The sequence below is a fragment of the Stenotrophomonas sp. SrG genome (assembly GCF_050031795.1).
Taxonomy (GTDB): domain Bacteria; phylum Pseudomonadota; class Gammaproteobacteria; order Xanthomonadales; family Xanthomonadaceae; genus Stenotrophomonas; species Stenotrophomonas rhizophila_A.
Genome location: NZ_JBNBBE010000007.1, coordinates 85414 through 139069, shown reverse-complemented (window position 1 = coordinate 139069; position 53656 = coordinate 85414). Strand labels below are relative to the sequence as shown.

The following is a 53656-nucleotide window of genomic DNA, read 5'->3' as shown; positions in this document are numbered from 1 at the left end:
GTCCGTCCAGTCCATCATGGGGGCGACGGACAGGCGCAGGGAAGCGGCGTAGCGGTCTGCAGGGGTGGCAGGCAGGGTCATGGGTATCGGATCAGGCTGGGAAGTGCTGGGTTTACCAGCGCGATCAATAGTTTACACCGATCGACTGAACGCCACGCCCGACATCCAAAAGCTGAACGTACGTCAATGACGTATGTGCGCCATTGGCGTACCGTGCGTTATGCTCTTCATTGAAACGCCCACCTTTACCCGCGCGATCAAAGGACTGATCCCTGACGACGACTACGCCAGGTTCCAGCTTGAGTTGGCCGCGTCGCCGCTGGTGGGAGATGTAATTGAGGGAACCGGTGGGCTGCGCAAGGTTCGCTTGGGAATCCCAGGACGTGGGAAGCGTGGCGGTGCGAGGGTCATCTACTACTACATCGCCCCTTCGTCCCGGATCATCCTGCTTCTGGTGTACCCAAAGAATGTTCAGGACGCGCTGAACGCAGAACAGAAGATCGCACTCCGATCCATCATTGAGAACTGGAAGTGAGCCATGGACAACACCCTTTTTGCCGAACTGATGGGAAGCGTGGCTGAGGCCGATGAGATCCTGAAGGGTAATCAGGTACCGTCGCGTGAGCTCCATGTCAGTCCCGTGCAAGTGCGCGAGATTCGCCGAGCGACGGGGCTGTCGCAGCAGAAATTCGCGCGCATCATCCACGTGGATGTTGGCACGCTGCGAAACTGGGAACAGGGGCGGCGGGACCCCACGGGTCCGGCACGTGCCCTGCTCCACGTCATCATGAAGAATCCCAAGGAGACGCTTCGGGTGCTGGCGGAGGCGGGTTGATTCCTCGCCCGGTGGCCGGTCATTCTCTTGAATCAGGGGTTTTACCAATCGCCCGCACGCCGGGTGCCCAATGCGACAAGCTCAATCTGGATGTGCTCGCGGACTCCTCCCCACCCGTAGACGGCCTCAACGCTACGCGGTGCGCTGGTCGGGTCATGGGCTGTCACCTCCATTACCCGGTCAAGCATCAGCTTGCCGTTGTGCGAAGAACCTCTCCATAGCTCCAGCCGTAGCTTCAACGGAAGCAGCTCGGTGGACTGGTCCGCTTTCATGACGCTTACCCCGAGCGTATAGCCATCCCTCTCACTTGCGCCGATCGATACTTCGGCACGGCCAGCGGTTGGCATCCCCAGGATGGGGGCCATCACTTCCCTTCCGTTTATCGATACCTTGAACGACATGGCCTGGACGTTTTCAGGCATCTCCGATGCCGCTTGAACCGAAACCGGGATCGCGGTGACGGCCACCCACGAAGCAGCTACGAAGATTCCCCTGAAGAATGGAAGCATTGAAGTTCACCTTGGATTGCGTGACCAAAGAAGGGCAATCTACTGCCCAAGTCGCCCTTGGCTCTCCAATGGCCGTCACGGATCCCGCTAGGATTTCCCCGAATTCACCATGAGCCTTTTTCACCCTTCCAGCTTCGACAGCACCACCGAACAAGGGGTCCTGCGCCTGTCAATCGCAGCCTCGTTCGGCGTTGCGGCAATCGCCGTCGCGTTTGGCCTATTCGCCAACTCCTCGCTGATCATCTTTGACGGCATCTATGGCCTGATCGATGTGGTGATGACCTGGATGTCGCTGCTGGTGGTGCGGTTGATCAGCATGTCCACCAACGTGGATGCGTTGCAGTCCCGCTTGAACCAGCGCTTCACCATGGGCTTCTGGCACCTGGAACCCATCGTGCTCGGTGTCAGCGGAACGCTGATGATTGGCGCGGCCTTGTATGCAGCGGTCAATGCGGTGGACGCATTGATGTCCGGCGGCCGCGAGATCGCGCTGGGGCCTGCCATCGTGTTCGCGGTGATTTCCATCATCATCGAAAGCGGCCTGGCGCTGTTCGTGCGCCGCGCCAACCGCTCGATCGGCTCGGAGTTCATTGCGCTCGACGCGAAGAACTGGGTCGTGGCCGCGAGCATGTCGGCCGCCTACCTGGTCGCCTTCGTCGGCGGCTGGGTGCTGCGCGGCACGGAGTGGGCGTGGCTGGTGCCCTACATTGATCCGGCCATCCTGCTGGTGGTGTGCCTGTTCGTCGTGGTCGCGCCACTTGGCACCGTGCGGCAGGCGCTGTCGGACATCCTGCTGATCACCCCGGTTGAGCTGCAGGCGCATGTAGATGAGGTTGCACGTGAAATTGTCGCCAAGTACCGCTTCATCGAACATCGCAGCTACGTGGCCAAGGTGGGCCGTGGCGATCAGATCGAACTGTTCTTCGTGGTGCCGGCGAACGACCCGCCGCGCCCACTGGTCGAATGGGACCAGCTGCGCGACGAGATTGGTGAAGCGTTGGGCGAGGAATCGACCGACCGATGGCTGACGATCATGTTTACTACTGATCGCGAATGGACGATCTGACGAGTCTGCTTGTGACGCGTGTCACGGAACATTCATCACGATAGGTTTCATTGAATCAAAGCGCACTGCCGATATAAACGTTGCATTGGGCTTGAAAGACGCAGTGAATTACGGTTCTCGCAGCCCGCCTGACGGCGGCGCGCGCAGCGGGTGTTCCGTTGCGCGTAGACGAAAGGACCTTGATCAATGAAGAATGGAATTCCAACCCTTGCTGCGGCGGCCCTGGCGGTTTTCATCGCCGGCACGCCTGCCTCTTCAGCGCATGCGGACACCCGGTCGCCGACCATTGTTGTCGTCAACCAGTCGTGGGAAGCACATGAAGCGGAAGGCCTCAGGGTGCTTGACTGGGTTGCCGCGCATTCTCCCGACCGAAGCCCAATCGGACGCAACGGACGGGTAACTGTTGAGCAGGTCAAGAAGTTTACTCGTACACGTCGGTCGAGCTCGGAAACCTCCGCGCCTCCCGGCGGCTTGCCGGAGAAGGGTTCACAGGGCGAAGAGTACAACGTGGAAAACACCCTTCCAGACGGAACCACGCAGACGTGGAGTTATCGCTGGACTGAACCATCGACGGGCCACGGCGGACTTTGGGAAATGGTTGGCTACTCCTACCGCAAGGGCGATGATCCCCTCAACGTCAGGTAGTGTGCACGCCCTGCTTCCACTGCCGCGGCGATTGCCCGGTCTGCGACTTGAACGCGCGCGACAGCGCCGCTTCACTGCCGTAGCCCACATCAATCGCGATCCGCTTTAGCGGTTGGCCCTTGCGCAGCGCCTGCTGCACCAGGCGCGTGCGCCAGCCCTGCAGGTAGTGGCCGGGGGTGCTGCCGATGGTGTCGCGGAAGCTGTCGGCAAACGCGCTGCGCGACATGCCGGCGCGCTGCGCGAGCGATTCGAGCGTCCATTCCTGCGCGGGTTCTTCGTGCATGGCCACCAGCGCGTGGCGCAGGCGCGGGTGGGCCATGCCGGCGAGCAGGCCCACGCGTAGCTGGCCGCTTTCCATCAGCGCGCGCAGGATCTGGATCATCACGACCTCGAACAGCCGGTCGAGCAGCGCCTGGCGGCCGCAGCGCTGGGCGAAGGCTTCTTCGAACAACACCGAGAGGATCGGCTGGCCACCGTAGAGTTCCTGCAGCGGCAGGCAGATCACCGGTGGCAGCGCGGCGGAGACGGGGTTGTTGCCGCCACCCTCGAACTGCAGGTGGGCGCAGGCGAAGTCGGCGCCGGTATCCGGGTCGGTGACGAAGCGGTGGGCGAGCGGGCGTGGGTAGACCAGCACGCTGGGCTCGGCGATCTCGATGACGCTGCCGTCGGCGTGCTCGACGCGCACCTGGCCGTCGCGGATCAGGTGCAGCTGGCCGCGCTCGCCGTCGGCGGCCAGGTCGTTGATGCCGCACAACGCGCCGGCATGGAAGACTTCGGCATTGACCGCAAAGCGGCCGAGCAGGGATTGCAGGCGGTCAACCATTCCGGACTCCAGATCAAGTTTTCTGGATCTTATGTTGCCACACGTCCGCCCTGGAGGCGCACAGTACACCTCACCAACCGGTCCACCCCATTTACAGCCAGGAGCATTCCCATGTCGATTGAAAAGGTTCTCTACACCGCACACGCCACCGCCACCGGCGGCCGTGAAGGCCACGCCACCTCGTCGGACAACGTGCTGGACGTGCAGCTGTCCACCCCGCGCGAGCTGGGCGGCGCCGGCGGCCCGGGCACCAACCCGGAGCAGCTGTTTGCTGCCGGCTATTCGGCCTGCTTCCTGGGTGCGCTGAAGTACGTCGCCGGGCAGGCCAAGGTCGCGCTGCCGGCCGAGACCAGCATCACCGGCAACGTTGGCATCGGCCAGATTCCCACCGGCTTCGGCATTGAAGTGGAACTGCAGATCAGCGTGCCGGGCCTGCCGCGTGAGCAGGTGGAGGAGCTGGTGCAGAAGGCGCACATCGTGTGCCCGTATTCGAATGCGACGCGCGGCAACATCGATGTGACGTTGACGGTGGTCTGAGGGAGCGTGCCGACCAACGGTCGGCACCTACCGTGGTTAACACGTCGGTGGGTCATGGCCGTTGGTCGCGACGAAAAAAATGGGCGGATGCCGGTCGCGTTGACCGTGCATCCGCCCATCCCACCGCGGTGGATCCCGTTTCCGGGATGCATTCGTTGTTCCCGTTATTTTTCCGGGGTTACCAGCTGTACGACGCTGGAGAAATCCAGCTTGCCGCGGCCTGCCTGGTGATTCATGGAGTACAGGTTGCGGGCCAGTTCGCCCAGCGGGATGGAGGCGCCCACGCTCATCGCCGCTTCCACGGCCAGCCCCATGTCCTTGAGCATCAGGTCGCTGCCGAAGCCGCCGCTGTAGCCGCGCGACGCCGGCGCATTTTCCAGCACGCCCGGCCACGGGTTGCACACTTCGGTGGCCCAGCTGCGGCCGGTGCTGACCGCCATCATCTGCGACAACACCTTCGGGTCCAGGCCGTGGGCCACGCCCAGGGCGATGGATTCGCCGGTCACGGCCATGATCACGCCCAGCGCCATGTTGTTGCACAGCTTGGCCACCTGGCCGGCGCCGCTGGCACCCACGTGGAAGATGTTCTTGCCCATCGCCTGCAGAAGCGGGCGCGCGCGTTCGAGCGCATCGCTTTCGCCGCCGACGATGAAGGTGAGGGTGCCGGCCTGGGCACCGGCGGTGCCGCCGGAGACCGGGGCATCGAGCATCTGCAGGCCGCGTGCGGCCGCCGCTTCGGACACCTTGCGCGCGGTGGCGGGCGCGATCGTGCTGCAGTCGATCACCAGCGCGCCGCCGGGGATGTCGGCCAGCAGGCCGTCCTCGCCCAGGTACACGCCTTCCACGTGGCGGCTGGCCGGCAGCATCGAGATGACCACTTCGGCATCGGTGAGCGTGTCCAGCGCGGAGCTGGCGGCGGTGGCACCGGCGTCGACGGCGGCCTGCACGGCGGCCGGCACCAGGTCGAACACGCGGACGGCGTGGCCGGCCTTGGCCAGGTTGGCGGCCATCGGGCCGCCCATGTTGCCCAACCCGATGAATGCAATACGGCTCATGCGTGGCTCCTTTCAGGAACAGTGGCGCCCAGGTCGGCCAGCGGATGCGTGGCGCCGTCCCACGGCGAAGCAAAGAAGGTGTCGGCCCAGCCCACCGTGGCCTCAGCCAGCGTCTGCGGCTGCCAGTGCGGGGTGCGGTCCTTGTCGATCAGCAGCGCGCGGATGCCTTCGGCGAAATCGCCGTGGGCGGCGCAGTGCAGCGCGGCGATGTACTCCAGGCGATAGACGTCGGCCAGCGAAGCACCGGCGGTGTGCTTCTGCAGTTCCCAGGCCAGGCGCGCCGAACCGGGGGCACCGGCGGCGAGCGTGGCCTGCGCGGTCTGCAGCCACGGGTCGTCGGTCTGCAACGCGGCAATGGCGTTCACCACCGCAGGCACATCGCTACCCTCGCACAGCGTGTCGATCAACGCGGCGTTGCGCAGCAGCGGACCGGTGGCGGCATCGCTGGCGTGCTGCTGCAACAGGGTGCTGAGCTGTTCGTGGTTGCGCTTGGCGTCGGCACTCCAGTGCACGTCGGCCAGCGCGTTGAATACATCGGCGCGCTGGGCCTCGGCGATATGGATGTCGGCCATGCCAGCATAGATGGCGTCGCCGGCATTGAGCGGCGCGCCGGTCAGGGCCAGGAACAGGCCCGCCTTGCCCGGTACGCGCGGCAGCAGCCAGCTGCCACCCACGTCCGGGAACAGGCCCACGGTGATTTCCGGGAACGCCAGCTTGGAGCGCTCGCTCACCACGCGGTGGCTGGCACCGGACATCAGCCCAATGCCGCCGCCCATGACGATGCCATGGCCCCAGCACAGGATCGGCTTGGCGTAGGTATGGATGGCGTAGTCGACGCGGTACTCCACGTCGAAGAATTCAGAGGCGTAGTGGTTGTCGCGCACATCGTCCGCAACGGCATCGCGGTAGGCGCGCATGCTCTGGTACAGGCTGTGCAGGTCGCCACCGGCGCAGAACGCCTTCTCGCCCGCGCCCTGCAGCACCACCAGCGCGATGCCGTCATCGGCGGCCCAGGCGCCCAGGCGCTCGTGCAGCAGGTGCGCCATCGGCAGCGAGAAGCCATTGAGGGTGCGTGGTGCGTTGAGCGTGGCAATGCCGATGCGGGTGCCGTTGGCGGCGGTGCGCTCTTCGAACAGCACCGGCGCCTCCACGCTGGCCTCGGGCGTGGTCATGCGTTCTTCCACTGCGGTGCGCGCTTTTCCAGGAAGGCGTTGACGCCCTCGCCCTGGTCGGCGCGGTCGAACAGGTCGACGAAGGCCTCGCGCTCGGCGACCAGGGCCGAGGCGTGGCTGATGCCACTGCGGGTGGCCTGGACCAGCGTCTTGCAGGCCGCCACGCTGGACGGGCTCTGCTTGCCGGCCTTGTTCGCCCACTCGATGGCAAGCGCCTTGGCTTCGCCCTTGCCAACTTTTTCTTCTGCCAGGCCAATCCGCACGGCAGTATCGGCGTCGATGCGTTCGCCCAGCAGGATCATCCGCTTGGCCCAGCCCTCGCCGACCAGGCGGGGCAGGTTCTGGGTGCCGCCGGCGCACGGCAGCAGGCCGACAGTGGCCTCGGGCAGCGCAACCTGGGCGTGTTCTTCGATGATGCGCAGGTCGCAGGCCAGTGCGCATTCCAGCCCGCCGCCCATGGCGTAGCCGTTGATGGCGGCAATCGAAACGCCACGGAAACCGGACAGTGCTTCAAACGCTTCACCGAAACGGCGCGCAGCCTCACGGGCCAGCGCCTTGTCGCCGGAGGCGAACTGCTTGAGATCGGCGCCGGCCGAGAAAAACTTCTCGCCGCCACCGGTGATCACCAGTGCGTAGATGCTGGTGTCAGCGTTGAGCGCACCGACCAGATCGCGCAGCGCCGACAGGCTGTGCACGGTCCACGTATGCGCCGGAGGGTTGTCCAGGGTCACCACGGCGGTGTGCCCGTCGGCCTCGACCTTCAGGCCCACGTGTTCCTGCTTGCGCCAATCCATCATCGCAGTTCCTCATCGGTGTTGAGCAGGTGGCGGGCCACGATCACACGCATGATCTCGTTGGTGCCCTCCAGGATCTGATGAACGCGGCTGTCGCGCAGCAGGCGTTCGATCGGGTATTCACGAATATAGCCGTAGCCACCGTGGATCTGCAGCGCGTCATTGCAGACCTGGAAGCCGGCGTCGGTGGCGAAGCGCTTGGCCATCGCGCACCACACGTTGGCATCGCTGGCACCGGCGTCGAGCTTGCGCGCGGCGGTGTGCACCATCTGCCGCGCGGCCACCAGCTGGGTGACCATGTCGGCCAGCTTGAACTGCAGCGCCTGGAAATCGGCCAGCGGCTTGCCGAACTGGCGGCGCTCGCCCATGTAGCGGCGCGCGGCGTCCAGTGCGCCCTGCGCGGCGCCCAGCGAGCAGGCGGCGATGTTGATGCGGCCGCCGTCCAGGCCCTTCATGGCCAGCTTGAAGCCACTGCCCTCTTCGCCCAGCAGGTTGCCCACCGGCACGCGCACGTTTTCGAACGTGATGCCACGAGTGGGCTGGCTGTTCCAGCCCATCTTCTCTTCCTTGCGGCCGTAGCTGATACCGGCCAGGTCGGCCGGCACGGCCAGCGCGCTGATACCACTGGCACCGGGACCGCCGGTACGCGCCATCACCACCAGCAGCTCGGTGGCACCGGCGCCGGAGATGAAGGCCTTGGCGCCATTGAGCACGTAATGGTCGCCATCACGCACGGCACTGGTCTTCAGCGAGGCCGCGTCCGACCCGGCACCCGGTTCGGTCAGGCAGTACGAGGCCAGCTTGCTGCCCGAAGACAGCGCCTGGCCCCACTCGGCGCGCAGCGCTTCCTGGCCCCAGCTGCTGACCATCCACGAGGCCATGTTGTGGATGCTGATATAGGCCGCCGTGGAAGGATCCACGTTGGCGAGCTCCTCGATGACGACGGCGGCGTCCAGACGGCTCAGGCCGCTTCCACCGACTTCAGGATCCATGTACAAGCCACAGAACCCGAGTTCCCCTGCCTTGGCGATCGCCTCGCGCGGAAAGATGCCCTCCGCATCCCATCGCGCGGCGTGCGGCGCCAGTTCGGCCTGGGCGAAATCACGCGCGGCTTCTCTATAGGCCTGCTGCGCTTCTTCGAGTTCCGTCGTCATCGAGTTGCTCATGAACACTCCGTGCCTTGCAGGCGCTTACTTCAGGCTGATGGTGGTGTTGACGCCGTGACCCAGGGTCTCGTCGTCGAACCAGCGCGCGGTGATGGTCTTGGTCTGGGTGTAGAACATCACCACCTGCTTGCCATACGGGCCCAGGTCGCCAAGCTTGGACGCACGCGAACCGGTGAACGAGAACAGCGGCACCGGCACCGGGATCGGCACGTTGATGCCCACCTGGCCGACGTCGATTTCTTCCTGGAAGCGACGGGCCGCCGCGCCGGACTGGGTGAACAGCGCGGTGCCGTTGCCGTTGGGGTTGCTGTTGATCAGCTCGATGGCGTCATCCAGCGTTTCCGCTTCCAGGATGACCAGCACCGGCCCGAAGATTTCTTCGTCGTACACGCGCATGCCCGGCTTGACGCCGTCGAAGATGGTCGGGCCCACGAAGTTGCCCTTCTCGAAACCGTCCACCTGCGGGTTGCGGCCATCGAGCACCAGCTTGGCGCCCTGCTCCACGCCCGAGGCGATCAGCGCTTCGACGCGCTCGCGGGCGGCGCAGGAAATCACCGGGCCCACGTCGGTACCGGCCACGCTGCCGGCGCTCACTTTGAGGGTCTTGGCCTTGGCCACCAGATCCGGCACCCACTCGCGCGCTTCACCAACCAGCACCAGGGTGGAGGCGGCCATGCAGCGCTGCCCGGCCGCGCCGAAGGCGGCACCGACCATGGCGTTGAGGCTCTGTTCCTTGTTGGCGTCCGGCAGCACCACGGCGTGGTTCTTGGCGCCCATCATGCACTGCACGCGCTTGCCGGCCAGCGAGGCGCGGTTGTACACGTGGGTGCCGACGCGGGTGGAGCCCACGAAGGAAACGGCCTTGATATCCGGGTGGTCGCAGATCGCGTTGACCACTTCTTCGCCGCCGTGCACGACGTTGAGCACGCCCTTGGGGATGCCGGCTTCCAGCGCCAGTTCCACCAGGCGCATGGTCACCATCGGGTCCTGTTCGGACGGCTTGAGGATGAAGGTGTTGCCGGTGGCAATGGCCATCGGGAACATCCACAGCGGAATCATCGCCGGGAAGTTGAACGGGGTGATGCCGGCGCACACGCCCAGCGGCTGCAGCAGCGTGTAGGTGTCCACGCCATTGGCCACGTTGTTGGCCAGCTCGCCCAGCTGCAGGTTGCCGATGGCAGCGGCATGTTCGACCACTTCCAGGCCGCGGAACACATCGCCTTCGGCGTCCGGCACGGTCTTGCCCTGCTCGGCGCTGAGGATGTGGGCCAGTTCGCTCATGTGCTCGCGGATCAGCTGCTGGTACTTCAGGAAGATGCGCGCGCGGGTGCCGATGGGGGTCTTGCGCCAGGTCTTGAAGGCTTCCTTGGCCGAGGCCACGGCGGCGTCCACTTCGCTCACGGTGGCGAACGGCACCTGGGCCAGGACGTCCTGGGTGGCCGGGTTGACCACGTTCTGCCAGTGCGAGCTGGCCGATTCGACGAACTGGCCATCGATCAACATGCGGATACGGGGCGCTGCAACAGTCATGGCAATACCGGCGGATGCGAAAGGTGATTGGCATTATTCACAGGCCACCGCTCGATTTCCGGGCTGTCTGCGCTTAATCTGGCCAACGCCCGCTACGATTTCTGTTAATTCTGTGAATAGCCAGCTCCCCCATCGCCAGATCGGCCTGCGCCTGCTCAAGCTGCGCGAGCAGCGAGGCTACAGCCAGGCCGACCTCGCACGGGCACTGGGGCTGTCGGCCAGCTACCTGAACCAGATCGAGCGCAACAAGCGCCCCCTGACCCCGGCCGTGCAGGGCAAGCTGCGCGAGGTGTTGGGCGACGTTACCGACCTGTTCGACGTCGATGAGCCCGGTGCGCTGCAGGAAGCACTGGGCGAGACCCTGCGCGACCTGGGCCTGGATGAGGTCAGCAGCACCGAGCTGCGCGCCATGGCCGGCAACCTGCCGCAGATCAGCCGGGCCCTGCTCGACCTGCACCGCCGCCACCTGCTGCTGCGCGAACACGCCGCCGCGCTGGAGTTCCAGCTGGGCGACCCGCAGGCCGGGCATTCGCTGCCGGCCGGCGACCAGGTGCGGGACTTCTTCAACCGCATGCACAACCACATTCCCGAACTGGACGACCTGGCTGAGCAGCTGTTCGGCGAATGGGGGCTGGTGGCCGGGCACGTGGCGCCGCGCCTGCGCCAGCTGCTGGCCGACCGCCACGGCGTGCTGGTGGAAGTGGGGCCGCTGCAGGCCGGGCGCGAGAAGCGCGTGTACGACGGCGGCAGCCGCACGCTGTGGCTGCCCGATTACCTGGAACCGGGCCAGCAGGCGTTCCAGATGGCCGCCGAGCTGGCGTTGCTCGGGTATGCGGCGCAGATCGATGCGGTGATCGCGCGCGCGGGCTTCCGCGAACCGGAACAGATCGCGCAGGCGCGGATCGGCATGTCCAATTACTTCGCCGGCGCGTTGGTAATGCCCTATGCGCAGTTCCTGCGTGCGGCCGAACACAGCGCCTACGACATCGATGCGCTGGCGCACCGTTTCGGGGTGGGGTTTGAGGCGGTCTGCCACCGGCTGAGCACGCTGGCCCGGCGCAGTGCGCCGGGGCTGCCGTTCTTCTTCATCCGGGTGGACCGCGCGGGCAACGTCTCCAAGCGGCACTCAGCCACCGATTTCCACTTCTCGCAGGTGGGCGGCTCGTGTCCGCTGTGGATCGTGTACGAAGCCTTCAACCAGCCCGGGCGGGTGCTGACCCAGACCGCACGCATGCCCGACGGGCGCCGCCACTTCTGGCTGGCACGGCAGGTCAGCAGCGGCCCCATTGGCCATGGCCAGCCGCGCAAGACCTTTGCGGTCGCGCTGGGCTGCGACCTGCAGCACGCCGAGCGGCTGATCTACTCGCGCGGGCTGGATATCCAGAGCCCGGGCAACTCGGTGTCCATCGGCCCGGGTTGCCGCGTGTGCCCGCGCGAGGACTGTATGCAGCGCGCGTTCGCGCAGCTGCCGGGGCGCGCGTAGGGGCTGGCGTGCGTGGGCGGGGAGAGCGTACCGACCAACGGTCGGTACCTACCGAGGTGGCGGACGTTACGGTTGTTCACGCACACCGGTAGGGCACGACCGTTGGTCGTGCGGCGGTGAGAGCGTACCGACCAACGGTCGGTACCTACCGGGGTGGCGGACGTTACGGTTGTTCAAGCACACCGGTAGGGCACGACCGTTGGTCGTGCAGCGACGCGTTCAGTAACTGGGCGTCACCTTCATCTGCGGCAACGGGCGCGGGGCGCCGTCGGTGAGGTCTGGGCCGAGGTCTTCCCAGGTCTGGCCCTGTTCGACCATCAAGCGCCACAGCTGCTGCGATTCGCGGCGCTTCTCTTCCGAACTGAACCGGTAGGAGGGCGGCGGTGGCGCGCCCTGCGCCACCGATTCGTAGGCGTCCTGCCAGGCGCTCACGCGCTGCGCGGGGTCGTCGGTACGCGCCACCTCCACCGTGTAGCGCTGATACGCCGACGCCAGGTTCCGCCAGCGGATCCAATAATGATTGGCGAACGAGAAATCACAGAAGCGCTCCCCGGCCACACTGCCCTTGGCGGCAATGCGGCTGAGCACCGCCTGCGGCATGTCCAGGTTCATGCCGCCTTCGTCGCCCTGCAGCGTTACGTGCACGATGCGGTCGCGGTAGCCGGGCGCGCGTGCCTGCAGCACATCGCGCCAGTTCTGCATGGTGGAAACGATGGAGAACAGGAAGCCGGACATCTCCGCCGCCGCCAGCGGCCGCGCGATGGACTGGTAGCTGCGTTGCCAGCCATGCCGGTTTTCGGTGGGCAGGAACACGGCGGCATTGATCGCGTCGGGCGAGTCTGGCGCGGCGCGCAGCGGTTCGGCGGTGTGCGGGTACACCAGGTTGATGCCGAAGGTGGGCCAGCGCGGCAGCGCGGCGTCGAAAAGGTGGATGGGGAAGTTGCTGCTGATGCCGCCATCGGAGAACCAGCACACCCGGAAGGCGGTGATCGCCGGGCCGCTGCCGTGGCCACCGCTGGTGAGCCCTTCGGTGCTGTCGGCCACGTTGCGATCGCCGTGCGCGGGCGCGGCATCGGCCATCGGTTCACAGCGCCGCTCCCGCCGCGCCGGCTCGTGCAGCGGCACCGCGCTGATCAGCAGCGGAAAACTCAGGCTCATGCGCGTGGCCACCAGTACCGGCAGCTGCTCGCCTTCGGGCAGGCGGTAGTAGTCCACGCCGTCCACGTGATGCGGCGCGCCCGCGCGGGCGAGCAGCCACGTCACCACGCTGGCCGGGAACAGCTGTTCGAACTGGTCGCGCCGGAACCAGAACTGCGAGGCGCTGAACGGCAGCGTGCGCGGCTCGGTGTGCGATACACAGGTGGTGATCATCTGCAGGCTGACCGCGTGCGCGCCCTCCGGCTCGCCGCTGTAACGCGGGGCGTCATGCAGGTCGGCGAAGGTCAGCGGCTGGTCCAGCGGCTTGCCGGCCAGGGCCTGCAGCTGGGTGTGCAGCCAGTCGGTCAGCGCAGGTTTGTCGGCACCGCTCTGGGTGGCGCCCGAGCACAGCCCCAGCAGGTTGCGCCGCGCTACCCGCGCCACTCGCAGCGCGGACGCCAGTACCCCCGCCCCATATGCGCACAGCAGCGACGGCAGCAGCGTGGCCCACATGCCCTCCACTCCTGCGGCCAGCCAGCCGATGCCCAGCAGCCCGACCAGCGCGGCCAGCAGTTCCAGCGGGGCGATGGCGAACACCGCCGCCAGCAGGCACAGGATCTTGCGCGGCAGGCTCGCCTTGCCGGTGAGCATCACCAGCAGCCGGTAAGCGGTACGCGCACCGTACGCCGGCTGGAACAGGCTGTAGATGAAGCCGCGCCGCGACAACTGGGTGGACACATCGGCCAGCCCGGCAAAGCCGGCCTGCGGGCCCATCGGTTCACCGGCCCGGCAGCGCCGGTCGCCCAGCGCCGCGGCAGCGGCCACGGCGGCGGCGATCGCCCCGGCCGAGGTGCCGCCGATGTTCTTGAAGCGGTACTCGCGGGCCAGCGACAGCACCGCATTGGGGTACACGATGCCACTGGTGATGCCGCCCTTCATGACCAGATCGCAGTACTTGTCCGCCATGTCGCCGCCCTCTGTCCGCCTTGGGTTCCAGTATCCCCCAAGGCCTTCTCAGGGCCTGAGAACCGCGCCCCAGTTATGGCTTCGGGCGGTTGGTCGCGGCTGACTGGGGTACGCGGCGCACCTGCGACAGGTCATAGCCCAGCGCGGCAATCCGGGTCATTGCCGCCTGGTAGTCCTGCTCGGAGATCTGCGGGGTGCGCGCCATCAGCCACATGTAGTCGCGCTTGCTGCGACCGACGATGGTCTGCTGGTAGTCATCGTCAAGGTACACGATCACGTACTCGGCCTTGATCGGCCACACGAACTGCATGCCCCACTCGGCACCGTTGGTGCCTTCCTTGACCGTGCCGATCGGATGCATGGTCTTCACCGGCGCATCGAAGCTGCCCTTGCGGTAGGTGAAGGTGGTCTGGATGCGGCCGTCCGGGCGAAGCGCGTAGGACTCCACCGCGTCGAACGCTTCGCGCTCGGGCCGGCTGGGAATGTGGGCAATCACATACCAGTCGCCCATGAAGCGCGGCACGTCCACGTGGGCCACCGGCGGAATGGGACGGGTATTGCCACCGCAGCCGCCCAGCAACATGCCGGCGGCGAGGAGGGGAAGCAGTGGGCGTAGCTTCATGGCGTTTTCCTCATGAGGGGTCAGGCGCGGTCGAACAGGTAGTGGGCCACCATCCACTGCTGGCCCTTCTGGTAGCCGAACAGCTCGGCGCAGGCCATCCAGAACATGCGCCAGCGCTGGAACCACAGTGCGGCGGCAGCCTCGCCATAGCCCTGGCGCAGCACCGCCATCACGGCGTCGCGGTTCTGGTCCTGGCGCTCCAGCCAATGGTTGGCGGTGCGTTCGTAGTGGGTGCCATCCAGCAGCCAGCGCTGCTGCAACTGCATGTACTGGGGGAAGTGCAGCAGGGTGTCGGCGGCCGGCATCAGCCCCCCGGTGAAGAAGTGCCGCCCCATCCAGTTGTCATCGCCTTCGGTCTCGAACGGGTACATCAGCGTGCGGTGCACGAAGATGTGCACGAACAGCTTGCCGTCCGGGCGCAGCCACTGGTGGATGCGCTGCAGCAGCCGGGCGTAGTTGCGCACGTGTTCGAACATCTCCACCGACACGCAGCGGTCGAAGCTGCCCGGTTCCAGGATCAACTCGTTCACATCGCGGGTCAGCACCGTCACGTTGGTGAGACCACGTATGCGGCACTGGCCCAGGATGTACTCGCGCTGGCTGTTCGAATTGGATACGGCAGTGATGCGCGAGGCGGGATAGCGCTCGGCCATCCACAACGTCAGCGAGCCCCAGCCGCAGCCCAGCTCAAGGATGTCCTGGCCGTCGGCCAGCTCGGCGCGCTCGCCGTACAGGGCCAGCATCGCCTCTTCGGCCTGATCAAGCGTTTCCGTGCCGGTGGGGTAGTAGCAGCTGCTGTACTTGAGCCGTGCACCCAGGCAATCCTGGAAGAACGCAGCGGGCACTTCGTAGTGCTGGCGGTTGGCCGCGTCCACGTGCAGCGCCAACGGGCTGCGCGACAGCGACACGATGCGCGCGGAAAAGCGCTGCGCCTGCTCTTCCACGGTGCCTGCGCTTTCCTCGCGCAGGCGCGCCTCGCACTGGCGGCGGATGCCCAGTCGCAGCAGCGCATCGGGCAGCAGGCCGCGTTCGGCCAGGCCGGTCAGCCCGGGCGCGTAGTCGGGCAGCGGCAGCGATTCTCGGGCGACATTCACGGTGAAGACTCCTTGCGGGGCGAAGCAGTGCGGGAGGGGAACCACGGAAACAGCATCGGCGTGCTGCGCTGGTAGTCGCGGTAGTCCTCACCCCGGGTGCGCAGCGCCTGCGCCTCGGTGAAGGGAATGCCGCTCACCCAGCGCAGGAACACGTACATCACCACGGGTCCGGACCAGGCCAACCACCACAGCGGCGAGTGCACGGCCAGCAGCACGTAGGTGAACCAGTGCAGCCATTCGAAGAAATAGTTTGGGTGGCGCGAGTAGCGCCACAGGCCGCTGCGGCAGGTCTTGCCCTTGTTGGCCGGGTCGGCGCGGAAGCGCGCCAGCTGGCGGTCGGCCAGCGATTCGCCGCCCACGCTGAGCAGCCACATCGCGATGGCGGCGATGATCCAGCCCATCGGCAGCGCCGCGCTCTGCGACACCGCCACGAACGGCAGTGCGAACAGCACGATCAGCAACGCCTGGAACTGGAAGAAGCCGAAGATCTTGCCCTGGTGGCCGTTCCAGTGCCGGCGCAGGTGCTGGTAGCGGCCATCCTCGTCTTCGCTGCGCACGCGCTTCCACAGGTGCAGGGCCAGCCGCGACCCCCACAGCCCGCCCAGCAACGCCAGCGCGATGCGCGGCGCCGTTGCGCCATCGCCCAGCCACGCCAGCAGCAGTGCCGAGGCGCCCACGCCCTTGGCCCACAGCACATCGACCACGCCGATGTTCTGGTGGCGGCGCTGCCACCACCAGCCCCAGCACATGATCAGTGCGGCATACAGCCAGACCCATCCAAGATTCATCATGCATGCGCTCCATTGGTGTTCGTAGCCACTGGTGCCGCCCCGCGCTGCCAATGACGCGCGCAGAGGGCCAGCAGCGGCAGTGCGATGGCCCAGCCCAGGGCAAGAACGGCCACGCCCTGCCAGGACGGCGACGGGAACGCCACCGCCGACCAGCCGCGCGCGGCGGAGAGATACGCCAGCGGCGCGATCAGGCCGAGCAGCGCGGCCAGCCAGAGCCGCCGCTGCAGCACTTTCAGGGAAACCGTAAGCGTCATCCCGAATGCGGCCCACAGGGCGAGGATCCACACCGGCGCCAGCCACGCATTGGGCCAGGCTGCGGCGTACACCACCTGCCCGCTTGCACCCGCGAGGCCATCCACGACCAGCCCGCACAACACGGCCACCCCAAGCAGCCTGAGGTCGACGCTGGGCTGCGCGGACATGGCGAGCTGGCTGGCCACATAGGCAGCTGCGGCCAGCAGCGCCGGCCAGCGCAGCCCCTGCCCGGCGCCGACCACCGCGCACAGCCAGACCAGCTGGTTACCGATGACGTTGGCCCAGAAGTGGCGCATCTCAGTGGGTGCCGTCGAGCGGTGCCGGCCGGTACCCGGGGCGCGCCAGCAGCAGCTGCGACACGCCGATGGAGCGTTCCAGGAAGCCGCCTTCGCAGTAGGCCAGGTAGAACTCCCACAGGCGGATGAAGCGCTCATCGAAGCCCTGCGCGCGCACCGCCGGCAGCTGCGACAGGAAGCGAAGGCGCCAGGCACGCAGGGTGAGCGCGTAGGACTGGCCGAAGTCATGCTGGCCGATCAGCTGCAGGTCGCTGCTGCGGGTCTTGGCCGCCATGATCGCGTGCAGCGAAGGAATGAAGCTGCCGGGAAACACGAAGCGCTTGATGTAGTCCACGCTGCGCCGCGCCTGCTCGTAGCGTTCGTCTTCGATGGTGATGGCCTGCAGCAGCGCCAGGCCTTCCGGCTTGAGCAGCCGGGTGAGCGTGGCGAAGTAGGTATCGAGGTACTGCGCGCCGATGGCCTCGATCATCTCGATGGAGACCAGCTTGTCGTACTGGCCCTCCAGGTCGCGGTAGTCCTCCAGCAGCACCGTCACCTTGTCCTGCAGCCCCGCGCTGGCCACCCGCTCGGTGGCCAGCGCGTACTGCTCCCTGGAGATGGTGGTGGTGGTGACGTGGCAGCCGTGGTGAAGCGCGGCATACACGGCGAAACCACCCCAGCCGGTGCCGATCTCGACCACGCGGTCGCCCGGCTTGAGCTGAAGCTGTTCGCAGATCCGCGCCAGCTTGCGCTGCGAGGCCACTTCCAGCGTGTCACCGGGCTCGGCATACAGCGCCGAGGAGTACATCAGGTCGCGGGACAGGAACAGCGAGAAGAACGCATTGCCCAGGTCGTAGTGCGCGGCGATGTTGCGACGGCTGCCTTCGCGGGTGTTGCGGCGCAGCCAGTTCCAGCCCTGCAGCAGCCAGCCGCCCAGCCGCGCCGGGCCGCGCTCCATGCCATCGAGCAGCGCGCGGTTGCGCACCAGCAGCTGCACCAGTCCCACCAGGTTGTCGCAGCGCCACTCGCCGCGGATGTAGGCCTCACCGGCACCCACGCTCCCCTGTGCGCCGACCGCACGGTAGAAGGCCGGGTTGTCGACCCACACCGTCACCTGCAGCGGTGCAGCGGCGTCACCGATGGAGACATCGCCCAGTGCATCGCGCAGCTGCAGCCGGCCACCCTGCAGCGGGGCCAGCTGGGCCAGCAGGCGGCGGCGCAGGAACGCTTCCAGCGTGCTGGGCTCAGGCAGGGCAAGCGGTCGGGTCATGTCGTTCATGGGTGCTTTCCAGCAATGGAAGGGTGGTCGTGGACGGGCGTGCGCTTGAGCCACAGCCGCAGCGCCTGCCAGTGGATGGCGGCCACCACCTGCACCGTCATCAGCGGGTGGCGCAGCAGCACGCGGGCCAGGCCGGGGCCGGTGAGGGGATGGCGCTGCAGGGCCAGGTCGGCATCGAACTGGCGCTCGCCGTTGCGCCACACCTGCATGTGCACGTGCAGGTCATCGCCCGGCGCGGTGAAGCGCCAGCGGTATTCGCAGTCCATCGGCAGGAACGGGGAGACGTGGAACTGCTTGTCGAAGGTCCAGGCCAGCGCGCGGCCGTGCGCGTCGGCCTGCGCCACGGGCAGCACGTAGGCGTGGCGCTCCTGCCAGGGCGTGTTGGTGATCTCGGCTACGATGCAGTCCAGCGTGGTTCCATCGGCGGCGTAGCAGTAGTAGAAGCTGACCGGGTTGAAGATGTGCCCGGCATGGCGCAGGTGCGAAAGCATGCGCACGGGACCCGGCGGCGCATGGCCCAGCGCCTGGGTGATGCGTCCGCGCACGGCATCGGCCAGCGGCTGGTCCGGGTCGCCCAGGTAATCGCTGCGGCGGAACTCCGCCAGGTTGCGGCGGTTCACCGACCAGAACCAGCGGCCATCGAACAGGTGGTCCAGCTCGTCCAGGTCGATCAGCAGCTGCGCGATGGGGTAGTCGAACGCGTGCGGCTGCGGCGCATGCCGGCGGTGCTGCATCCTGCCGCGATAGATCGCACTGGCGGTCATGCCGGTACGCCCTGCGACAGCGGCCAGTACGCCTCGGCATCCAGCGATTGCAGCGCCTCCACCACCCGGCGCGCACTGCGGATGCCATCTTCATGGAAGCCCCAGCCCCAGTAAGCGCCGGCAAACCAGGTGCGGCGCCGCCCCTGCACTTCGGCCCAGCGCCCTTGTGCACGCACCATGGCGTGGTCGTGCACGGGGTGGGCGTACTGCATCCGGCGCAGGATCTTTTCCGGCGCGATCGCGTCGGTACGGTTGAGCGTCACCACCAGCGGCGTGGGCGTATCGATGCCCTGCAGCAGGTTCATGCAGTAGCTGACCGTGCACGGTGCCAACGGGTCGCGCGGCACGTGCGCGTTCCACGCCGCCCAGGCCTTGCGGTTGCGCGGCAGCAGGGTGGCATCGGTATGCAGCACTACCTCGTTGGGCTGGTAGCGGATCGCGCCGAGCACGCTGCGTTCGGTGGCATCGGCATCGGACAGCAGCGCCAGCGCCTGGTCGCTGTGGCAGGCCAGCACCATCTGGTCGAAGCCCTCCAGCCCATCGGCGGTGAGCACGCGCACCCCGTGCTCCTGCCGCTCCACGCCCAGCACACGGCATTCCAGCCGCTCGCGTACCCGCCAGCGCCGCCGCATCGCGTCCACATAACGCGCCGAACCGCCCTGCACCACCCGCCACGCCGGGCGGCCGGTCATCTGCAGCATCTGGTGGTTGGCCATGAACTGCACCAGGTAACGCGCCGGGAAGTCGGCCAAGGCCTGGACCGGCGATGACCACAGCGCAGAGGCCATCGGCAGCAGGTGCTCCTGGACGAAGGCCTCGCCGTAGCGGCCCTGCTTCAGGTACTCGCCCAGTGACGGTCCCTCTTCCCCGCTGTGCAGCAGCGCCGGCGCCTGGCGATAGAAGCGGCGCAGGTCGCGCAGCATGCCCCAGAAGCGCGGCGAGAGCAGGTTGCGGCGCTGGCAGAACAGGGTATCCAGCGTGGTGGCGTTGTACTCCAGGCCAGTGCGTTCGCTGTGCACCGAAAAACTCATGGTGGTGGGCTGCGACGCCACGTGCAGCTCATCGAACAGCGCGGTCAGCAGCGGGTAGTGCTGCGGGTTGAACACGATGAAGCCGGTGTCCACCGCCTGCGCGCGGCCATCCACCATCACGTTGTGAGTGTGGGTGTGGCCGCCGAGGTAGTCGTTGGCCTCGAACAGCGTCACTTCATGGCGCTGGCTCAGCCACCAGGCGCTGGCCAGTCCCGCGATGCCCGATCCGATCACGGCAATGCGCATGTCAGTGCTCCGCCTTGGCCAGCACCCAGGCCGGCACCGGTTTGAGGTCACGCACCAGGCCCAGCGCGGCCATCGCGCGCAGGCCGTACCAGGTGATGTCCACTTCCCACCAATAGAAGCCTTGGCGCACCGTGCCCGGGAAGAAATGGTGGTTGTTGTGCCAGCCTTCGCCGAAGGTGAGCAGGGCCAGCCACAGGTTGTTGCGGCTGTCATCGCCGGTGTTGAAGCGGCGGCTGCCAAAACGGTGCGCCAGCGAATTGATCGTCACCGTGGCGTGGAACAGCACCACCGTGGAAATGAAGAAGCCCCACACCAGCATCTGCCCGCCGCTGGTGCCCAGGCCCGGCGCGACGTGTTCCAGCAATACGCCAAGCCCGTACAGCGCAGCGGCCAGTGCCACCGGCACCAGGGTGTCGAAACGGTCCAGCCAGCGCAGCTCCGGATACTTCGCCAGGTCCGGAATGCGCGCCCAGTCGGTGCGGAAGCCTTCGGTGGTGAGGAACCAGCCCATGTGGCTCCACCAGAAGCCATGCACGGTGGGCGAATGCGGGTCGGCAGCGGTTTCGGTGTGGCGGTGGTGGTTGCGGTGGTGCGCGGCCCACCACAGCGGACCGCGCTGCACGCTGGCCGCGCCGATCAGCGCGAACACGAACTGCACCACGCGCGAGGTGCGGAAGGTGCGGTGCGCGAAGTAGCGGTGGTAGAAGGCGGTAATGGCGAACATGCGCACCGCGTACAGCGCCAGCGCCACGCCTACCGCCACCCACGACACCCCCACCCAGATCACCGCCAGGCAGGCCAGGTGCATGCCCACGAAGGGAATCGCCCGCAGCCAGTCCACGCGGTTGCCACTCCCACCGGTGGCCGGCGCGGCGGCGCCGGTGTCGAACCAGCGCAGCACGGTGGCCCAGCGGCCGCGCGGGGCGCGGGCGGGTTGGTCGGGGGTGGAACGGGACAGCATGTCGCGCGTCTCCTGAGCGGTTCATCAGGAGATACGCAGGCCGGCGGCGTTTGGATGCACCCCTTCCGAAAAATAATTCGGGAAGGGGTGGCCGTTACAGGTTGGCGATGTCGCCCTTGGCGATGACCGGACCGGTCGGAATGCCCTGCGGCGCGCCGCTCGACGGTTCCAGCGTGATCGCCAGCACCGACCCGTTCACAAGTACATCACGCAGCGCGTCGGGCACGGCCACGGTGTGGGCACGGTTGATGGATACCAGGCCCAGCGAACGCGGCGCACCGCCGGCCGGAATCAGCCACAGCTCCGGTGCGCGGCCAGCCGCATCGGCCGGTGCGGGGACGGGCACCATCAACACCTTGCCCTGTGCCTTGTCGACCGAGGCCAGCCAGCCGGGCGTGCCATCGTCGTGCAGCAGCGGGGTGACCGGCTTGGTCGCCTGCTCCGGCTCGGCCGGGGTCGGCGCCGGGGTGACGGCCACCGGGGTGGACGGTGCGGTGGGCAGCGGCTGGCGGTTGAACACCGCCACCAGTGCCAGCGCCGCCGCCAGGGCAGTCATGCCCTGCCAGAAGCCGGTGCGTTGCCAGAGCCTGGGCGCGGCGGTCACCGCCGGCCAGCCCAGCTCGCTGCGGATGCGCGGCCACAGGTGCGCCGGCACCGCCTCGCTGCCGAGCTCCTCCAGCAGCGGGGCCAGCCGCACCTGCCACTGCTCGACCAGCCGGGCGAAGCCCGGGTCGGTGGCGATGCGGTGTTCGATCTTGAGGCGCTCGGCGGCGTCGTGCACGCCCAGCACGTATTCGCCGGCCAGGATGTCGGCGCTCGGCGGCTGGCCGTCGTCTTGGATATCGTGAAGGTCGCGGATGTTCATCGTTCGAGGCACACCCGCAGTTGGCCCAGCCCGCGCCGGATCCAGCTCTTCACCGAACCCAGCGGCGAACCGATGCGGCGGGCCAGCTCCTCATAGCTGGCACCGTGCAGGAACGCACTGCGGATCAGCGAGCGGCGGCGCGGTTCCAGGGTATCCAGGCAATCATCCAGACGCTCGCGGTCGGAGGCGTGCTCGGCCGCCTGCGCCGGCTGCGGCGCGAAATCGGGAATCTCTTCGGCCACCGACAGGTCATCCAGCGGGCGCGGCGGCGCCGAGCGCAGGCGATCAATCGCGCGGTTGCGCGCCATCATCGAGAGCCAGGTCATGGCCGAGGCCCGCGTGGCATCGAACTGGGTGGCCTTGCGCCAGACCGTGGTGAAGACGTCCTGCAGGACCTCTTCGGCATCGCGGCGGTCGCGCAGGGTGTGCAGGCAGATCGCGAACAGCCGGCCCGAGGCCAGCTGGTAAACGGACTCGAACGCCTGGCGGTCGCCCTCGGCCACCTGGACCAGAAGCCGGTCCAGGCGTGTTGATGCGGCGGTATCGGAAGCATCCAGCTCAGGCATCGCGGGCTCGGTGTCGGCAGGTAGCAAGCCTGCATGGTCGTTGCTCCTGAGGTCGGCTGCAAGGGGGTATTCATGAGTCGCATGTCTTCACCAACGCTTGCCCCCGCGCCGTGGCAAGCTCGGCCGCGCTGGCGGCTACGGGCGGCGAGGGAAACTCCACGCGCACCTGCGGGTAGCGCCCCTTGTGGTCGCGCACGTTGCCGGTGCCGGTGAACTGCAGCAGGCGCTGGTCGGCGCTGGCATAGATGAGGGTTACCGCCGGCACCGCGAAGCCGAACCAGGCATCGAGCTTCATCTGCAGCTGCTGCGCCGGCTGCCCTTTCCAGGTGAGCGCTGCGGTGCGTTGCAGCTTCAACGGCACCAGCCGCTGGCGGCTGGGCAGCAGGAACTGGAACGCCACCGGCTGCCCTTCGAGCAGGTCTGACCAATGCCGCCGCACGGCGGCGTCGAAGCCGGCATCGACGACCGCGCCTGCGGGCACCTCCAAGGCGCGGCTGACCGGCTTGGCGTCTGAAGTGGCACGCACATACACCGTGCGCGCCGCACCATTCCCACGCACGCCTTCCTGGTAGCCGTCGCGGCCGTCCTCCAGCGCGAAATCCGGCGTCTGCGGGCTGCCCTGCGGCGTCATCCACTTGCGCGCGAAGGGGCGGCCGTCCGCGCAGCGGTACAGCACCAGCCGCGACAACGCCTCGGGTGGCCCCTGCAGCCAATGCGTCTCGCGATAGAGCAACGCCCCACCATCCGCAGCGAAGGCGCGCCCTTCCTGCCGCTGCACGGCCTGGGCAGATGCCAGCAACGGGAACATCAGCAGAAGCAGTCCAGCCGAGCTGAGAGAGAGGCGGCGCATGCCGGTTTCCATGGGAGGTTGCTGGAGAGATACGCGGCAAGTGGGCGCTCGGATGCAGGCGCTGGCCTTGTTTTAGATGCAGCCTCTCGAAAAGCGGATTTCATTACGCAATTTTGATGTCGTGACACGGGTTGCGTTTACGCGGCCAGATGTTGCGCAGCATGTGAGACCACACGCCCGCATGCATACAGAGCACCTTGCGGAGCTTTTTTTAATACCGCTTGACGTTACTACCGGATAGCGGTAGCATTCTTCCTCAAGAGATCTTCATGGCCATCGTCTCGTTCCGCTGCGTTGCTACCCGCGGCCTGTTTGTGGGTAAGCGGATCAGGCACTTCCAGGCCGTTCAGCGTGTCGCGATGCGAAAGCTGGTCATGCTCGATGCCGCCACCCGGCTTGAAGACCTCAAGGTGCCGCCTGCCAATCGTCTCGAGCGACTGCACGGCGACCGAGCTGGGCAATGCAGCATCCGCATCAACGACCAGTACCGGATCTGCTTCATCTGGACGGACGTTGGTCCGGCGGATGTTGAGATCTGCGATTACCACTGAGGACTGCCGCCATGCGTTCCATCCCCTACCCGCATCCTGGTGAGATCCTTCAGGAAGAATTCCTGGCCCCGTTCGGCCTGACTCAGTATCGGCTCGCCAAGTCGATCGACGTCAAACAGACTCGGATCAGCGAGATCATCGCCGGGCGCCGGGGCATCACGGCCGACACGGCCCTGCGGCTCGCTCGGTTCTTCGGTACCAGCGAGGGCTTCTGGATGAACCTGCAGATGTCGTACGACGCGGACAAGGCGCGCGAGGAGTTGGCCGAAGTGCTGGCTCGCATCGAACCGTATCAGCCCGCCGCCTGATCCAGGACCTGCCCTCCCCTTGACCGCCGCCGCAACTCGGCCTACCTTGTGCTCGCCGAAGGTATCCATCTCTTCATGCAGATGAAGGGATGGGTTTAAACGGGAATCCGGTGACGGTGCCTTGCGCACCCATTCCGGAGCTGCCCCGCAGCGGTGAGTGGAAACGAAACCTGCCAACAGCACTGGGCCTGGCGCCTGGGAAGCGGCAGGAAGTAGGTGGGCCCCGTGCCCGTGTCCATCAGCCCGAATACCGGCCCTGGCCGGAGGACACGACCGTCCTCTGATTCGACCTGGAACGTCCGCGGGGAGGTTGCCGGGGCCTGCCGCCATGCGTTCTGCGTGGCGCTGCCCCCCGTGCGTCCGCTTCACGGCATCCGGTTCGCCCGCGGGGGCGAAGGTCGCTGGCGGGGCGGACACGGCAGCAATGGCGTGGGAGCCGCGCAGTTCCTTCGTTCCTCAATGCCGCTACTGCAATGAGGACACGTTCCATGACCACTGTTACCAACCTGGGTTTCCCACGCATCGGCGCCAAACGCGAGCTCAAGCGCGCGCTGGAAGCGTACTGGTCCGGCAAGAGCAGCGCCGAAGCGCTGCAGGACACCGCCACCGCCCTGCGCACCACGCATTGGCAGCTGCAGCGCGATGCCCGGGTGGATGTGCCGCCCAGCAACGACTTCAGCCTGTACGACCAGGTGCTGGATGCCGCCTTCCTGTTCGATGCCATTCCCGCCCGCTACCGCGCACTGGCCGATGCTGATCCGCTGGCCGGCTACTTCGCCATGGCCCGCGGGCTGCAGCGCGATGGCTTCGACCTGCACGCGCTGGAAATGACCAAATGGTTCGACACCAACTACCACTACCTGGTGCCCGAACTGCAGGCCGGCCAGGGCTTCGCGCTGCGCGGCGACAAGCCGCTGGCCGAATACCGCCAGGCCAAGGCGCTGGGTATCGAAACCCGCCCGGTGCTGATCGGCCCGGTGACCTTCCTGCTGCTGTCCAAGACCACCGACGGCAGCCCGGCGCTGGACCTGCTCGATGCGCTGCTGCCGGTGTACGTGCAGCTGCTGGGCCAGCTGCATGACGCTGGCGCGCAGTGGGTGCAGCTGGATGAGCCGGCGCTGGTGCAGGACCTCAGCCCGGAGGCGCGCGCTGCCTTTAAACACGCCTATGCGGTGCTGGCCAAGGCCGCCCGCCCCAAGGTGCTGGTGGCCACCTACTTCGGCGCATTGGACGACAACCTGGAACTGGCGGCCTCGCTGCCGGTGGATGGCCTGCACGTGGACCTGGTGCGCGCACCGGAACAGCTGGATGCGGTGATCAAGGCCCTGCCCGCCGGCCGCGTGCTCTCGGCCGGGCTGGTCAACGGCCGCAACATCTGGCGTACCCACCTCGACAACGCGCTGGTGCTGGCCCGCTACGCCCACGGCCAGCTGGGCAGCGATTTCCTGTGGCTGGCGCCGTCGTGTTCGCTGCTGCACAGCCCGGTGGACCTGGCGCATGAGAAGAAGCTGGACGATGAACTGCGTGGCTGGCTGGCGTTCTCGAAGCAGAAGCTGGAAGAGCTGCGCGTGCTGGCCGATGCGATCGACGCGCCGGCCCGCGCCGAAGCCGCGCTTGAGCTCTCGCGCGAGCGCATCGCCTCCCGCAAGCGCTCGCCGCGCGTGCACAACCCCGCCGTGGCCGCGCGCCTGGCCGCACTGACCCCGGCCGATGCACAGCGCCACAGCCGCTACCCACAGCGCCACCTGGCCCAGGCCGCCGCACTGAAGCTGCCACGCTTCCCCACCACCACCATTGGTTCGTTCCCGCAGACGCTGGAAGTGCGCGAAGCCCGCGCCCGCAACAAGTCCGGCACCCTGCCCGACGCCGACTATGATGCGTTCCTGGCCAGCCAGACCGAGCACTGCGTGCGCATCCAGGAGCAGATCGGGCTGGACGTGCTGGTGCACGGGGAGTTCGAGCGCAACGACATGGTGGAGTACTTCGGCGAGCAGCTGGAGGGCTTTGCCTTCACCAAGAACGGCTGGGTGCAGAGCTACGGCTCGCGCTGCGTGAAGCCGCCGGTGATCTACGGTGATGTGACCCGCCCGCAGCCGATGACGGTGCGCTGGTCGCAGTACGCACAATCGCTCACCGACCGCCCGATGAAGGGCATGCTGACAGGTCCGGTGACGGTACTGCAGTGGTCGTTCGTGCGCGATGACCAGGCCCGCGCCGATACCTGCCGGCAGATCGCGCTGGCGCTGCGCGATGAGGTGCTGGACCTGGAGGCGGCCGGCATCGGCGTGATCCAGATCGACGAGCCGGCCATCCGCGAAGGCCTGCCGCTGCGCAGGGCACAGTGGCGCGAGTATCTGGACTGGGCCGTGGAAGCGTTCCGGATCAGCGCCAGCGGCGTGCGCGATGCCACCCAGATCCACACCCACATGTGCTACTCCGAGTTCAACGACATCATCCACTCGGTGGCGGCAATGGACGCCGACGTGATCTCCATCGAGACCTCGCGTTCGCGCATGGAACTGCTGGATGCCTTCGTGCGCTTCCAGTACCCCAACGAAATCGGGCCGGGCGTGTACGACATCCACTCCCCGCGCGTGCCGGACAAGGAGGAAATGCTCTCCCTGCTGCGCAAGGCCGCCGAGGTGCTTCGCCCCGAGCAGATCTGGGTGAACCCGGACTGCGGCCTCAAGACCCGCGGCTGGCCGGAGACCCGCGCCGCACTGGAAGCGCTGGTAGCGGCGGCCCACCAGCTGCGCGCCGAAACCGCCGACGCCAACGCCGCCTGACCTTTCCACTGTTGCACAAGGACCCCGCTGCCGCCGTTGCCGGCAGCGGGGTCAATGGATTTCCGCATGACCGATTTCATCCGCCCCACCCTCACCCTGCCAGGTGGCCACGACAAGCTGTTGCTGCATTCGTGCTGTGCGCCCTGCTCCGGCGAGGTCATGGAGGCCATCACCGCTTCCGGGATCGACTACACGATCTTCTTCTACAACCCCAACATCCACCCGGCACGCGAGTACGAGCTGCGCAAGCAGGAGAACATCCGCTTCGCCGAGCAGCATGGCGTGCCCTTCATTGACGCGGACTACGACACCGACAACTGGTTCGCCCGCGCCCGTGGCATGGAGAACGAACCCGAACGCGGCATCCGCTGCACCATGTGCTTCGACATGCGCTTCGTGCGCACCGCGCTGTACGCGCATGAGCATGGCTTTCCGGTGATCAGCAGCTCGCTGGGCATCTCGCGCTGGAAGGACATGAACCAGATCAACGACTGCGGCCACCGTGCTGCTGCCCACTACCCCGGCATCCAGTACTGGGATTACAACTGGCGCAAGGGCGGTGGCGCCGCGCGCATGGTGGAGATCAGCAAGCGGGAGCAGTTCTACCAGCAGGAGTACTGCGGCTGCGTGTACTCGCTGCGGGATGCCAACCGCCACCGGCGCGAGAACAACCGTGAGCGGATCAAAATCGGCCTGTTGTATTACGGCCAGGACAACGACCCGCCCAAGGGCGATTGACGTACGCCAAGGGGGCCGCCACGCTGGTCGCCCCCTCCGTTGCGCTGGACCTGCCATGACCGCCCTGCCCGCCGATGTGGCCCTGCTGGTAATCGACCTGCAGCCGGACTTCATGCCCGGTGGCGCGCTGGCCTGCGAGGAAGGGGATGCGCTGGTAGCGCCGATTGCCGCCCTGCTGGCGGAACGCCGCTACCGCACGGTGGTGGCAACCCAGGACTGGCACCCGGCCGACCACGCGTCGTTCGCCAGCCAGCATCCGGGCAAGCTCCCGTTCGAGACCATCCTGCTGCACGCGCAGCCGCAGACCTTGTGGCCGAACCACTGTGTGCAGGGCAGCGAGGGCGCCGTGCTGCACCCGGGCGTGGACTGGACCGTGGCCGACCTGATCCTGCGCAAGGGCACCCGCCGTGAGGTGGATTCCTATAGTGCGTTTCGGGAGAACCACGGCCCAGACGGCACCCGCCCGGCTACCGGGCTGGCCGGCTGGCTGCACGAGCGTGGCATCCGCGAAGTGCATGTGTGCGGGTTGGCGCGCGATTACTGCGTGCTGTGGAGTGCACAGGACGCGGTGAAGGCAGGGTTCCGGGTGAAGTTCCACTGGGAGCTGACCCGGCCCGTGACGGAAGCCAACGACGGGATGGTGCGCGAGGCGCTGGCCAAGGCCAAGATCGCAGTGATCTAGCGTACGGGACTGGCACCCCACCGAATGGACGTAGCCGCTGACCCCGCATCCGGTAGGTCACGACCGTTGGTCGTGACGGACCATCAAGTGCGGCGGAGGTCTGCGTATCCGAGCTTAGGGTTCCCGACAAGCGATCAACCGATTGAACTCGGACACCCATCAAATGAAAAGGCCGCGCACCCCAGTGGGCTGCGCGGCCTCTATTGCATGCCGCAGCGGGAAGGCAGTCCCCTCCCGCTGCCCGGCATCACAGCGCGATGCGGATACCTGCGTTGACGCTGCTGTTCTCCACGCCCGACCCCTGCTCGGTGCTGACGCCACCGTACAGGTAGCTCGACGCTCCCAGGCGCACGGTGCCCTGCAGTTGTGCCCGACAGAAGGCCTTGCCCGCCTCGGCGGCAGACAGGTCCACGCGCTCGCCGGCCAGTGCGGTAGTCACCGTAGCCTGGCGGCGGCTACCCGGGGCCGGCCATTGCCCGCTCCAACCCCCCAACCGCCAGTCGCGCGGACTCCAGCAGACGGGCATGCTCATGCCCTCGGCGCGCATTCGTGGACAGCCCCATCATCACCGTGGTCATGTAGTCCATCACCCGGTCAGCGGCTTCCGGGTGGCGAGCTGCGACGAAGTCACGGATCGCCGCTTCAGCTCCCACCAGGAACACCATGGCCGCCCGCTTGGCGTCCCCGTCGATGGACTGCACCCCTTCAATGACCATGCACCCGGACGCGCCCGCCTTGCCGGCGTAGCGGCAGGCGGCTTCCTCAAGCACGGCAGCCAGGCACTCGACGACGGGCCGGGCCGGATCCAGCAGTTGCTGCAGCGGGATCGCCCCGTCACATGCATACCGGTCCAGCACCTTGCCAAAGAGCTGCGCCTTGCTGCCGAAGGCGGCATAGAAGCTGGGCGGATTGATCCCCAAGGTGCCGGTGATGTCCGCCACGCTGACGTCGTCATAGCTGCGCTCATGGAACAGCTGCTGCGCGGTGGCCACGGCAGCGTCGGGGTCGAACGCCCGGGGCCGACCCCGGGGTCGAGATTGTTTTGTATCGACCACTATTAAATTCCTTGACACCCGTCGAATGTCATTTCTATAGTGGATGCTACATTACTCACTCAGGCGTGTCCAACAATGGCTTTTGAGAACAAGAAGGTGCTGGTACTCGGCGGCAGCCGAGGCATTGGCGCGGCGATCGTGCGCCGCTTCGTGGCGGACGGGGCGTCGGTGACGTTCACCTACAGCGGGTCCCCGAATGCGGCGCATGCGCTGGCCGCCGAAACCGGCGCGACGGCCGAGAAGACCGACAGTGCGGACCGTGACGCGGTGATCGCGCGGGTTCGGGACACCGGTCCGCTGGACGTGCTGGTGGTGAACTCGGGCATCGCGATCTTCGGCGATTCATTGGAGCAGGACCCCGACGCCGTGGATCGCCTGCTGCGCATCAACGTGCATGCGCCGTACCACGCCTCGGTCGAGGCGGCGCGCACGATGGGCGACGGCGGCCGCATCATCGTGATCGGCTCGGTGAACGGCGACAGGATGCCGGTGCCGGGCATGGCGTCCTACGCGGTGAGCAAGTCCGCGTTGCAGGGGCTGGCACGCGGCCTGGCACGGGACTTCGGGCCGCGCGGCATCACGATCAACATCGTTCAGCCGGGCCCCATCGATACGGATGCCAATCCCGAGGATGGCCCCATGAAGGATCTGATGCACAGCTTCATGGCGATCAAGCGTCATGGTCGCCCGGAGGAAGTGGCGGGCATGGTGGCCTGGCTGGCCGGGCCGGAGGCAAGCTTCGTGACTGGCGCGATGCATACGATTGATGGTGCATTTGGGGCTTGATGCGCGCACGCTGTTGGCGATGTGCACTGAGCGCAATGACCAGACGCTGCGGCATTGATGGACAGCGCTTGGGTACCGCGGCGCGGCGTATGGGCCGGCGACGAACATGGCTTGCCCCTCCCGCCCGTGTAGGAAGAAAACGAAATGAGCACCTCCAACCGCCAACACGGCCAGCTTCGGCGTGCCGTGGGAATCGGCTTATGGTTACGTGCAGGCCGTGCGCGTGAACAATTCGATCTTCGTGTCGGGACAGCCCTTTTCGTAATCGATGTGCCGGCCGCGTTCGCCGCCAGCAGCAAGGTCAGGCCCGCCGTCTATGGCCAGCCTGTTCCCCAGGTGGCCAGCAACCTCATCGGGGTTTCAGCGCTCGCCTTCCCCGAACAGTTGATCGAGATCGCGTCCCGCGCTGAAGTGCAGTCGTAGCCCGACCCCTGAAGCGAAGGAGCACCCCGGCGCTGACTTGGAAAGCCCGCAGGCGCATTAACGCCCGCGGGCCTTCCCCACGTCGGCTCCGCAGCTTACATACCCAGGTCGGACAGCCCCGGGTGATCATCCGGGCGGCGCCCTAGTGGCCAGTGGAACTTGCGTTCGCTGTCCTTGATGGGCATGTCGTTGATGCACGAGAAGCGGCGCTCCATCAGACCATCCGCGCCGAATTCCCAGTTCTCGTTTCCATAGGAGCGGAACCAGTTTCCAGAGTCGTCGCGCCATTCATAGGCGTAGCGCACCGCGATGCGGTTGCCGGTGAATGCCCACAACTCCTTGATCAGCCGGTACTCAAGCTCTTTCTTCCACTTTCGGGCAAGAAACTGCCGGGCTTCCTCGCGGCCGTTGGTGAACTCGGCGCGGTTTCGCCACTGGGTGTCGAGCGAATAGGCAAGCGCCACTTTGTCGGCATCGCGGGAATTCCAGCCATCTTCTGCCAAGCGAACCTTCTGGACCGCCGATTCGAGAGTGAACGGGGGAAGGGGGGGACGGGGTGCTTCTGCGGACACGGTGGGGCCTCCAATGGAAATGGATGAACGGGGTACTGCGGCGGGATTTCGGTTACTGCGGCGTTAGCGCGTGGCTTGCTTCAACAACAACTGCGCAACATCCCTTGCGGTGTCTGCGGCGTCGTAGTCACCCATCACGCGCGATACGGTGATGGCGCCTTCCATCAGAACCAGCAACTGCTGCGCCAGAACGGCCGGCTGCGCGATGTTCAGTTGCCCGGTGAGCTCCAGCGTGTAATCGAGCAGTTTCTGTTTGTGGTGCTTGGCGATCCTGCGGATCGGGTCGTGGGAATCGCCGACCTCGCCTGCCGTGTTGATGAAGGCACAGCCGCGATAGCCCTCTGACTCGAACCAGCCTTTGAGCACCGTGAACATGCCCAGGATGCGCGCTTCCGGGCTGCCGGCCTTGTCGCATTCCTGCCTGAACCAATTGAGCCAGCGCACGTCCCGCGCGTTCAACGCGGCTGCGGCAACCTGGTCCTTGTTCTCAAAGTGTCGGTAAATGCTCTTGCGCGCAACGCCTGAGGTCTTCACCAGCAGATCCATGCCGGTGGCATGTATTCCGTTCTGGTAAATCAGCGCCTCCGCCGTGTCCAGGATCTTCAGTCGGGTGTCGGTCGTTTTCTTATCCATGGCGCCAAGGTAGAACGATCGTTCTACCTTGTCAACCATTGCGTGCATCCAGAAGGCGAACGCCGTGGGCTCTAAGAGCTGGCTGTTCAACCGCTGCCCAGGCTCGGCCCTCAGCCCGCTGACGCATGCTCCGCCGCAAACGCGCCGTACGTACGCAGCGGCCGCCCCAGCAACTGCATCAACCGCTCCACGTCACCCGCGCCCGGCAGCATGCCGTCGCTGATGAATCGCTCGGCCATCTGTCGCATGTCGTAGGCCATCCACGCCGGCATGAACTGGCGCAGGTTCTGCTCGAAGGCGGCCGTGTCATCGCCGCCGTAGGCGATCGGGCGGTTCAGCACATCGCTCCAGATGGCGGCCACCTGTTCTCCGGTGAGTGCTTCCGGGCCCACCAGGTTGATTCGGGTCAGCGCTCGGTTGTCCGGCGCCTGTTCGCGGTTGAGCAGTTCGATGGCGGCAATCTCGGCGATGTCGCGGGTGTCGATCATCGCCAGCCCCTTGCTGCCAATCGGCATGGGGTACACACCATAGCCCTGCACCACGTCCTTGATGGTGAGGTCGTTGTCGATGAAATAGGCCGGGCGCAGGATCGTGGCGCTGAAGCCCATCTGCTCGATCATGCGCTCCACGCCGAACTTGCCGGCGAAGTGCGGCACGTTGACGTAGCGGTCGCTGTGGACCACCGACAGGTACACCACGCGCTTCACCCCCGCCTCGCGGGCGACGTTGAGGGTGATGAGTGCCTGGGTGAATTCGTCGGCGACCACGGCGTTGAGCAGGAACAGCGTGGAGACGCCCTCGAGCGCTTGGCGGAGGGCATCCACGTCCAGCATGTCGCCCTGCACCAGTTCCACGGTGGCGGGCAGGTTGGCGGTGGCGGGGGTGCGGACCAGTGCGCGAACGTTTGCGCCGCGCTGGATGAGGTGCTGGACGACCTGACGGCCGATGGTGCCAGTGGCGCCGGTAACAAGAATGGTCATGGGGTACTCCGGGTGGGTGGTGAGGCCTCATGGTTATTGATCCGCTTGCGGGCCGATAGCCCATATACTTGGACCACCTGTCTCGCTGGTGGAACACATGGACCTGCTGGCCTTGGCCGACTTCAACTTGGTGGCGCGGCACGGCGGGTTTGGCCGTGCCGCGCGCGCAGCGGACCGCCCGAAGGCAACACTCTCGCGCCGCGTGGGTGAGCTGGAGGCCAGCCTGGGGGTGCGGCTGTTCGAGCGTGGCTCGCACACGCTGAAGCTCACCGAGGAAGGTCGGGCGCTGTTCGAGCGCACCGAGACGCTGCTTACCGAACTGGATGAAGCGGCCACGTCCATTGCCTCAGGCGGCGACACGCCCCGTGGGCGGCTGCGCGTAAGCGCACCGATGCTGTTCTCGCAGATGGCGCTGGGCAGGATCGCCGCCGAATTCGTGAAGCGCTACCCACAGGTGCGGCTCGATGTCACCACCGAAGACCGCGCCGTGGACATGGTGGAAGAAGGCTATGACCTGGTGATAAGGGTCAATCCGGATCCGGATGAGCGGCTGGTGGGGCGGGTGCTGATCCGGGGCCGCCTGGTGGCGGTAGCGCACCCGGACCTGCCCCTGCCCGCGATGGGCGAGACGGCGCCTGCGGTGTTCCGGCCTTCCAGCGATGCCACCGGCTGGGACGTGGTGACGCCGCGTGGCGAGATGCGTATCGCGGTGGATCCGGTGCTGCGCCTGGGCGCACTGACCATGGTGCGCGATGCCGTACGTGCAGGCACCGGCGCGGCGATGCTGCCCTTCTCGCTGGTTGCCGGCGATCTCAGGGAGGGCGCATTGGTGTCGTGGGGAGATGCAAAGGCGCCGCCCATCGAGATATGGGCGCTGTACCCATCGCGACGGCTGCTCAGCTCAAGGGTGTCGGCGCTGCTCGACCTGCTCAAGGAATCCTTCCCCGAGGGTCGGGCGGAGGAGCTGGCTGCGTTCGCAGGCGGGGGCCGCTTACGGCCAGAAGCGGAAACTCGCGCCACCCCCGATAAAACTTCCTAATCCCAACCGCTGAGGTTGTCTTCTGTCGGGAGCAGATCGGCTATGCCGAGGCGACGACGGAGTCTGACAGCTCATGCGCATGACACGAGCGATGCGTTCAGCATTGCCTCTCTAACAGCCCCCCTGCCAGTAGCTCGCTTTGTCGCGACCGCACCTCAGAGCTCGGCGTCCAATTCGATCGACCTAATATCGACCGCTTCCCGAACAACCTCCCCCGAACTCCGACGCCTAACCTTGAATCTAAGCATCACCGTCTCAGACCTGTTGTCTCTCTGCACATCCTGGTCTGATACATAAAGTTCGGGATCGGCCAGTTCGATCACAAACCGGGGAGCAACTCTCATCGGAAAAGAAAAAATGACGCGAATCACCCCCTCCCCATTTGGTCTATATACGATTAGATCGGCTGTACCGGTCAGCGCCTGATGATAGGCAACCATTGCCTGCTCCTCCGTCATCTGCTGCTCACCGAAGAGGCCGCTACTAGGCGTTAACGTGGTGAAGTGATTCTCTAGCCCTTCTGGAACTGAAAATGCGACTGGATCTGTTTGCACAACAACTGAGTAGCCTTCAGCGTTGTACGATAGCTTTACGGCACGCGACGACGGCTCGAACTCAATTGGGGCTATAAGCACTGAAAACGAGACGGGTCCTTCTGGAAGATCAGACAGGTCAATTGTCGGATCTTCCGTTGCGCCTGTGCTTTCGTGCTCATCCAACTTATCGATGGCGGGGACGCGGTAACCATATATCTGAAATGGCATCTCGGTCTTGGTCAGTGGCGCAATGTAGCTGGAGCCCCCATTTTGGTGGTAATTCACGCGACCCGACTGATGAATCGTGATCTTTCTGTTCTTTGATTTTGGTGTATCGAATTCGGATGTACTTGGTTCCGCATCTTTTGTCCCCGTGGTCCATGACGTTCGCGAGCTACTGTAGCCATCCCTTCTGATTGTCATGATCAGCGATCCGTCTCGATCAGTAGTTTCCAACGTCATGAACTTGCGAACTACGGGTCCGCGCCTTATTAGAATTCTCATTGCGAATTTGGTCTCCAGCTGGAGATGGGGGCTATGTTTCTCTAGCCGCTTTGGCGTGGGGCAGTGAGGTGGGAAGTTCCGCAGCCCCCATAGACATCCCTAATCCTCTTCACCATTCAATGTCCGCTTCCGGCCAGAAGCGGACGTTGAAATTGGTTGAGCGTGGGAAACGGCCACCCCTTGAACGAGTCTCTGAGACTTAGACCCAGCGACGGACCGCCCTGCAGTAGACGGCGTACTGCGTCGGGAAGCGAGATGACAAATGCCGCTCCTCGGGTAGGATCTGAAACCGCGTGATGTACGCCACGAAGAACACCACCACGAGCAACCCCCAAGGCTGTGCGAGCCAAGCGGACAAGCCCAGAAGTGCAAGTGCATATCCCAAGTACATCGGATTACGAGTAAAGCGGTAAGGACCATGGATGATGAGCGCGGACGTTAGCTCCGGCTGAACCGGACTGACCGAAGTGCCCACGCGCCGGAACAGCTCCTTGGGCCAAGCGTTGATGCCGAGACCCGCTACAAGGAGTGCGACACCAACCGGCGACAGCAGCGAAGACGGATCAGTGGCTCGGGGAAGTACCCAGATGATGACTGCAAGCACGCCCACGAGAACAGGCGGCGGAACTTTCTTTTCAATTGCCGAAACTGCTCGACTCATGAGACCCAACTACCTGATAGGAGGCCCCTGAGGCCGTGCTATTCGCTTCAACCACTAAAGCCGTTACGGAGGGTGAACACATCCCCTTGATTGAGCTGGATCTTAGGTGCCTCAATTCTGATAAACAAGTGGCTGCAAGGCCGAACTCGACCTATAACAAACACGTACATCCACTACGCATCCGGAGCGCAGTGAACTCCATGGATTTATCCTGACGCCTTACGTCCTCTATTGGACAGGCCGACGACGCGGCTCAGGGCAAGATGAGCTGTGAGAACCCGGCATTGGAGTCGTCTTCATCGTGATCATAGATTTCCAGCCCGAGTGCGATTCCACGCTGACCAAGGGCGAGTAACGCTTCTCCTGAGAGCCATGTCCCGTCATTGCTGCTACCCATGAAAAGGCCGCAGTAGATGTTGGGTTCAAACCGCGCTAATGAGGCCCAGATAGTGAGATCCTGGGTAAGTTGCTGGAGGATCTCAAAGATCTGGCTCTCCAGGTCTTCTGGCTTGCGATCAGCCGCGCTGAGTCTCCAAGATCCGGTCTTGGTGATGCACTTGATCCCGGTGCGGCTGCCGATAAGCTCCTGCCCCTTTTGATACGACACCGTTGGACTCGCCCCCAGCAGGGCGCTGATCTCGTCGGGCACGAGCTCGTCCCCGAAGAATCGTAGTATTGCCAAGGAATGATCTGGTGCTCCCATAGGAAATACCTATCGATTTGACGGACCCATGGTCCGATTGTTCACCTTGTCTAGAGGGCGTCAGGTGTTGAACTTCCGGCTTCGTTCACCCGTTTGCCCCGCTCATACTCAGTCATCAGCTGCTCCACCCCGCGAAGTGGGTTCAGGTTGAGTGAACTGTTAGTCGAGGTCATCGCTGGACTGATTTGACTCGCTCGTCGATTTCCAAATGACTAGTTTGATCAGCCATCCCAAGAGAACTCCCGCCAGTGCAATCGCACCAATGATGGGCGAGGCCATAAGCGCAATGCCAAAAATCCAGGGCCATGTGTCTGATCCGGCAAGGCCGGAAATCACCAGACCTGCAAACGCGGCTGCGAGAAGAGCACAGGCAAGAATTGCGATGCCGCGGAACTTGAAGAACAGGGCCGCGATAAATCCGGATCCCGCGAAGTATGGCCAGAGGTCTGTAATCATCAGTCTTCCAACTCCTTGGTAGACGGGCGCCTGGGGGGCCGATTGACTGTGCCTGCACCGAGCCCCTGCTGATGTCCGCTTTGGGCCGATAGCGAACGTTAGCACCGGGCGAGCCGGTTAAGTAGCCCTGATTTAAGCTTTCGGCTAGAAGTAGACCATTGACCACCCAATCCACTCAGATCCCGGCAAGCACGCTCGGATCACCCGTCCTCCAGACGTTGTCCACTATCACGTGCTTGATCTCCCACCCCGCGTCGCGGCGGGCCAGAACAAAGTCATAGCAGTTTTTCATCAGGTACCGGCGTGCGCCGTCGACGCTCGATACGTGCTGCGCTTCGACCAGCACCTCCACCCGCGCCGTATCGCCGCCCACCACCACCCTCGGGTTGCTGAACGAGTGGGGATTATCGAGCCCGTTGAGCGAAGTGGACAGCGTCTCGACGATGATTTCCGTGTTTTCCTCGCCACCCTATTCGAGTGAGGCGTCAATGCGGGAGATGCGGCCTGCAGAATCAACGGCTACTAGAAGAATTCCGATCTCGTGACCGAAGTCGCAGGTAAAGTCGACCCGGGCCCGTGCACGCGCATCGCCAAGACCTTCCAGCGAAAGCAGACGGGTAACCGTGTGGTAACCCACGAAGTACTTTTTCAGATAGTCACGCACACCGGCGTGCTGGTTGAAGGTGCATCCGGTGGACGGGTCATCGATCACTGCTGTCTTGCTGAACAACGCCAGGGCGCGTTCGATATCGAACGCGTTCGTCGCGTTGATGAAGGCCACTACCGTGGCTTTCACGCGGTGCGATGCAGCGACGTCATTCATGGCCGTGCTGCCAGCTTTTGTAGACGAACTCCAGGCTGTAGCCATCCGGATCGCGCACCTGCGCGGCGTAGTAGCGCGGGTCGTAGTGCAGCTGCGGCCCCGGCGGATGGATCTCGCTGGCACCGGCGGCCATCGCGGCGGCATGCGCGGCATCGACCATCGCGCGGGAATCTGCCACAAAGCCAACATGTGCCGCCTGCGCCTGCGCCGCCGCCACGCCCTGCCGCAGCCAGAAGAAAACCCGGCCGCCTGCGCCAAAGCCCTTCAGGTCCGGGTGGCCGGGTGGGCCCTGCCGGCCGTCGTAGTCGAGCCGGTTGACGATGCCCAGCGGGACCAGCGCGGCCGTATAGAACGCGACTGAGCGGGTGGTGTCGGTGACCGTGAGGAAAATGTGGTCGAGCATGTCGAACTCCGGTTGCGAACTAGATGTTGTAGCCGCCTGCAACTTCAATGGTCTGCGCATTGACCCAGGCCTGCTCTTCACCGAGCAGCCCGGCAATGACGCGGCCCACGTCGTCCGGCTCACCTACCCGGCCCAGTGCCGTCTGCGAGGCCAGCAGGGCTTCGAACTCATCATTGAGCCCGCCGCCCAGCTCGGTGCGGATCGCGCCCGGTGCTACGGCATTGACGCGGATGCGGCGCTCGCCGAACTCTTTGGCCATGTAGCGGGTGAGCACTTCCAACCCGCCCTTGAAGGCGGCATAGGGCGCCACCCCGGCGGTGGCCACACGCGTGGTGGCGCTGGTGACGTTTACTATGCTCGCGCCGGTACCCAGCAGCGGCAGCAGTGCCTGCGTGAGGAAGAACGGTCCCTTCAGGTGCACGTTGAACAGACCGTCGAACTGTTCCTCGGTCACCGTCTCGATCGGATTGAACAGCCCGAACCCGGCGTTGTTCACCAGGCCATCCAGCGCGGAGGCGCCCCAGGTTCCCTGCAGGGTGTCCTTCACGTTCGCGGCAAACGCCGCAAAGCTTCCGGTGTTCCCCACGTCCAGCTGCAGGGCCACTGCCGTGCCGCCTTCTGCCTGGATACGCTCCACCACCTGCTGGGCAGCATGCGGCTGGGCGTTGTAGGTGAGGATGACGCCCATGCGGCGCTGCGCGCAGTGCAACGCGGCGCTGGCACCAATGCCGCGGCTTCCGCCGGTGATGAGTACGTGCTTCATGCAGGTAGTCCTGTGCAGTGAGGGGATATGTACAGGCTAGGGTCGCCGGCTGCGGCGCGCCGACCTGATCCTCGCCAATTCCTGCCTATTCCTGCTTTCCGCCTTGCCAGCCCCCTGCGGCGGGTGTCCAATGTGTACATGGACAACGCGCTGGAAGAACTGCGTCGCCTCGCGGCGCATGCCGAGAATCGCCGTACCGAGACGGGTATTCCCCGCGTTGCCATGGTGCAGGGCGAGATCCCGGAGCATGCCCTGGCGGCCGTGTACGAGCCGATGATCAACCTGATCCTGCAGGGAAGTAAATCCATGACGGTGGGTGAGAAGACCCTTGAGTACGACCCGGCTACGTACTTCATCATGTCCGTGGACCTGCCGGCGGTGGGTGCGGTGCACCCGGCCAGCACCGGCGAGCCGTACCTGGCGGTGAGCCTCACGCTGGACCTTGGCATCATCGCCGCGCTGTTGTGCGACACCACCGATGCTGCCACCGGGCGCGGCGAGCCCTCCACCCAGACCGAGGCCTTCAACGTCGCCGCCATCACCCCCGAACTGATGGATGCGTGGGTACGCATGCTGCGCCTGATGGAACGCCCCAGCGAGATACCTGCGCTGGCCCCGGCCTACGAGCGCGAGATCCTGTACCGGGTGCTGCAAGGACCACACGGATGCATGCTGCGGCAGTTGGCCACGCCGGATTCGGCACTGGCCCGTATTAGCAGCGCCATCCAGCGCATCCGCAGCGACTATGCCAAACCGCTGCGCATCGCCGCTCTGGCCGAACAGGTGGCAATGAGCGAGTCTGCGTTCCACCGCCACTTCAAGTCCGCCACTGCGCTGAGCCCGCTTCAGTACCAGAAGCAGCTGCGCCTGCTGCAGGCCCGCCAGATTCTGGCGACGCGCGGAACCAGTGTTACCGCAGCCGCGCTTGATGTCGGCTATGAGAGCCCCACCCAGTTCACCCGCGAGTACGCGCGTGCGTTCGGTCTGCCCCCCTCGCAGGATGCGGCGCGCATGATGGCAAGTCGGCGTGGGTAGATCGACAGCAGAGCCCGCGTCGTCAGGTAGAAGCAGTTTGCTAGCATTGCCCGCCAATCCTCCATGGAAGGAAGTCGTCCCATGTCTTTATTGCCGGCGTTTCGCCGAGTCGTAGCGCTGACGCTCGGGGCCTTGCTGGGCTGCACATCGCCTTCCCTGTCCGCGGCAGAACCAGATTCCATCACCAGCGCCTTCACTCACCCCATCAATCAGGCCAAAGACGCCCCATTGGTCAGCCTGGGCAGCGATGGCTTCCTACGCTATGCCCTGTACTACGAGCGAGGCAGCGACCAGGCACGCAACATCGTCCCGGACTTCTCGCGCGCCGGTTACCAGGGAGGCGGCGTCAGCTTGCCCGTCCGCGCCAGCATTCCGGTGCGCAAGATCCTTGAGCCAAACCCCGAGGGTGACGACTACCCACGCATACAGGCGGCCATCGACGCGGTTGCCACACTTGCCCAGGACAGCCGGGGCATACGCGGCGCCGTTTTGCTACGGCGTGGCCACTACCGGCTGAGCAAGACGCTGACCATTCAATACAGTGGCGTGGTGTTGCGCGGTGAAGGCCGGGGTGCCGATGGGACGGTGCTCCGCTCCGGCACGACCGAGCGCCAAGGCAAGATCATCGACATCGGCAACAGCGAATCCGCGGCACCGCGCCCAGCAAAAGACGTGCGCCGCACCGCAATCGACATGGACTACCTGCCTGTCGGCGCAATGCGGATCAGGGTGAAATCCGCAGCCGGCTATCGCGTGGGCGATGCCGTGGCGATCGCAAGGGAACCCAATGACCGCTGGCTCGCCCCCGAAGGCATCGATACCGCCCGCTACCGATGGACGCCGGGCGACTACACCATGTATAGCGAACGGGTCGTCACCGCCATCGACCATGACACGATCACCCTTGACGCCCCGATCATGGACGCCATTGATGCGCGCTTCGGTGGCGGCAGCGTCTATCGCGCGGATCCCATCCGTATCTCCCAGGTCGGCATCGAAGACCTTCGTCTCGAGGGCAATCCCGAGACCGGCACGGTCAACGGGACTGCAGATACCGGTCCCTATGCCGCACTTCGCCTCGGTGGAGTCCGCGATTCATGGGTCCGCGATGTTACCGTGCGCTTTGTGTCGCATGGGTTCGTGACCCGTAACGGCGCCCACTTCAATACGCTGCAGGACATTGCCTATCTCGACCCGAGGTATGGCGAAACACAGGGCGCCCGTCGCTATGTGTTCCTGTACGAGGGAAATTCCGCATTCAACCTCATCCAGCGCTGCTACAACCAGGGCGGCAGACACACCTTCGTCATCGGCGCACGGGTGCCCGGCCCCAATGTGTTTCTGGACTGTGTGGCAATAGGCGACAGCAATGACAGTGGCCCGCATCACCGCTGGTCCACCGGCATCCTGTACGACAACACCAAGGGTTACATGCTGCGGGCACAAAACCGCCGGTACAGCGGATCTGGGCACGGTTGGGCAGGCGCGCAGCAGATGTTCTGGAACACCCAGCACGACATCTACGTCGTCCAAGCGCCGCCCTTCGCGATGAACTGGAGCGTGGGACAGGTCGGGACTGTAACACCGGGGAAGTTCCCGCCTGAAGAACCAGCTGGCATGGTGCAGTCAGTTGGCCAGGTTGTGGCGCCGCGTAGTCTCTACCTGCAGCAGTTGCGTGATCGCCTCGGCGAACAGGCGGTGATTAACGTCACCACTGCGGAGCAGCGTGAGGGACGTATCTGGAGCAACCTTTCAGCTCGCGCTGGGGAGTGAGGAGAATCATTCTTCGCCGCTGTGGCTGTACCCATCACTTCATCCTACCGAGCAGATCAGCATCGACCTTGAGGACTACCTGTCCCTTTTGACCCGCGCCATGGAGGCCATGGCCTGCGCCGTCACCTCTTCACTCGATGATGTCGTCAGCACAAACAGAAGCTCTTCCTTGTCTGCGGGACGTGCCCAAGAGCGGGCGACGGTTTTGGCAAGATCATTGTTTGGCCCCAGCCCAGCAGTGTCCGGCGCCTGGGCGACCAACGGCGCTGGCGCTGTTCCTACCAGTTTCTGGAATCCTGCCTGGATCTGATCCGGGTTTCCGCGCTGGGCGAACACCGAGCAAACGGAACTCTTGCTGAGTGAAATGACATATCGCGTGCTTGGAGCAACAAAGATCCAGGCGGTTCCTTCTTTACCGCCGAGGAAGAACCCAGCCTGGTCTGGCGGCAGAACCTCCAATCCGTGGCTTTTCATCTGGTCACGCAGCGTGTCCTGCGCGTAGTAGTACTGCATGCAGGTAGTGGCGAACAACGCGTTGAAATCGTCTGGAAGCGGGTTCACTGCCGCAAAGGCCGGCGCGGCGGTTGTTGCCATCAGAAGTAGAAGGCTGCGCATACAACTCCCAGGGGTCTTACTGCCGTTGAAGGGAAGCCGGAACCGCATTGTGACTTACAGCCGCACCCCGAACCAGATCACGGCTTCTGCCTCGCAACAACGAGGCTGCGAGGCCAGGATCTGGATAACGGTCCCTCTGGTTACTCCATGGAAGATAGACGCGCCAGCGCACAGCGGTGTGACGCTTCCATTGTTGCGATGGAGTAAACAGCGAAGTTACCCGCAGGCGTCTACCGAGAGGGGGTGGCTGGGCATACCGTGGAACCGCGCTGCAGCCCCCCGCCCCGCGCCCCTTCCCAGGACCCAAGACCATGACCCAACGTCTCGACTACCAGCAGCAGTCCCCCGAGCTGACCAAGAAGCTCATGGAACTCAGCATGGCTGAAGCAAAGAGCTCCATCGAAGCGTCCATCCGCCACCTTGTGCATATCCGCGCCTCGCAGCTCAACGGCTGCGCGTTCTGCGTCGATATGCACGTCAAGCAGGCCACCATCCACGGTGAAAGCGCACTGCGGCTTCACCACGTGGCCATCTGGCGTGAATCCAACCTGTTCACGCCGCGCGAGCGTGCGAGCCTGGCGTGGACCGAGGCGCTGACCTGCATTCCGAGCCAGGGCGTGCCGACCGAACTGTATGAGCGCGTTCGCGGTCATCTCGCTGAGAACGAGATCTCCGATCTCACCTTCGTGATCGCGGGCATCAACGCATGGAACCGCATCAACGTGGCTTTCCTTGCCGTTCCTGGTTCCTTCGACAAGGCATGGGGATTGGACAAGGCTGGCCTGTCCGTCGCACCGGCGGAGGCGCAATGAACGCGCGCGCGAACTGGGCGGCAATCGCTCTCTCGATGGGCCTCTGCCTGCTTTCCGGTGCCGCCTTCGCGCACGGGGGCACGCATGCAACCGATGCGCCGCACGCAGTCGTTGCCGAGGTGGCATCGCAGGCGCTGCAGGACTACCCGGGCAAAGAGATCACGCTCATCACCGTGGACTACCCGCCGGGTGCGGTTGACCCCGTGCATCGCCATGATGCGCACGCCATCGTGTACGTGCTCGACGGCACCATCATCATGGGTGTGAGGGGAAAGCCTGAGCAGACCATCAAGGCCGGCGAGACGTTCTATGAAGGCCCGAACGATGTCCACACCGTGGGCCGCAATGCCAGCCAGAGCAAGCCCGCCAGGTTTGTGGTCTTCCTTCTGAAAGACAAAGAGAAGCCGCTGCTTATTCCGGCGGAGTAGTCCAGCGCACGTACCGCATGCACATAGGGCCTGCGGTACGCAGCCCCTCGGGACGCTGCCAGGTTCACGCTACTTGATCTTCAGCTCCGGCAGAAGGGGATCGACGTCGACCAGCTCCAACGATTTGACCATGTGCAGCGTCCCGTTCTTGTACTTGAGGAAATGCGGACTCTTCACGTGCTGTTCGTATGCCTGCCGACTCGCATATATTTCAAGAATCGTCAGTCTGGTCGGGTCGTCTTTGTCGAAGACGGCGTACAACGACAGCACGCCTGGCTCGAGCTCCATTGAGGCGCGAACCTCTTCAGCCAGGGCGACTCGATAGGCGGGCAAATGATCCGCGTTTACGGTGATCTTTGACAGCCTGGTCATCTGTAACTCCTCAGCTCCAGCACTGGAGGAGCATGCAGCCATGCCGATCAAGGTTCCGATCAGTATCCTTTTCAATCAGCCCTCCAACGTGCGCGTGCAACCCGGCGCATAGCTTTCCTGAAGATCATTCCTGCCGAGCCTCGAGCTGGCGTTGAACACCAACGCGGACACGTTCGGCAGCGTCCAAGCTGGAGTGGGCTTCGAGAACATCGGCAAGGCTGGACAGCTGCTCAGGGCGCACGCCTATGTTCATGCTGATTCCTATGTGAGACTGCAACTGGGGTTCCACCCCGGACATGGCAGCCAGCATGCTGACCGTGGCCAGCTCGCGACTCTGCCAATCAAGGTTGTCGCGCTCGAAGATGTCGCCAAAGAGATGCGTACGCAGAAACTCATTTGCTTGCGGTGCGAAATCGAACAATGGCCCTGAGACTGGACCACCCACCAGCTTGGTCTGGTTGGCGGTGCCTGCAGCGAGCAACGCGTCGCCCTTGGGAATCGGCTTGCCGGGCTCGCGGCCGGCTTCATCCTGGATGCCACTCTGCCTGCGTGCCTCCGCCACCTTCATCAGTTCGCTCAACGCGTTCAGGCTCCGCGGAAAGCCCGCATAGGCGTAAACCTGCACGAGTATCTCTCGCACTTCGGCCAGACTCAGTCCCGCGTCCAAGCCTTGATTCAGCGCGCCCCGAAGGCTATCCATGTTGCCGTCCGCTGCTGAGGCGCTGATCGGAATAATGGCTTGCTGGCGAGTGTCCAGTTCGGTGGTGGAACCCGTGTTTGATTTGACGTTCATAGCTGCTCCTTCGTATGCGAAAGCGATCTGTCCCGGACCGGAGGCAAGCATCGCCGCACCCATCAGACAGACGAGACGACTGGACCGCCATTTCCAATCAATCGCCGTGGTACTGGGCATCGGTCACTTTCTCCAACCAGTTCACGTTCTGACCATCGCGCACGCCGGTTACGGCGAGATGGGTCATCGTCGTACCGGGCGCCGCGGCTTCAGCCTCATGGGGAAGGCCAAGCAGCGCCCAGACAGAGAGGGCCAAGAGCCCGCGAACCGCGGATCGAACCAACATGTCAGCCGCCTCCGTCGGAGCGGGCCGGTGCGTCAGCAGCGGGAGGTCCGGCCAGGTACTGCTCTTCGCTCACATGCTCCAGCCAGTCAACGTTCCTGCCATCCAACGCCTCCTGGACCGCGATATGCGTCATGGCGGTGGTGGGCGATGCACCGTGCCAGTGTTTGTGACCCGGCGGGCACCAGATCACGTCACCCGCCCGGATCTCCACGATCGGACCGCCTTCGCACTGTGTCCAACCGAAGCCGGCAGTAACGATAAGCGTCTGCCCCAACGGATGGGTGTGCCACGCAGTGCGCGCACCCGGCTCGAAGGTGACCGCGGCGCAGGATACCCTCGATGGCGCAGAGGCGGCATTGAGCGGATCGATGCGGACCATGCCCGTAAACCAGTCCGTCGGTCCTTTGATGGACGCTTGGGTGCCAAGGCGTTTGATTTCCATGTAGCTCACCTCTTTGTGGTGTGTTGGGTATGCAACCAAAGGCTAGTCGGACTCAATCCGAACCGCGAGCGGCCCTTCCGTGCGAAGGACCTGCAGTCGTCCTTCTATTCGACCCAGTCGAATCAGACCGACAGCATCTGATCGTTGATGATCAGTCGAATCTTCATGGAATGAACCTCCGGGTGTGACCCTACCTTCCAGGCTGAAATGGCGTGATGAGTGGACTCGGCAGAGCATGCCGCTACTGCCCCGAACGCAAGCAGGAGGCAAAGCAGTGTTCCTGTGATCGACGTAACGCGCCTCATCAGCCCCGGGGTTCCACAGCGACCACCGACCCCGACGTGGACGCCCGGTCGTACGCCGTGGCATAAGCGAGCAGCGCGGCGCACAGCAACAGGCCAGCACTGGCCAGGAACGTGCTGGCAAAGCCGAGACTGTCAAACAGCAGTCCGCCGACGGTCGAGCCGAGTGCGATGGAGCACTGCACCACCGCCACCATCAGCCCGCCGCCGGCCTCTGCGTTGTCAGTGAAAGTGCGGGCCAGCCAGCTCCACCAGCCCACCGGCGCGGCCGTTGCCAGCAGGCCCCATGCCGAGAGCAACGCGGCGGTCGGCCAAAGCTGGGGCCCCAGTGCAACCAAGGCCACGGCAATGAGCGCCATCAAGGCCGGAATGGTCACAAGCGTTCGGTAAAGCCCACGCCTGATGAACGCGCCAATGACGAGCGTGCCCACGAAGCCGCTTACGCCGATGGCCAGCAGCACCAGTGGTACAGCAGACGTTCCCGCACTGGTCACCCGCTCCAGGAACGGCCGCACGTAAGTGAACAAGGCAAATTGCCCCATGAAGAAGGCACCGCAGGCAAGCATGCCAAGTGCCACCACACGCCGCTGGAACAGCGCGACCAGCCCGCTTTGTGACTGCCCGCTCTCCGCGGGCATGGAGGGCAGACAAACCCATTGCCATGCGAGGGCTATGGCAGCCACCGGCAGAAGGCACAAGAAAGCGCCGCGCCATCCGATCATGCCGCCCAGGTAGCTGCCCAATGGCGCCGCAACTACCGTTGCAAGCGCGTTGCCGCTGTTGAATATCGCCAAGGCGCGCGGAACCTTCGCAGCCGGAACCAGCCGCATTGCCGTTGCGGCAGAGAGCGACCAGAACCCACCGATCACCACGCCAATCAGTGCACGCCCCATCATGTAGGCCGGATAGTTCGGAGCCAGGGCCACCACCACACCGGACACTGCCATCAATGCGGTGAGGATCAGCAGCAACGTTCGTCGGTTCATGTTGCCCGCCAACCGGGAGATCGACAGGCTGGTCAGCACCGCAAAGGCTCCCGAAATGGCAATGCCGTACCCGGCAAGCCCCTCGGTCACGCCCAGATCTGCCGCCAAGGGAGTAAGCAGGCTCACCGGCATGAATTCCGAGGCTATCAACGCGAAGACGCATAGCGTCATCGCGAGCACGCCCCCCCAGTTTGAGCGATCTGCGATTGCGTGTGTGCGGCTCATTTCCCGGCCAGGCCGCGCTGGAAGAACGTCGTCAGTTTCTCGAAGGGAATCAGGTTGGCACGGTCATACAGGTCCACGTGACCCGCACCCTCCACCCAGTAGAGTTCCTTCGGTTGGCCGGCCCTTTGGTATGCGTCTTCGCTGAACTCGCGGGAATGCGCCGCGTCGCCAGAAATGAACAGCATCGGCCGGGGTGAAATGGTCTCGATGTCATTGAAGGGATAGAAGTTCATGAATTTGACCAGGCTGCTGAAGAGCGGCTGCGTGGTCAGCTCTGCCGTATCGCCCTTTGGCGTGTAGGCGCCGCGCGGGGTACGATAGAAATCGAAGAACTCGCGTTGGATGGCAGGGGTGTCAGCATCGAGTTTGTTCACTGTGCCTGGCACGTACACAGCCGCCCCGCCCTTGAACTCGGCCAAGCGCTGGTCGGTTGCCGACTGGATCACCGTCTTGCGCTGTTCCAGCGATTGCCCGTTGTTCAGCCCCTCCCGTGCCGCCGCACCCATGTCGTACATGCTCACCGTGGCGATGGCCTTGATGCGCGGGTCGATCTTGGCGGCGCTGATCACAAAGCTGCCGCTGCCACAGATACCCAGGCCGCCAATCCGATCCGGGTCCACATAGGGCTGCGTACTCAGGAAATCAACGGCCGCACTGATGTCGTCTGAATAGATTTCCGGCGCCACCAGGTGCCGCGGGGTGCCGCCGCTCTCTCCCCAGAAGGAAAGATCGATTGCCAGCGTAATGAAGCCCTGCTCGGCCAGCTTCTGCGCGTAGAGCTGCGAGCTCTGCTCCTTCACCGCGCCCATCGGGTGGCCAACCACCACGGCGGGGGCGCGGCTGCCGCGAGGCAAGCCCTGAGGGCGGTACAGCGTGCCCACCACTTCCATCTGGTACTGGTTGTGGAAGCTGACGCGCTCACCAGTGACAGTGGGGCTGCGGTAGAAGTTGTCTGCCCCGGCGGGACGGGCTGCTTCGGGCGTATCTGCAGCCATGGCGGGAAGCGGAAGTACGTAGCTGGCAAGCAGCGCCAGCAGCAACGTGGTCGGTTTCATGCGAGTGCGGCCTCGGTTGGGGGACTGAGGTCGCCACGATAGGCTCCGCCCGCTACCGTGATAAGCCGGCTGAAAGTTGATGCATTGTTGAGTTGAGCTCACAATTGGTCCATGAGCGCCGTGAAGACCAATGATCTGCAAGCCTTTCTAGTGGTGGCCCAAGAGCAGAGCTTCACCAAGGCCGCCATTCGCCTTGGGGTAACGCCCTCTGCGCTGAGCCATTCGATGCGGCTGCTGGAAGAGCGCCTGGGCATTCGCCTGCTGGCCCGCACCACGCGCAACGTTTCCCCCACTGAAGCCGGCGAGCGCCTTATGCGCTCCATCGCACCGCACTTCGAGGCTATCGGCGCCAGCGTGGAAGCGCTGGGGGACCTGCGCGACCGGCCGGCGGGAACGCTACGGATCTCCTGCACGGATGATTCGATGGAGACCATCATCCGACCACGGCTTGCCGGGTTCCTGGCCGAGTACCCGGATATCACGCTTGAGTTCTACGTGGATTACGGCTTTACCAACGTGGTGGAGCAGCGCTTCGACGCCGGCATCCGGCTCGGGGAAGCGCTGAGCAAGGACATGATCGCTGTCAGGGTCGGACCGGATTGGCGGCTGGTGGTGGTTGGATCTCCCGGCTACTTCCAGAAACATCCCAAGCCCAGAAAGCCCGCCGACATCACCCGACACCGTTGCGTGCACATCCGGCATCGCCCAAACGGTGCCATTTATGCCTGGGAGTTCGAAGAGAAGGGCAAGGAGTTCACGGTACGCGGCGATGGCCCGCTGGTCTTCAACAGCATGACCCACGTCATCAATGCCGCACTGGACGGACTGGGCTTGGCCTACGCCCCGGAACCGATGGTAGCCGAGCACATCGCGCAGGGCAGGTTGGTGGCTGTGCTGGACAAGTGGTGCGTCCCCTTCCCCGGCTACCATCTTTACTACCCTAACCGCCGGCAGCCCTCACCTGCTTTTTCTGCGCTGGTCGCTTGGTTGAAGAGGGATGAGTATGCGTAGAAAGGCAGCGGCTGTGTATGTGGGTCGCGCCTGCACTGCGTAGCAATGTTCAGCGCACCCCGGGTTGCTTACGACTCCTCTTCTGGTGCGGTGAGGCCAGTGAACAGGAGCGCTTGGCACGAGAGTATGCCACTGATTCTGGGACGTTCGTTCCAGCAATCACCAGCTGACGCCAGAATTTCGGCTCACTTGCGTCACACCATTGATCAAGTAAATCGAACATGCCGGTATGCTGGGTAAGCATCAACTTCTCTTTATTTGAGCAGCTGTGCATCGTCTGGATTCGGGGCTTGATATCCCCTTGTTAGACCCATGAAAGCATGAAGTTCTGCGTCGGGAGGGTGGCGAATACAACACCCCCTTGGGAAATAAGTCACGCCGATGGTCTAACGGATATCAACCTCCCGACTCCCTTGTCGCCGACAAGGGAGTACTTCCGATGGAGTAGAAGCATGCGCAGTTCAAAGATGGATTCATGCAACGATCCCAGCCAGCAGGTTGGCATCGGCTGGTATCAGCCCAAGAGCCTACGCATTTCCGCCCTGCGGCACCCTGCCGGCAATATCCTGCCGCCGGACCTGTCCATTCCCTACCTGTCGCTGTGCGGAGTGTGGTTGGAGCGGTTGGGGTTCAAGACCGGTCATCGTGTGTTTGTAGAAGTGACACCCGGGCGCGTTACGTTGACGCTGGATGAGACGCCGGTGCCGTTGCCGTACCGGTATCAGAAGCACAAGCCGAAGAAGAGCCGTCCGGACGCGTTGAGCGAGTAGCTGGAGGCTCGCACGTCTGGAGTCCGGCTGTAGTTGAGGCATTGGAGACACGCCGGCGTGTCTCCGCCCTACCCTCGGCCGAGTTCGTGTTACGCCATGAACACCAGTCGCAGCGCAAACCCGATCAGCAGCACGCCCATCACCCGTTCGAACCAGTGGCTGGCGCGCATGAAGCGTTGGCGTACGGCTGCTGTGGAGAGGGCTACGCTGACCAGGACGAACCACGCTGCGTTGACCAGGCACATCCACAGGCCGTAGAGCAGCTGTACGGGGAGCGGTGTCTTTGCGCTGACAAGTGTTGTGAACACAGCCAGGAAGAACAGGGTCGCCTTGGGGTTGGTGGCGTTGGTCATGAAGCCGATGACGAAGGCTTGTCTGGGGGTTTGCTGCACGGCGTCGCTCAGCGCATCGGTGGTCGCCTCGCCGCCTGCGCTTGGCTTGCTGCGGAGGAACTTGATGCCGAGGTAGAAGATGTAGGCCGCGCCCAGCCACTTGGCTGCGGTCATCAGCCAGGGGGTTGTGTGCAGGAGTGCGCCTACGCCTATGAGGGTGTAGAGGACGTGGACCGAGATGCCTGCGCCTATTCCCAGCGAGGTGTAGATGCCTGCTTTTCGGCCGAAGCGGACGCTCTGGCGGACGGCTACTGCGAAGTCTGGGCCTGGAGCGATTACTGCAAGCAGGTGGACTATGGCCAAGCTTAGGAATTCTGCCCAGTAGGGTGCGAACACTTTTGACTCCGTGGTGGTGCGGTGGCGCTCCATTCTCCGTGCGGTGCCGCCTGGGGGCCGGCACTACCGCACGGTTTTCTGCCGGTATCGTGAAGGCCGGCCAACGGCCGGCGCTACCGGGTCTCTTGCGACTGTGGGGTCGCTATCAGAAGACTGCGGCGCGGTGTCCGTCGAGCATGCCTGCGTACGGTGCGGCCCAGTACCTGTGACCTGTAGTCTGGCTCAGAATCGCTCGGCTAGTTTGCAGAAAGGTACTCTGAGATCTCTATCAGGTTGAGTTCGGGGTCCCGGACGTACACAGATCGGATCTCGCCCAATGCACCGGTGCGCTCGACGGGACCCTGTTCGATCTTCACGGAGTTGCTGCGGAGCGTCTGGATGACCTCGTCCAATGGAACTGCGGCAATGAAGCAGAGGTCCAGGGAGCCCGGCACGGGTAGGTGCGCCTTGGGTTCAACCTCATGCCCCTTGATGTGCAGATTGATCTTCTGGTTGCCAAACCGGAAGGCCTTTCTGCCCGCCCCGAACGTTTCCAGGGTCATCCCCAACACGTTGACGTAGAAATGGGTGGTGGCCTCTTCTGCGGAAGTGGTCAGCACGAGGTGATCCAGGTGGTCGATCATGGGGGCGGTCGCAGTTGGGCGGTGGCTTTATCGTAGCCGTATGCACATTGCACGTTGTGGCGCCTTGCAGCCAAAGGCGCCCCACGAAGAGAAACCGCCCAATCCGCTACCTAAACACTACCGTGCGGTGGCCGTTGAGGATGATGCGGTGCTCTACGTGCCTGCGTACGGCACGGGCCAATACCTGCGATTCGGTGTCGCTGCCGAGGCGGACCAGGTCACGCGGCGTCATGGCATGGTCCACCCGTGCCACGTCCTGTTCGATGATCGGGCCTTCGTCGAGATCGGAGGTGACGTAGTGGGCCGTTGCGCCGATGATCTTTACCCCGCGCGCGTGGGCCTGGTGGTACGGCTGCGCGCCTTTGAAGCTGGGCAGGAAGCTGTGGTGGATGTTGATCGCGCGGCCGGCCAGTGCCTGGCACAGGCGCGGTGAGAGGATCTGCATGTAGCGCGCCAGCACCACCAGGTCGATCTGCTCGCGTTCGACCAGATCGATGATCTGTTGTTCCTGCACTTCCCGGTTGTCTGCATTCACCGGCAGGTGGTGGAACGGAATGCCGTAGGAACCGGCCAGCGGGCCGAAGTCTTCGTGGTTGGAGGCCACTGCGGCGATGTCCACCTGCAGCTGGCGGCTGTGCGCGCGGAACAGCAGGTCGTTGAGGCAGTGCCCCTGCTTGCTCACCAGCACCAGCAGGCGCGCACGGCGGCGGGCGTCGTGCAGCTGCCAGTCCATCTTGAAGTCGGTGGCCAGCCCGGCCATGCGGGTCTGGATGGTGTCGATGGGCTGGCGCGGGTCACGATCGAAATGCACGCGCAGGAAGAACCGGCCGCTTTCGTCATCGCCGAACTGCTGTGCATCCAGGATGTTGCAGCCCTGCTCGAACAGCAGGCCGGAAACGCGGTAAACGATGCCGGTACGGTCCGGGCATGAGAGGGTGAGGATGGAGTCGGGGCGCATGGGGTGAGTGTAGTGGAGCGGCGCCGCGCTCTGGAGGGACGATGTCAGTTGCAACCAATTGCTGTGGGCGTTGATGCAGATGGAGCAGCGGACTAACAGTCCGCTCTACCGGGCGGTGTGCCGGGCGGTGTGCCGGGCGGTGTACCGACCGGTGTACCGGCCGATGCGCCGACCGATGCGCCGACCTGTTTACCGACCGATGTGCCGACCGATGCATCGTTCGATTTGCCGCGACGCCCCACCAACGGTGGGGCGCTACCGGGGGATGGATGCCACATCGGGTCAGCGCGGCGGGTGCACGGTCAGCGCGACGAGGCGCATCACCACCGGGCGCACCATCAGTACGCAGACGAACGCGGTGGGCATGGCGAGTTGGTAGGCGCCGAGTACGCGTATGGGGAAGTCGGCGTTGATGCCGGCGTTGGCGGCGGTGATCACCAGGCACATCAGCATGGCCATGATGGAGGCCATGAAGAAGGCAAAGACATACGGGGTGGCGCGCGCGCCGAGCTTCCAGCGGGCGGTGGCCAGGGGTTGGGCTTGCTGCGACATCAGGGGTCCAGTGGGCGGCAACCAGCGGTTGCGGGACCGGCACGATAGTCAGCGGGGCCAGGTGCGGGTAGACCGCCGGGCATTGGCTCTTTATAAAGTAATTCTTTGCAATGACCGGCCAGAATTGGCGCCAGCATGAACATTCTGCAGTCAATCCGCAGTTTCATCCGTACCGCCGATGCGGGCAGCCTGGCAGCGGCGGCGCGCACGCTGGGGATCAGCCCGGCGGCGGTGGGCCAGAACATCGCGCGGCTGGAGACGCATCTGGGCGTGCGCCTGTTCAACCGCACCACGCGCACGCTGGCGCTCACCGAGCGCGGCGCGCTGTACCTGGCCGAGGTGCGGCATATCGAGCGCGACCTGCAACGGGCGCAGGCGGCGGTGACCCATCCCGAAGCCACACCGCATGGTCGCCTGCGCATTGCCAGCACCTCCGCGTTTGGCCGGCATGTGCTGGCGCCGATGCTGCCGGCGCTGCAGGCGCGCTATCCACGGTTGTCGATCGAGCTGCTGCTGGCCGACCGCAGCGTGGACCATGCGCATGAAGATGTGGATGTGAGTTTCCGGATCGAGCCGCAACTGGTGGAAGGCCTGGTGGCGCGTGCGATTGCGCAGGTGCCGTTCCAGGTGTGTGCGGCGCCTTCTTACCTGGCGCAGGCGGGGGTGCCGGCGACACCAGAGGAGCTGCGCGAGCACCGTTGCCTGGTGTTCCGCTATCCGGTGGATGGGCGGTTGTTGCCGTGGGGATTCGTGCGCGATGGGATCCGCTTCGAGGCGGAGATGCGGCCGGCGCTGGTGTCGGATGACATTGATGCGTTGGCGGCGATGGCGGCCGCAGGCGGTGGCATCGCGCGGTTGGCGGCGTTCGTGGCGGCGCCTTGGTTGGCGCGCGGGGAGTTGCAGGTGTTGTTTGCGTCGGGCGATGGGGCGCGGACATCGCCGGAGCCGATGCGGTTGTTTCTGTGTGTGAGTGATCGAAGGGATTTGACGCCCAAGGTGCGGGCGTTGATGCAGCACGTGGTGGAGGGGTTACCGGCCGCGTGGCGGGTGGATGTTGCGTGAGATCAGGCGGGGGGGGCCCCCCCCCCCGGGGGGGGCCCCGCAAAAAAAAACAACGGGCGGGGGGGAGAGCGCCCGCGGGGCGCGCGGGGCGCCCCCGGCGGTGGGGGGG

The 53656-nt window shown here is 64.9% G+C and carries 64 protein-coding genes and 1 riboswitch (1 of these 65 cut by a window edge); of the genes, 21 read left to right on the top strand and 43 right to left on the bottom strand.

Annotation, left to right across the window (positions count from 1 at the left end; translation table 11 throughout):
- A protein-coding gene (dusA, locus tag ACQG3P_RS08810) for a tRNA dihydrouridine(20/20a) synthase DusA (RefSeq protein WP_426804817.1) crosses the window boundary here: on the bottom strand, positions 1-81 show its start. It extends 933 nt beyond the left edge of the window; 81 of the gene's 1014 nt are visible here — the first part of the coding sequence; it begins with the start codon at positions 79-81; its stop codon lies beyond the left edge, outside the window.
- A 139-nt stretch (positions 82-220) separates the two neighbouring features.
- Between dusA and ACQG3P_RS08805 the strand changes: the two genes are divergently transcribed.
- Together ACQG3P_RS08805 and ACQG3P_RS08800 are read left to right on the top strand one after the other, a co-directional pair.
- The gene (locus ACQG3P_RS08805) at positions 221-535 is read left to right on the top strand and encodes a type II toxin-antitoxin system RelE/ParE family toxin (protein WP_426804816.1); all 315 of its coding nucleotides are present in this window, start codon (positions 221-223) and stop codon (positions 533-535) included.
- 3 nt (positions 536-538) lie between these two features.
- The gene (locus ACQG3P_RS08800) at positions 539-835 is read left to right on the top strand and encodes a helix-turn-helix domain-containing protein (protein WP_068848524.1); all 297 of its coding nucleotides are present in this window, start codon (positions 539-541) and stop codon (positions 833-835) included.
- A gap of 41 nt (positions 836-876) precedes the next feature.
- Here the strand turns inward: ACQG3P_RS08800 and ACQG3P_RS08795 are convergent, their stop codons facing one another.
- A complete protein-coding gene (locus ACQG3P_RS08795) occupies positions 877-1344 on the bottom strand; it encodes a hypothetical protein (protein WP_426804815.1) in 468 nt (155 codons plus the stop codon).
- Positions 1345-1453: 109 nt separating this feature from the next.
- On the opposite strand from ACQG3P_RS08795, the gene ACQG3P_RS08790 reads away from it, so the two are divergent.
- Positions 1454-2410, top strand: a complete 957-nt coding sequence (locus ACQG3P_RS08790) for a cation diffusion facilitator family transporter (protein ID WP_426804814.1) — start codon at positions 1454-1456, stop codon at positions 2408-2410.
- A 186-nt stretch (positions 2411-2596) separates the two neighbouring features.
- Entirely contained in the window at positions 2597-3055 is a 459-nt protein-coding gene (locus ACQG3P_RS08785) for a hypothetical protein (RefSeq protein ID WP_426804813.1), read from the top strand.
- On the opposite strand, the gene ACQG3P_RS08780 is transcribed toward ACQG3P_RS08785, so the two are convergent.
- Positions 3048-3878 carry a cupin domain-containing protein gene (locus ACQG3P_RS08780; RefSeq protein ID WP_426804812.1) on the bottom strand — a complete coding sequence of 277 codons (831 nt, stop codon included), beginning with the start codon at positions 3876-3878 and terminating at the stop codon, positions 3048-3050. The genes ACQG3P_RS08785 and ACQG3P_RS08780 overlap by 8 nt on opposite strands.
- A 111-nt stretch (positions 3879-3989) precedes the next feature.
- Between ACQG3P_RS08780 and ACQG3P_RS08775 the strand changes: the two genes are divergently transcribed.
- Positions 3990-4415: an organic hydroperoxide resistance protein gene (locus ACQG3P_RS08775; RefSeq protein ID WP_184126145.1), complete on the top strand. Its 426-nt coding sequence runs from the start codon at positions 3990-3992 to the stop codon at positions 4413-4415.
- Positions 4416-4579: 164 nt separating this feature from the next.
- Here the strand turns inward: ACQG3P_RS08775 and mmsB are convergent, their stop codons facing one another.
- The 5 genes from mmsB to ACQG3P_RS08750 are packed head-to-tail and all read right to left on the bottom strand — an operon-like array spanning position 4580 to position 10132.
- The gene (gene mmsB, locus ACQG3P_RS08770) at positions 4580-5470 is read right to left on the bottom strand and encodes a 3-hydroxyisobutyrate dehydrogenase (protein WP_068848514.1); all 891 of its coding nucleotides are present in this window, start codon (positions 5468-5470) and stop codon (positions 4580-4582) included.
- Positions 5467-6642, bottom strand: a complete 1176-nt coding sequence (locus tag ACQG3P_RS08765; protein WP_426804811.1) for an enoyl-CoA hydratase/isomerase family protein — start codon at positions 6640-6642, stop codon at positions 5467-5469. The genes mmsB and ACQG3P_RS08765 overlap by 4 nt, the downstream gene beginning before the upstream one ends.
- Complete coding sequence (locus tag ACQG3P_RS08760) at positions 6639-7439, bottom strand: enoyl-CoA hydratase (RefSeq protein ID WP_426804810.1); 801 nt, start codon at positions 7437-7439, stop codon at positions 6639-6641. Before ACQG3P_RS08760 ends, ACQG3P_RS08765 begins: the two co-directional genes overlap by 4 nt.
- Positions 7436-8602, bottom strand: coding sequence for an acyl-CoA dehydrogenase family protein (locus tag ACQG3P_RS08755; protein WP_068848509.1), 1167 nt, complete (start codon positions 8600-8602; stop codon positions 7436-7438). Before ACQG3P_RS08755 ends, ACQG3P_RS08760 begins: the two co-directional genes overlap by 4 nt.
- A gap of 24 nt (positions 8603-8626) precedes the next feature.
- Positions 8627-10132, bottom strand: a complete 1506-nt coding sequence (locus ACQG3P_RS08750; RefSeq protein WP_093535064.1) for a CoA-acylating methylmalonate-semialdehyde dehydrogenase — start codon at positions 10130-10132, stop codon at positions 8627-8629.
- 112 nt (positions 10133-10244) lie between these two features.
- On the opposite strand from ACQG3P_RS08750, the gene ACQG3P_RS08745 reads away from it, so the two are divergent.
- Positions 10245-11615 (top strand): helix-turn-helix domain-containing protein, encoded by a 1371-nt coding sequence (locus tag ACQG3P_RS08745; RefSeq protein ID WP_093535066.1) that lies wholly within the window; start codon positions 10245-10247, stop codon positions 11613-11615.
- 219 nt (positions 11616-11834) lie between these two features.
- Here ACQG3P_RS08745 and ACQG3P_RS08740 read toward each other — a convergent pair whose 3' ends face one another.
- From ACQG3P_RS08740 to ACQG3P_RS08685, 12 genes are all read right to left on the bottom strand, one after another.
- Positions 11835-13718, bottom strand: a complete 1884-nt coding sequence (locus ACQG3P_RS08740) for an RpoH suppressor (RefSeq protein WP_426804809.1) — start codon at positions 13716-13718, stop codon at positions 11835-11837.
- A 73-nt stretch (positions 13719-13791) separates the two neighbouring features.
- The gene (locus ACQG3P_RS08735; RefSeq protein WP_217537589.1) at positions 13792-14340 is read right to left on the bottom strand and encodes a lipocalin family protein; all 549 of its coding nucleotides are present in this window, start codon (positions 14338-14340) and stop codon (positions 13792-13794) included.
- Positions 14341-14360: 20 nt separating this feature from the next.
- Positions 14361-15434 (bottom strand): class I SAM-dependent methyltransferase, encoded by a 1074-nt coding sequence (locus ACQG3P_RS08730; RefSeq protein WP_184126152.1) that lies wholly within the window; start codon positions 15432-15434, stop codon positions 14361-14363.
- Positions 15431-16225 (bottom strand): DUF1295 domain-containing protein, encoded by a 795-nt coding sequence (locus ACQG3P_RS08725; RefSeq protein WP_426804808.1) that lies wholly within the window; start codon positions 16223-16225, stop codon positions 15431-15433. The genes ACQG3P_RS08730 and ACQG3P_RS08725 overlap by 4 nt, the downstream gene beginning before the upstream one ends.
- A complete protein-coding gene (locus tag ACQG3P_RS08720; protein WP_426804807.1) occupies positions 16222-16776 on the bottom strand; it encodes a DUF2878 domain-containing protein in 555 nt (184 codons plus the stop codon). The genes ACQG3P_RS08725 and ACQG3P_RS08720 overlap by 4 nt, the downstream gene beginning before the upstream one ends.
- Before the next feature lies 1 nt (position 16777).
- Complete coding sequence (locus ACQG3P_RS08715) at positions 16778-18034, bottom strand: class I SAM-dependent methyltransferase (protein ID WP_426804806.1); 1257 nt, start codon at positions 18032-18034, stop codon at positions 16778-16780.
- Complete coding sequence (locus ACQG3P_RS08710; protein ID WP_426804805.1) at positions 18031-18798, bottom strand: DUF1365 domain-containing protein; 768 nt, start codon at positions 18796-18798, stop codon at positions 18031-18033. The genes ACQG3P_RS08715 and ACQG3P_RS08710 overlap by 4 nt, the downstream gene beginning before the upstream one ends.
- The gene (locus ACQG3P_RS08705) at positions 18795-20075 is read right to left on the bottom strand and encodes an NAD(P)/FAD-dependent oxidoreductase (RefSeq protein ID WP_426804804.1); all 1281 of its coding nucleotides are present in this window, start codon (positions 20073-20075) and stop codon (positions 18795-18797) included. Before ACQG3P_RS08705 ends, ACQG3P_RS08710 begins: the two co-directional genes overlap by 4 nt.
- Position 20076: 1 nt before the next feature.
- Complete coding sequence (locus ACQG3P_RS08700) at positions 20077-21036, bottom strand: acyl-CoA desaturase (protein WP_426804803.1); 960 nt, start codon at positions 21034-21036, stop codon at positions 20077-20079.
- Between the two features lie 94 nt (positions 21037-21130).
- Positions 21131-21901: an anti-sigma factor gene (locus tag ACQG3P_RS08695; RefSeq protein ID WP_426804802.1), complete on the bottom strand. Its 771-nt coding sequence runs from the start codon at positions 21899-21901 to the stop codon at positions 21131-21133.
- Entirely contained in the window at positions 21898-22467 is a 570-nt protein-coding gene (locus tag ACQG3P_RS08690) for a sigma-70 family RNA polymerase sigma factor (RefSeq protein WP_068848483.1), read from the bottom strand. The genes ACQG3P_RS08695 and ACQG3P_RS08690 overlap by 4 nt, the downstream gene beginning before the upstream one ends.
- A 70-nt stretch (positions 22468-22537) precedes the next feature.
- Entirely contained in the window at positions 22538-23317 is a 780-nt protein-coding gene (locus ACQG3P_RS08685; RefSeq protein ID WP_426804801.1) for a hypothetical protein, read from the bottom strand.
- Between the two features lie 269 nt (positions 23318-23586).
- Here ACQG3P_RS08685 and ACQG3P_RS08680 point away from each other — a divergent pair, with 269 nt between their 5' ends.
- From ACQG3P_RS08680 to pncA, 5 genes are all read left to right on the top strand, one after another.
- Positions 23587-23868 carry a type II toxin-antitoxin system RelE/ParE family toxin gene (locus ACQG3P_RS08680; RefSeq protein WP_249833529.1) on the top strand — a complete coding sequence of 94 codons (282 nt, stop codon included), beginning with the start codon at positions 23587-23589 and terminating at the stop codon, positions 23866-23868.
- A gap of 11 nt (positions 23869-23879) precedes the next feature.
- On the top strand, positions 23880-24176 hold the full coding sequence (locus ACQG3P_RS08675) for a HigA family addiction module antitoxin (protein ID WP_426804800.1): 297 nt from the start codon (positions 23880-23882) through the stop codon (positions 24174-24176).
- A gap of 41 nt (positions 24177-24217) precedes the next feature.
- Positions 24218-24449: riboswitch (cobalamin riboswitch) on the top strand.
- A gap of 215 nt (positions 24450-24664) precedes the next feature.
- Positions 24665-26962: a 5-methyltetrahydropteroyltriglutamate--homocysteine S-methyltransferase gene (gene metE / locus ACQG3P_RS08670; RefSeq protein WP_426804799.1), complete on the top strand. Its 2298-nt coding sequence runs from the start codon at positions 24665-24667 to the stop codon at positions 26960-26962.
- A gap of 66 nt (positions 26963-27028) precedes the next feature.
- Positions 27029-27700 carry an epoxyqueuosine reductase QueH gene (locus ACQG3P_RS08665; RefSeq protein ID WP_426804798.1) on the top strand — a complete coding sequence of 224 codons (672 nt, stop codon included), beginning with the start codon at positions 27029-27031 and terminating at the stop codon, positions 27698-27700.
- A 55-nt stretch (positions 27701-27755) separates the two neighbouring features.
- A complete protein-coding gene (gene pncA / locus ACQG3P_RS08660) occupies positions 27756-28382 on the top strand; it encodes a bifunctional nicotinamidase/pyrazinamidase (protein ID WP_426804797.1) in 627 nt (208 codons plus the stop codon).
- A 247-nt stretch (positions 28383-28629) separates the two neighbouring features.
- Here the strand turns inward: pncA and ACQG3P_RS08655 are convergent, their stop codons facing one another.
- Entirely contained in the window at positions 28630-28821 is a 192-nt protein-coding gene (locus ACQG3P_RS08655) for a hypothetical protein (RefSeq protein WP_426804796.1), read from the bottom strand.
- 16 nt (positions 28822-28837) lie between these two features.
- Positions 28838-29437 carry a TetR/AcrR family transcriptional regulator gene (locus ACQG3P_RS08650; RefSeq protein ID WP_426804795.1) on the bottom strand — a complete coding sequence of 200 codons (600 nt, stop codon included), beginning with the start codon at positions 29435-29437 and terminating at the stop codon, positions 28838-28840.
- A 75-nt stretch (positions 29438-29512) separates the two neighbouring features.
- Between ACQG3P_RS08650 and bdcA the strand changes: the two genes are divergently transcribed.
- Together bdcA and ACQG3P_RS08640 are read left to right on the top strand one after the other, a co-directional pair.
- On the top strand, positions 29513-30223 hold the full coding sequence (bdcA, locus tag ACQG3P_RS08645; RefSeq protein ID WP_426804794.1) for an SDR family oxidoreductase: 711 nt from the start codon (positions 29513-29515) through the stop codon (positions 30221-30223).
- A gap of 144 nt (positions 30224-30367) precedes the next feature.
- Positions 30368-30646 carry a hypothetical protein gene (locus ACQG3P_RS08640; RefSeq protein WP_426804793.1) on the top strand — a complete coding sequence of 93 codons (279 nt, stop codon included), beginning with the start codon at positions 30368-30370 and terminating at the stop codon, positions 30644-30646.
- A gap of 95 nt (positions 30647-30741) precedes the next feature.
- On the opposite strand, the gene ACQG3P_RS08635 is transcribed toward ACQG3P_RS08640, so the two are convergent.
- The 3 genes from ACQG3P_RS08635 to ACQG3P_RS08625 form a co-directional block, all read right to left on the bottom strand.
- The gene (locus tag ACQG3P_RS08635) at positions 30742-31218 is read right to left on the bottom strand and encodes a nuclear transport factor 2 family protein (RefSeq protein WP_320458398.1); all 477 of its coding nucleotides are present in this window, start codon (positions 31216-31218) and stop codon (positions 30742-30744) included.
- A 63-nt stretch (positions 31219-31281) separates the two neighbouring features.
- Positions 31282-31851 carry a TetR/AcrR family transcriptional regulator gene (locus ACQG3P_RS08630; protein WP_426804866.1) on the bottom strand — a complete coding sequence of 190 codons (570 nt, stop codon included), beginning with the start codon at positions 31849-31851 and terminating at the stop codon, positions 31282-31284.
- Positions 31852-31961: 110 nt separating this feature from the next.
- Complete coding sequence (locus tag ACQG3P_RS08625) at positions 31962-32831, bottom strand: SDR family oxidoreductase (RefSeq protein WP_426804792.1); 870 nt, start codon at positions 32829-32831, stop codon at positions 31962-31964.
- A gap of 97 nt (positions 32832-32928) precedes the next feature.
- On the opposite strand from ACQG3P_RS08625, the gene ACQG3P_RS08620 reads away from it, so the two are divergent.
- Complete coding sequence (locus tag ACQG3P_RS08620) at positions 32929-33870, top strand: LysR family transcriptional regulator (protein ID WP_426804791.1); 942 nt, start codon at positions 32929-32931, stop codon at positions 33868-33870.
- A gap of 155 nt (positions 33871-34025) precedes the next feature.
- On the opposite strand, the gene ACQG3P_RS08615 is transcribed toward ACQG3P_RS08620, so the two are convergent.
- The 8 genes from ACQG3P_RS08615 to ACQG3P_RS08580 form a co-directional block, all read right to left on the bottom strand.
- Positions 34026-34868 carry a hypothetical protein gene (locus tag ACQG3P_RS08615; RefSeq protein ID WP_426804790.1) on the bottom strand — a complete coding sequence of 281 codons (843 nt, stop codon included), beginning with the start codon at positions 34866-34868 and terminating at the stop codon, positions 34026-34028.
- 241 nt (positions 34869-35109) lie between these two features.
- The gene (locus ACQG3P_RS08610; protein WP_426804789.1) at positions 35110-35571 is read right to left on the bottom strand and encodes a methyltransferase family protein; all 462 of its coding nucleotides are present in this window, start codon (positions 35569-35571) and stop codon (positions 35110-35112) included.
- A gap of 253 nt (positions 35572-35824) precedes the next feature.
- A complete protein-coding gene (locus tag ACQG3P_RS08605; RefSeq protein WP_426804788.1) occupies positions 35825-36274 on the bottom strand; it encodes a DUF4279 domain-containing protein in 450 nt (149 codons plus the stop codon).
- 159 nt (positions 36275-36433) lie between these two features.
- A complete protein-coding gene (locus ACQG3P_RS08600) occupies positions 36434-36730 on the bottom strand; it encodes a hypothetical protein (RefSeq protein ID WP_426804787.1) in 297 nt (98 codons plus the stop codon).
- Positions 36731-36905: 175 nt separating this feature from the next.
- Entirely contained in the window at positions 36906-37163 is a 258-nt protein-coding gene (locus ACQG3P_RS08595; protein ID WP_426804865.1) for a nuclear transport factor 2 family protein, read from the bottom strand.
- A gap of 36 nt (positions 37164-37199) precedes the next feature.
- On the bottom strand, positions 37200-37553 hold the full coding sequence (locus ACQG3P_RS08590; protein ID WP_426804786.1) for a nuclear transport factor 2 family protein: 354 nt from the start codon (positions 37551-37553) through the stop codon (positions 37200-37202).
- Positions 37546-37956: a VOC family protein gene (locus tag ACQG3P_RS08585; RefSeq protein ID WP_426804785.1), complete on the bottom strand. Its 411-nt coding sequence runs from the start codon at positions 37954-37956 to the stop codon at positions 37546-37548. Before ACQG3P_RS08585 ends, ACQG3P_RS08590 begins: the two co-directional genes overlap by 8 nt.
- Positions 37957-37975: 19 nt before the next feature.
- A complete protein-coding gene (locus tag ACQG3P_RS08580; RefSeq protein WP_426804784.1) occupies positions 37976-38719 on the bottom strand; it encodes an SDR family NAD(P)-dependent oxidoreductase in 744 nt (247 codons plus the stop codon).
- Between the two features lie 123 nt (positions 38720-38842).
- On the opposite strand from ACQG3P_RS08580, the gene ACQG3P_RS08575 reads away from it, so the two are divergent.
- Together ACQG3P_RS08575 and ACQG3P_RS08570 are read left to right on the top strand one after the other, a co-directional pair.
- Positions 38843-39754, top strand: a complete 912-nt coding sequence (locus tag ACQG3P_RS08575; protein WP_426804783.1) for an AraC family transcriptional regulator N-terminal domain-containing protein — start codon at positions 38843-38845, stop codon at positions 39752-39754.
- A gap of 81 nt (positions 39755-39835) precedes the next feature.
- On the top strand, positions 39836-41527 hold the full coding sequence (locus ACQG3P_RS08570) for a hypothetical protein (RefSeq protein WP_426804782.1): 1692 nt from the start codon (positions 39836-39838) through the stop codon (positions 41525-41527).
- A 75-nt stretch (positions 41528-41602) separates the two neighbouring features.
- On the opposite strand, the gene ACQG3P_RS08565 is transcribed toward ACQG3P_RS08570, so the two are convergent.
- Positions 41603-42142, bottom strand: a complete 540-nt coding sequence (locus ACQG3P_RS08565; protein WP_426804781.1) for an NMCC_0638 family (lipo)protein — start codon at positions 42140-42142, stop codon at positions 41603-41605.
- A gap of 311 nt (positions 42143-42453) precedes the next feature.
- Between ACQG3P_RS08565 and ACQG3P_RS08560 the strand changes: the two genes are divergently transcribed.
- Positions 42454-42954, top strand: a complete 501-nt coding sequence (locus ACQG3P_RS08560; RefSeq protein WP_426804780.1) for a carboxymuconolactone decarboxylase family protein — start codon at positions 42454-42456, stop codon at positions 42952-42954.
- A complete protein-coding gene (locus ACQG3P_RS08555) occupies positions 42951-43382 on the top strand; it encodes a cupin domain-containing protein (protein ID WP_307107676.1) in 432 nt (143 codons plus the stop codon). The genes ACQG3P_RS08560 and ACQG3P_RS08555 overlap by 4 nt, the downstream gene beginning before the upstream one ends.
- 69 nt (positions 43383-43451) lie before the next feature.
- On the opposite strand, the gene ACQG3P_RS08550 is transcribed toward ACQG3P_RS08555, so the two are convergent.
- From ACQG3P_RS08550 to ACQG3P_RS08530, 5 genes are all read right to left on the bottom strand, one after another.
- Positions 43452-43754, bottom strand: a complete 303-nt coding sequence (locus ACQG3P_RS08550; RefSeq protein WP_426804779.1) for a putative quinol monooxygenase — start codon at positions 43752-43754, stop codon at positions 43452-43454.
- A gap of 124 nt (positions 43755-43878) precedes the next feature.
- A complete protein-coding gene (locus tag ACQG3P_RS08545; RefSeq protein ID WP_426804778.1) occupies positions 43879-44547 on the bottom strand; it encodes a carboxymuconolactone decarboxylase family protein in 669 nt (222 codons plus the stop codon).
- 287 nt (positions 44548-44834) lie between these two features.
- Positions 44835-45275, bottom strand: coding sequence for a (R)-mandelonitrile lyase (locus ACQG3P_RS08540; RefSeq protein WP_426804777.1), 441 nt, complete (start codon positions 45273-45275; stop codon positions 44835-44837).
- 304 nt (positions 45276-45579) lie between these two features.
- Positions 45580-46788, bottom strand: a complete 1209-nt coding sequence (locus ACQG3P_RS08535; protein ID WP_426804776.1) for an MFS transporter — start codon at positions 46786-46788, stop codon at positions 45580-45582.
- The gene (locus ACQG3P_RS08530; RefSeq protein WP_426804775.1) at positions 46785-47843 is read right to left on the bottom strand and encodes an alpha/beta hydrolase; all 1059 of its coding nucleotides are present in this window, start codon (positions 47841-47843) and stop codon (positions 46785-46787) included. The genes ACQG3P_RS08535 and ACQG3P_RS08530 overlap by 4 nt, the downstream gene beginning before the upstream one ends.
- A 111-nt stretch (positions 47844-47954) precedes the next feature.
- On the opposite strand from ACQG3P_RS08530, the gene ACQG3P_RS08525 reads away from it, so the two are divergent.
- Positions 47955-48854 carry a LysR family transcriptional regulator gene (locus ACQG3P_RS08525; protein ID WP_095362534.1) on the top strand — a complete coding sequence of 300 codons (900 nt, stop codon included), beginning with the start codon at positions 47955-47957 and terminating at the stop codon, positions 48852-48854.
- A 452-nt stretch (positions 48855-49306) separates the two neighbouring features.
- Positions 49307-49624, top strand: a complete 318-nt coding sequence (locus ACQG3P_RS08520; RefSeq protein ID WP_176472569.1) for a SymE family type I addiction module toxin — start codon at positions 49307-49309, stop codon at positions 49622-49624.
- Between the two features lie 89 nt (positions 49625-49713).
- Here ACQG3P_RS08520 and ACQG3P_RS08515 read toward each other — a convergent pair whose 3' ends face one another.
- From ACQG3P_RS08515 to ACQG3P_RS08500, 4 genes are all read right to left on the bottom strand, one after another.
- Entirely contained in the window at positions 49714-50352 is a 639-nt protein-coding gene (locus ACQG3P_RS08515; protein ID WP_426804774.1) for a LysE family translocator, read from the bottom strand.
- A 236-nt stretch (positions 50353-50588) separates the two neighbouring features.
- The gene (locus ACQG3P_RS08510; RefSeq protein ID WP_426804773.1) at positions 50589-50975 is read right to left on the bottom strand and encodes a VOC family protein; all 387 of its coding nucleotides are present in this window, start codon (positions 50973-50975) and stop codon (positions 50589-50591) included.
- 106 nt (positions 50976-51081) lie between these two features.
- A complete protein-coding gene (gene purU / locus ACQG3P_RS08505; RefSeq protein WP_068848425.1) occupies positions 51082-51933 on the bottom strand; it encodes a formyltetrahydrofolate deformylase in 852 nt (283 codons plus the stop codon).
- A gap of 282 nt (positions 51934-52215) precedes the next feature.
- Entirely contained in the window at positions 52216-52485 is a 270-nt protein-coding gene (locus tag ACQG3P_RS08500) for a DUF2798 domain-containing protein (protein ID WP_426804772.1), read from the bottom strand.
- A gap of 135 nt (positions 52486-52620) precedes the next feature.
- Between ACQG3P_RS08500 and ACQG3P_RS08495 the strand changes: the two genes are divergently transcribed.
- Entirely contained in the window at positions 52621-53547 is a 927-nt protein-coding gene (locus ACQG3P_RS08495; protein ID WP_426804771.1) for a LysR substrate-binding domain-containing protein, read from the top strand.
- Positions 53548-53656 lie beyond the last annotated feature (109 nt).

Bases quoted from the DNA above. Each gene is read 5' to 3' on its own strand.
- ACQG3P_RS08805 (WP_426804816.1), top strand. From the start codon at position 221: ATGCTCTTCATTGAAACGCCCACCTTTACCCGCGCGATCAAAGGACTG.
- ACQG3P_RS08800 (WP_068848524.1), top strand. From the start codon at position 539: ATGGACAACACCCTTTTTGCCGAACTGATGGGAAGCGTGGCTGAGGCC.
- ACQG3P_RS08795 (WP_426804815.1), bottom strand. From the start codon at position 1,344: ATGCTTCCATTCTTCAGGGGAATCTTCGTAGCTGCTTCGTGGGTGGCC.
- ACQG3P_RS08790 (WP_426804814.1), top strand. From the start codon at position 1,454: ATGAGCCTTTTTCACCCTTCCAGCTTCGACAGCACCACCGAACAAGGG.
- ACQG3P_RS08785 (WP_426804813.1), top strand. From the start codon at position 2,597: ATGAAGAATGGAATTCCAACCCTTGCTGCGGCGGCCCTGGCGGTTTTC.
- ACQG3P_RS08780 (WP_426804812.1), bottom strand. From the start codon at position 3,878: ATGGTTGACCGCCTGCAATCCCTGCTCGGCCGCTTTGCGGTCAATGCC.
- ACQG3P_RS08775 (WP_184126145.1), top strand. From the start codon at position 3,990: ATGTCGATTGAAAAGGTTCTCTACACCGCACACGCCACCGCCACCGGC.
- mmsB (WP_068848514.1), bottom strand. From the start codon at position 5,470: ATGAGCCGTATTGCATTCATCGGGTTGGGCAACATGGGCGGCCCGATG.
- ACQG3P_RS08765 (WP_426804811.1), bottom strand. From the start codon at position 6,642: ATGACCACGCCCGAGGCCAGCGTGGAGGCGCCGGTGCTGTTCGAAGAG.
- ACQG3P_RS08760 (WP_426804810.1), bottom strand. From the start codon at position 7,439: ATGATGGATTGGCGCAAGCAGGAACACGTGGGCCTGAAGGTCGAGGCC.
- ACQG3P_RS08755 (WP_068848509.1), bottom strand. From the start codon at position 8,602: ATGAGCAACTCGATGACGACGGAACTCGAAGAAGCGCAGCAGGCCTAT.
- ACQG3P_RS08750 (WP_093535064.1), bottom strand. From the start codon at position 10,132: ATGACTGTTGCAGCGCCCCGTATCCGCATGTTGATCGATGGCCAGTTC.
- ACQG3P_RS08740 (WP_426804809.1), bottom strand. From the start codon at position 13,718: ATGGCGGACAAGTACTGCGATCTGGTCATGAAGGGCGGCATCACCAGT.
- ACQG3P_RS08735 (WP_217537589.1), bottom strand. From the start codon at position 14,340: ATGAAGCTACGCCCACTGCTTCCCCTCCTCGCCGCCGGCATGTTGCTG.
- ACQG3P_RS08725 (WP_426804808.1), bottom strand. From the start codon at position 16,225: ATGATGAATCTTGGATGGGTCTGGCTGTATGCCGCACTGATCATGTGC.
- ACQG3P_RS08720 (WP_426804807.1), bottom strand. From the start codon at position 16,776: ATGCGCCACTTCTGGGCCAACGTCATCGGTAACCAGCTGGTCTGGCTG.
- ACQG3P_RS08715 (WP_426804806.1), bottom strand. From the start codon at position 18,034: ATGAACGACATGACCCGACCGCTTGCCCTGCCTGAGCCCAGCACGCTG.
- ACQG3P_RS08710 (WP_426804805.1), bottom strand. From the start codon at position 18,798: ATGACCGCCAGTGCGATCTATCGCGGCAGGATGCAGCACCGCCGGCAT.
- ACQG3P_RS08705 (WP_426804804.1), bottom strand. From the start codon at position 20,075: ATGCGCATTGCCGTGATCGGATCGGGCATCGCGGGACTGGCCAGCGCC.
- ACQG3P_RS08700 (WP_426804803.1), bottom strand. From the start codon at position 21,036: ATGCTGTCCCGTTCCACCCCCGACCAACCCGCCCGCGCCCCGCGCGGC.
- ACQG3P_RS08695 (WP_426804802.1), bottom strand. From the start codon at position 21,901: ATGAACATCCGCGACCTTCACGATATCCAAGACGACGGCCAGCCGCCG.
- ACQG3P_RS08690 (WP_068848483.1), bottom strand. From the start codon at position 22,467: ATGCCTGAGCTGGATGCTTCCGATACCGCCGCATCAACACGCCTGGAC.
- ACQG3P_RS08685 (WP_426804801.1), bottom strand. From the start codon at position 23,317: ATGCGCCGCCTCTCTCTCAGCTCGGCTGGACTGCTTCTGCTGATGTTC.
- ACQG3P_RS08680 (WP_249833529.1), top strand. From the start codon at position 23,587: ATGGCCATCGTCTCGTTCCGCTGCGTTGCTACCCGCGGCCTGTTTGTG.
- ACQG3P_RS08675 (WP_426804800.1), top strand. From the start codon at position 23,880: ATGCGTTCCATCCCCTACCCGCATCCTGGTGAGATCCTTCAGGAAGAA.
- metE (WP_426804799.1), top strand. From the start codon at position 24,665: ATGACCACTGTTACCAACCTGGGTTTCCCACGCATCGGCGCCAAACGC.
- ACQG3P_RS08665 (WP_426804798.1), top strand. From the start codon at position 27,029: ATGACCGATTTCATCCGCCCCACCCTCACCCTGCCAGGTGGCCACGAC.
- pncA (WP_426804797.1), top strand. From the start codon at position 27,756: ATGACCGCCCTGCCCGCCGATGTGGCCCTGCTGGTAATCGACCTGCAG.
- bdcA (WP_426804794.1), top strand. From the start codon at position 29,513: ATGGCTTTTGAGAACAAGAAGGTGCTGGTACTCGGCGGCAGCCGAGGC.
- ACQG3P_RS08640 (WP_426804793.1), top strand. From the start codon at position 30,368: ATGAGCACCTCCAACCGCCAACACGGCCAGCTTCGGCGTGCCGTGGGA.
- ACQG3P_RS08630 (WP_426804866.1), bottom strand. From the start codon at position 31,851: ATGGATAAGAAAACGACCGACACCCGACTGAAGATCCTGGACACGGCG.
- ACQG3P_RS08625 (WP_426804792.1), bottom strand. From the start codon at position 32,831: ATGACCATTCTTGTTACCGGCGCCACTGGCACCATCGGCCGTCAGGTC.
- ACQG3P_RS08620 (WP_426804791.1), top strand. From the start codon at position 32,929: ATGGACCTGCTGGCCTTGGCCGACTTCAACTTGGTGGCGCGGCACGGC.
- ACQG3P_RS08615 (WP_426804790.1), bottom strand. From the start codon at position 34,868: ATGACGTTGGAAACTACTGATCGAGACGGATCGCTGATCATGACAATC.
- ACQG3P_RS08610 (WP_426804789.1), bottom strand. From the start codon at position 35,571: ATGAGTCGAGCAGTTTCGGCAATTGAAAAGAAAGTTCCGCCGCCTGTT.
- ACQG3P_RS08605 (WP_426804788.1), bottom strand. From the start codon at position 36,274: ATGGGAGCACCAGATCATTCCTTGGCAATACTACGATTCTTCGGGGAC.
- ACQG3P_RS08600 (WP_426804787.1), bottom strand. From the start codon at position 36,730: ATGATTACAGACCTCTGGCCATACTTCGCGGGATCCGGATTTATCGCG.
- ACQG3P_RS08590 (WP_426804786.1), bottom strand. From the start codon at position 37,553: ATGAATGACGTCGCTGCATCGCACCGCGTGAAAGCCACGGTAGTGGCC.
- ACQG3P_RS08585 (WP_426804785.1), bottom strand. From the start codon at position 37,956: ATGCTCGACCACATTTTCCTCACGGTCACCGACACCACCCGCTCAGTC.
- ACQG3P_RS08580 (WP_426804784.1), bottom strand. From the start codon at position 38,719: ATGAAGCACGTACTCATCACCGGCGGAAGCCGCGGCATTGGTGCCAGC.
- ACQG3P_RS08570 (WP_426804782.1), top strand. From the start codon at position 39,836: ATGTCTTTATTGCCGGCGTTTCGCCGAGTCGTAGCGCTGACGCTCGGG.
- ACQG3P_RS08565 (WP_426804781.1), bottom strand. From the start codon at position 42,142: ATGCGCAGCCTTCTACTTCTGATGGCAACAACCGCCGCGCCGGCCTTT.
- ACQG3P_RS08560 (WP_426804780.1), top strand. From the start codon at position 42,454: ATGACCCAACGTCTCGACTACCAGCAGCAGTCCCCCGAGCTGACCAAG.
- ACQG3P_RS08555 (WP_307107676.1), top strand. From the start codon at position 42,951: ATGAACGCGCGCGCGAACTGGGCGGCAATCGCTCTCTCGATGGGCCTC.
- ACQG3P_RS08550 (WP_426804779.1), bottom strand. From the start codon at position 43,754: ATGACCAGGCTGTCAAAGATCACCGTAAACGCGGATCATTTGCCCGCC.
- ACQG3P_RS08545 (WP_426804778.1), bottom strand. From the start codon at position 44,547: ATGAACGTCAAATCAAACACGGGTTCCACCACCGAACTGGACACTCGC.
- ACQG3P_RS08540 (WP_426804777.1), bottom strand. From the start codon at position 45,275: ATGGAAATCAAACGCCTTGGCACCCAAGCGTCCATCAAAGGACCGACG.
- ACQG3P_RS08535 (WP_426804776.1), bottom strand. From the start codon at position 46,788: ATGAGCCGCACACACGCAATCGCAGATCGCTCAAACTGGGGGGGCGTG.
- ACQG3P_RS08530 (WP_426804775.1), bottom strand. From the start codon at position 47,843: ATGAAACCGACCACGTTGCTGCTGGCGCTGCTTGCCAGCTACGTACTT.
- ACQG3P_RS08525 (WP_095362534.1), top strand. From the start codon at position 47,955: ATGAGCGCCGTGAAGACCAATGATCTGCAAGCCTTTCTAGTGGTGGCC.
- ACQG3P_RS08520 (WP_176472569.1), top strand. From the start codon at position 49,307: ATGCGCAGTTCAAAGATGGATTCATGCAACGATCCCAGCCAGCAGGTT.
- ACQG3P_RS08510 (WP_426804773.1), bottom strand. From the start codon at position 50,975: ATGATCGACCACCTGGATCACCTCGTGCTGACCACTTCCGCAGAAGAG.
- purU (WP_068848425.1), bottom strand. From the start codon at position 51,933: ATGCGCCCCGACTCCATCCTCACCCTCTCATGCCCGGACCGTACCGGC.
- ACQG3P_RS08500 (WP_426804772.1), bottom strand. From the start codon at position 52,485: ATGTCGCAGCAAGCCCAACCCCTGGCCACCGCCCGCTGGAAGCTCGGC.
- ACQG3P_RS08495 (WP_426804771.1), top strand. From the start codon at position 52,621: ATGAACATTCTGCAGTCAATCCGCAGTTTCATCCGTACCGCCGATGCG.